This window comes from Allobosea sp. FG18, assembly GCF_057809495.1.
This window is the reverse complement of the sequence record NZ_JBMDKB010000007.1, coordinates 114,402-166,820: the sequence shown is the minus strand read 5'-3', so window position 1 is coordinate 166,820 and position 52,419 is coordinate 114,402. Positions and strand designations below refer to the sequence as shown.

Annotated in this window: 66 protein-coding genes and 4 tRNA genes (2 of these 70 running past the window's edge); 36 read left to right on the top strand and 34 right to left on the bottom strand. The window is 61.9% G+C overall.

The genetic code is table 11. The features are described 5' to 3' along the window. The 3 genes from ACODTJ_RS10355 to ACODTJ_RS10345 form a co-directional block, all read left to right on the top strand. Window positions 1-1,479, top strand: the 3' portion of a protein-coding gene (locus ACODTJ_RS10355; protein ID WP_488848579.1) for a hypothetical protein. The gene continues 255 nt to the left of window position 1, outside the view; 1,479 of the gene's 1,734 nt are visible here — the last part of the coding sequence; its start codon lies beyond the left edge, outside the window; the stop codon is at window positions 1,477-1,479. A gap of 1 nt (window position 1,480) precedes the next feature. After that, entirely contained in the window at window positions 1,481-2,251 is a 771-nt protein-coding gene (locus ACODTJ_RS10350; RefSeq protein ID WP_488848578.1) for a hypothetical protein, read from the top strand. Between the two features lie 66 nt (window positions 2,252-2,317). Next, on the top strand, window positions 2,318-3,277 hold the full coding sequence (locus tag ACODTJ_RS10345; RefSeq protein ID WP_488848576.1) for a hypothetical protein: 960 nt from the start codon (window positions 2,318-2,320) through the stop codon (window positions 3,275-3,277). Window positions 3,278-3,327: 50 nt separating this feature from the next. Here the strand turns inward: ACODTJ_RS10345 and ACODTJ_RS10340 are convergent, their stop codons facing one another. Together ACODTJ_RS10340 and ACODTJ_RS10335 are read right to left on the bottom strand one after the other, a co-directional pair. Beyond that, complete coding sequence (locus ACODTJ_RS10340; protein WP_488848575.1) at window positions 3,328-4,140, bottom strand: metallophosphoesterase; 813 nt, start codon at window positions 4,138-4,140, stop codon at window positions 3,328-3,330. A gap of 165 nt (window positions 4,141-4,305) precedes the next feature. Then, the gene (locus ACODTJ_RS10335) at window positions 4,306-4,533 is read right to left on the bottom strand and encodes a hypothetical protein (RefSeq protein WP_488848574.1); all 228 of its coding nucleotides are present in this window, start codon (window positions 4,531-4,533) and stop codon (window positions 4,306-4,308) included. 76 nt (window positions 4,534-4,609) lie between these two features. Here ACODTJ_RS10335 and ACODTJ_RS10330 point away from each other — a divergent pair, with 76 nt between their 5' ends. Beyond that, complete coding sequence (locus ACODTJ_RS10330; RefSeq protein WP_488848572.1) at window positions 4,610-5,026, top strand: aminoacyl-tRNA hydrolase; 417 nt, start codon at window positions 4,610-4,612, stop codon at window positions 5,024-5,026. A gap of 83 nt (window positions 5,027-5,109) precedes the next feature. Here ACODTJ_RS10330 and ACODTJ_RS10325 read toward each other — a convergent pair whose 3' ends face one another. The 13 genes from ACODTJ_RS10325 to ACODTJ_RS10265 all read right to left on the bottom strand — a co-directional run bounded on the left by ACODTJ_RS10325 (window position 5,110) and on the right by ACODTJ_RS10265 (window position 12,543). Beyond that, on the bottom strand, window positions 5,110-5,463 hold the full coding sequence (locus tag ACODTJ_RS10325; protein WP_488848570.1) for a hypothetical protein: 354 nt from the start codon (window positions 5,461-5,463) through the stop codon (window positions 5,110-5,112). Continuing rightward, window positions 5,460-5,822: a hypothetical protein gene (locus ACODTJ_RS10320; protein WP_488848568.1), complete on the bottom strand. Its 363-nt coding sequence runs from the start codon at window positions 5,820-5,822 to the stop codon at window positions 5,460-5,462. Before ACODTJ_RS10320 ends, ACODTJ_RS10325 begins: the two co-directional genes overlap by 4 nt. Before the next feature lie 79 nt (window positions 5,823-5,901). Further along, a complete protein-coding gene (locus ACODTJ_RS10315) occupies window positions 5,902-6,633 on the bottom strand; it encodes a metallophosphoesterase family protein (protein WP_488848566.1) in 732 nt (243 codons plus the stop codon). Beyond that, window positions 6,608-7,135 (bottom strand): hypothetical protein, encoded by a 528-nt coding sequence (locus tag ACODTJ_RS10310; protein ID WP_488848563.1) that lies wholly within the window; start codon window positions 7,133-7,135, stop codon window positions 6,608-6,610. Before ACODTJ_RS10310 ends, ACODTJ_RS10315 begins: the two co-directional genes overlap by 26 nt. Further along, window positions 7,132-7,545 carry a Ros/MucR family transcriptional regulator gene (locus ACODTJ_RS10305; protein WP_488848560.1) on the bottom strand — a complete coding sequence of 138 codons (414 nt, stop codon included), beginning with the start codon at window positions 7,543-7,545 and terminating at the stop codon, window positions 7,132-7,134. Before ACODTJ_RS10305 ends, ACODTJ_RS10310 begins: the two co-directional genes overlap by 4 nt. 333 nt (window positions 7,546-7,878) lie before the next feature. After that, a tRNA-Met gene (locus ACODTJ_RS10300) sits at window positions 7,879-7,955 on the bottom strand. Window positions 7,956-7,984: 29 nt separating this feature from the next. Continuing rightward, a tRNA-Ile gene (locus ACODTJ_RS10295) sits at window positions 7,985-8,059 on the bottom strand. 10 nt (window positions 8,060-8,069) lie between these two features. Beyond that, a tRNA-Asn gene (locus ACODTJ_RS10290) sits at window positions 8,070-8,145 on the bottom strand. Window positions 8,146-8,174: 29 nt separating this feature from the next. Next, window positions 8,175-8,249, bottom strand: a tRNA-Ala gene (locus ACODTJ_RS10285). Between the two features lie 495 nt (window positions 8,250-8,744). Further along, window positions 8,745-9,152, bottom strand: a complete 408-nt coding sequence (locus ACODTJ_RS10280; protein WP_488848558.1) for a hypothetical protein — start codon at window positions 9,150-9,152, stop codon at window positions 8,745-8,747. Window positions 9,153-9,190: 38 nt separating this feature from the next. Further along, window positions 9,191-10,243: a hypothetical protein gene (locus ACODTJ_RS10275; RefSeq protein WP_488848556.1), complete on the bottom strand. Its 1,053-nt coding sequence runs from the start codon at window positions 10,241-10,243 to the stop codon at window positions 9,191-9,193. 57 nt (window positions 10,244-10,300) lie between these two features. Beyond that, window positions 10,301-11,371: a hypothetical protein gene (locus ACODTJ_RS10270; protein WP_488848554.1), complete on the bottom strand. Its 1,071-nt coding sequence runs from the start codon at window positions 11,369-11,371 to the stop codon at window positions 10,301-10,303. A 107-nt stretch (window positions 11,372-11,478) separates the two neighbouring features. Next, window positions 11,479-12,543, bottom strand: a complete 1,065-nt coding sequence (locus ACODTJ_RS10265) for a hypothetical protein (RefSeq protein ID WP_488848553.1) — start codon at window positions 12,541-12,543, stop codon at window positions 11,479-11,481. A gap of 159 nt (window positions 12,544-12,702) precedes the next feature. On the opposite strand from ACODTJ_RS10265, the gene ACODTJ_RS10260 reads away from it, so the two are divergent. From ACODTJ_RS10260 to ACODTJ_RS10240, 5 genes are all read left to right on the top strand, one after another. Continuing rightward, the gene (locus ACODTJ_RS10260) at window positions 12,703-13,575 is read left to right on the top strand and encodes a hypothetical protein (RefSeq protein ID WP_488848552.1); all 873 of its coding nucleotides are present in this window, start codon (window positions 12,703-12,705) and stop codon (window positions 13,573-13,575) included. A gap of 137 nt (window positions 13,576-13,712) precedes the next feature. After that, on the top strand, window positions 13,713-14,651 hold the full coding sequence (locus tag ACODTJ_RS10255; RefSeq protein WP_488848550.1) for a pentapeptide repeat-containing protein: 939 nt from the start codon (window positions 13,713-13,715) through the stop codon (window positions 14,649-14,651). 108 nt (window positions 14,652-14,759) lie between these two features. Next, on the top strand, window positions 14,760-15,077 hold the full coding sequence (locus tag ACODTJ_RS10250; protein ID WP_488848548.1) for a hypothetical protein: 318 nt from the start codon (window positions 14,760-14,762) through the stop codon (window positions 15,075-15,077). A 41-nt stretch (window positions 15,078-15,118) separates the two neighbouring features. Beyond that, window positions 15,119-15,478 carry a hypothetical protein gene (locus tag ACODTJ_RS10245; RefSeq protein ID WP_488848547.1) on the top strand — a complete coding sequence of 120 codons (360 nt, stop codon included), beginning with the start codon at window positions 15,119-15,121 and terminating at the stop codon, window positions 15,476-15,478. 88 nt (window positions 15,479-15,566) lie between these two features. Next, on the top strand, window positions 15,567-15,788 hold the full coding sequence (locus ACODTJ_RS10240; RefSeq protein WP_488848543.1) for a hypothetical protein: 222 nt from the start codon (window positions 15,567-15,569) through the stop codon (window positions 15,786-15,788). A gap of 19 nt (window positions 15,789-15,807) precedes the next feature. Here the strand turns inward: ACODTJ_RS10240 and ACODTJ_RS10235 are convergent, their stop codons facing one another. The 4 genes from ACODTJ_RS10235 to ACODTJ_RS10220 all read right to left on the bottom strand — a co-directional run bounded on the left by ACODTJ_RS10235 (window position 15,808) and on the right by ACODTJ_RS10220 (window position 19,069). Further along, a complete protein-coding gene (locus ACODTJ_RS10235) occupies window positions 15,808-17,076 on the bottom strand; it encodes a hypothetical protein (protein WP_488848541.1) in 1,269 nt (422 codons plus the stop codon). An 86-nt stretch (window positions 17,077-17,162) separates the two neighbouring features. Next, a complete protein-coding gene (locus tag ACODTJ_RS10230) occupies window positions 17,163-18,059 on the bottom strand; it encodes a hypothetical protein (protein WP_488848540.1) in 897 nt (298 codons plus the stop codon). Window positions 18,060-18,183: 124 nt separating this feature from the next. Beyond that, entirely contained in the window at window positions 18,184-18,738 is a 555-nt protein-coding gene (locus ACODTJ_RS10225; protein WP_488848539.1) for a hypothetical protein, read from the bottom strand. A 70-nt stretch (window positions 18,739-18,808) separates the two neighbouring features. Then, entirely contained in the window at window positions 18,809-19,069 is a 261-nt protein-coding gene (locus ACODTJ_RS10220) for a hypothetical protein (RefSeq protein ID WP_488848538.1), read from the bottom strand. Between the two features lie 138 nt (window positions 19,070-19,207). On the opposite strand from ACODTJ_RS10220, the gene ACODTJ_RS10215 reads away from it, so the two are divergent. The 5 genes from ACODTJ_RS10215 to ACODTJ_RS10195 all read left to right on the top strand — a co-directional run bounded on the left by ACODTJ_RS10215 (window position 19,208) and on the right by ACODTJ_RS10195 (window position 24,343). Continuing rightward, the gene (locus ACODTJ_RS10215; protein ID WP_488848536.1) at window positions 19,208-19,504 is read left to right on the top strand and encodes a hypothetical protein; all 297 of its coding nucleotides are present in this window, start codon (window positions 19,208-19,210) and stop codon (window positions 19,502-19,504) included. A 63-nt stretch (window positions 19,505-19,567) separates the two neighbouring features. Next, window positions 19,568-21,928, top strand: a complete 2,361-nt coding sequence (locus tag ACODTJ_RS10210) for a hypothetical protein (RefSeq protein WP_488848534.1) — start codon at window positions 19,568-19,570, stop codon at window positions 21,926-21,928. Beyond that, window positions 21,861-22,412: a hypothetical protein gene (locus ACODTJ_RS10205; RefSeq protein WP_488848533.1), complete on the top strand. Its 552-nt coding sequence runs from the start codon at window positions 21,861-21,863 to the stop codon at window positions 22,410-22,412. Before ACODTJ_RS10210 ends, ACODTJ_RS10205 begins: the two co-directional genes overlap by 68 nt. Before the next feature lie 168 nt (window positions 22,413-22,580). Beyond that, window positions 22,581-23,297, top strand: coding sequence for a hypothetical protein (locus ACODTJ_RS10200; protein ID WP_488848531.1), 717 nt, complete (start codon window positions 22,581-22,583; stop codon window positions 23,295-23,297). Between the two features lie 8 nt (window positions 23,298-23,305). Continuing rightward, complete coding sequence (locus ACODTJ_RS10195) at window positions 23,306-24,343, top strand: GNAT family N-acetyltransferase (protein WP_488848529.1); 1,038 nt, start codon at window positions 23,306-23,308, stop codon at window positions 24,341-24,343. 25 nt (window positions 24,344-24,368) lie between these two features. Here the strand turns inward: ACODTJ_RS10195 and ACODTJ_RS10190 are convergent, their stop codons facing one another. From ACODTJ_RS10190 to ACODTJ_RS10180, 3 genes are all read right to left on the bottom strand, one after another. Beyond that, entirely contained in the window at window positions 24,369-25,088 is a 720-nt protein-coding gene (locus ACODTJ_RS10190) for a hypothetical protein (RefSeq protein WP_488848527.1), read from the bottom strand. Between the two features lie 35 nt (window positions 25,089-25,123). Next, window positions 25,124-25,891 carry a hypothetical protein gene (locus ACODTJ_RS10185; protein ID WP_488848525.1) on the bottom strand — a complete coding sequence of 256 codons (768 nt, stop codon included), beginning with the start codon at window positions 25,889-25,891 and terminating at the stop codon, window positions 25,124-25,126. A 73-nt stretch (window positions 25,892-25,964) separates the two neighbouring features. Beyond that, window positions 25,965-27,677, bottom strand: a complete 1,713-nt coding sequence (locus ACODTJ_RS10180) for a DUF4403 family protein (RefSeq protein ID WP_488848523.1) — start codon at window positions 27,675-27,677, stop codon at window positions 25,965-25,967. A 314-nt stretch (window positions 27,678-27,991) separates the two neighbouring features. Here ACODTJ_RS10180 and ACODTJ_RS10175 point away from each other — a divergent pair, with 314 nt between their 5' ends. Then, on the top strand, window positions 27,992-29,026 hold the full coding sequence (locus tag ACODTJ_RS10175; RefSeq protein WP_488848521.1) for a tetratricopeptide repeat protein: 1,035 nt from the start codon (window positions 27,992-27,994) through the stop codon (window positions 29,024-29,026). A 28-nt stretch (window positions 29,027-29,054) separates the two neighbouring features. Here ACODTJ_RS10175 and ACODTJ_RS10170 read toward each other — a convergent pair whose 3' ends face one another. After that, entirely contained in the window at window positions 29,055-29,675 is a 621-nt protein-coding gene (locus ACODTJ_RS10170) for a hypothetical protein (RefSeq protein WP_488848519.1), read from the bottom strand. 405 nt (window positions 29,676-30,080) lie between these two features. Here ACODTJ_RS10170 and ACODTJ_RS10165 point away from each other — a divergent pair, with 405 nt between their 5' ends. After that, the gene (locus ACODTJ_RS10165; protein WP_488848517.1) at window positions 30,081-31,166 is read left to right on the top strand and encodes a helix-turn-helix transcriptional regulator; all 1,086 of its coding nucleotides are present in this window, start codon (window positions 30,081-30,083) and stop codon (window positions 31,164-31,166) included. Window positions 31,167-31,210: 44 nt separating this feature from the next. Here the strand turns inward: ACODTJ_RS10165 and ACODTJ_RS10160 are convergent, their stop codons facing one another. Genes ACODTJ_RS10160 through ACODTJ_RS10145 form a run of 4 tightly spaced genes read right to left on the bottom strand, consistent with a single transcriptional unit; the run spans window position 31,211 to window position 33,615 of the window. Next, window positions 31,211-31,642: a hypothetical protein gene (locus ACODTJ_RS10160; protein WP_488848515.1), complete on the bottom strand. Its 432-nt coding sequence runs from the start codon at window positions 31,640-31,642 to the stop codon at window positions 31,211-31,213. Window positions 31,643-31,670: 28 nt separating this feature from the next. Next, window positions 31,671-32,903, bottom strand: a complete 1,233-nt coding sequence (locus tag ACODTJ_RS10155) for a hypothetical protein (RefSeq protein WP_488848514.1) — start codon at window positions 32,901-32,903, stop codon at window positions 31,671-31,673. 36 nt (window positions 32,904-32,939) lie between these two features. Continuing rightward, window positions 32,940-33,422 carry a hypothetical protein gene (locus ACODTJ_RS10150; protein WP_488848512.1) on the bottom strand — a complete coding sequence of 161 codons (483 nt, stop codon included), beginning with the start codon at window positions 33,420-33,422 and terminating at the stop codon, window positions 32,940-32,942. 43 nt (window positions 33,423-33,465) lie between these two features. Next, a complete protein-coding gene (locus ACODTJ_RS10145; RefSeq protein ID WP_488848509.1) occupies window positions 33,466-33,615 on the bottom strand; it encodes a hypothetical protein in 150 nt (49 codons plus the stop codon). A gap of 249 nt (window positions 33,616-33,864) precedes the next feature. On the opposite strand from ACODTJ_RS10145, the gene ACODTJ_RS10140 reads away from it, so the two are divergent. From ACODTJ_RS10140 to ACODTJ_RS10130, 3 genes are all read left to right on the top strand, one after another. Then, on the top strand, window positions 33,865-34,677 hold the full coding sequence (locus ACODTJ_RS10140) for a metallophosphoesterase (RefSeq protein WP_488848508.1): 813 nt from the start codon (window positions 33,865-33,867) through the stop codon (window positions 34,675-34,677). Then, the gene (locus ACODTJ_RS10135; protein ID WP_488848506.1) at window positions 34,674-35,231 is read left to right on the top strand and encodes a hypothetical protein; all 558 of its coding nucleotides are present in this window, start codon (window positions 34,674-34,676) and stop codon (window positions 35,229-35,231) included. The genes ACODTJ_RS10140 and ACODTJ_RS10135 overlap by 4 nt, the downstream gene beginning before the upstream one ends. Before the next feature lie 381 nt (window positions 35,232-35,612). Next, on the top strand, window positions 35,613-35,906 hold the full coding sequence (locus ACODTJ_RS10130; protein WP_488848504.1) for a hypothetical protein: 294 nt from the start codon (window positions 35,613-35,615) through the stop codon (window positions 35,904-35,906). On the opposite strand, the gene ACODTJ_RS10125 is transcribed toward ACODTJ_RS10130, so the two are convergent. Both ACODTJ_RS10125 and ACODTJ_RS10120 read right to left on the bottom strand, forming a co-directional pair. Continuing rightward, window positions 35,903-36,379, bottom strand: coding sequence for a hypothetical protein (locus ACODTJ_RS10125; protein ID WP_488848502.1), 477 nt, complete (start codon window positions 36,377-36,379; stop codon window positions 35,903-35,905). The genes ACODTJ_RS10130 and ACODTJ_RS10125 overlap by 4 nt on opposite strands. Window positions 36,380-36,390: 11 nt before the next feature. Continuing rightward, window positions 36,391-37,041: a hypothetical protein gene (locus ACODTJ_RS10120; RefSeq protein ID WP_488848500.1), complete on the bottom strand. Its 651-nt coding sequence runs from the start codon at window positions 37,039-37,041 to the stop codon at window positions 36,391-36,393. Window positions 37,042-37,420: 379 nt separating this feature from the next. On the opposite strand from ACODTJ_RS10120, the gene ACODTJ_RS10115 reads away from it, so the two are divergent. Together ACODTJ_RS10115 and ACODTJ_RS10110 are read left to right on the top strand one after the other, a co-directional pair. Continuing rightward, complete coding sequence (locus ACODTJ_RS10115; protein WP_488848498.1) at window positions 37,421-37,852, top strand: hypothetical protein; 432 nt, start codon at window positions 37,421-37,423, stop codon at window positions 37,850-37,852. 48 nt (window positions 37,853-37,900) lie between these two features. Then, complete coding sequence (locus ACODTJ_RS10110; protein WP_488848496.1) at window positions 37,901-38,101, top strand: hypothetical protein; 201 nt, start codon at window positions 37,901-37,903, stop codon at window positions 38,099-38,101. On the opposite strand, the gene ACODTJ_RS10105 is transcribed toward ACODTJ_RS10110, so the two are convergent. Next, window positions 38,098-39,369, bottom strand: a complete 1,272-nt coding sequence (locus ACODTJ_RS10105) for a type II toxin-antitoxin system HipA family toxin (protein ID WP_488848494.1) — start codon at window positions 39,367-39,369, stop codon at window positions 38,098-38,100. The genes ACODTJ_RS10110 and ACODTJ_RS10105 overlap by 4 nt on opposite strands. Window positions 39,370-39,580: 211 nt before the next feature. On the opposite strand from ACODTJ_RS10105, the gene ACODTJ_RS10100 reads away from it, so the two are divergent. From ACODTJ_RS10100 to ACODTJ_RS10045, 12 genes are all read left to right on the top strand, one after another. Then, a complete protein-coding gene (locus ACODTJ_RS10100) occupies window positions 39,581-40,483 on the top strand; it encodes a hypothetical protein (RefSeq protein ID WP_488848492.1) in 903 nt (300 codons plus the stop codon). Continuing rightward, complete coding sequence (locus tag ACODTJ_RS10095; protein ID WP_488848490.1) at window positions 40,476-41,327, top strand: hypothetical protein; 852 nt, start codon at window positions 40,476-40,478, stop codon at window positions 41,325-41,327. The genes ACODTJ_RS10100 and ACODTJ_RS10095 overlap by 8 nt, the downstream gene beginning before the upstream one ends. Further along, window positions 41,327-42,517: a hypothetical protein gene (locus ACODTJ_RS10090; RefSeq protein WP_488848488.1), complete on the top strand. Its 1,191-nt coding sequence runs from the start codon at window positions 41,327-41,329 to the stop codon at window positions 42,515-42,517. The genes ACODTJ_RS10095 and ACODTJ_RS10090 overlap by 1 nt, the downstream gene beginning before the upstream one ends. Beyond that, window positions 42,514-43,035 carry a hypothetical protein gene (locus ACODTJ_RS10085; RefSeq protein ID WP_488848487.1) on the top strand — a complete coding sequence of 174 codons (522 nt, stop codon included), beginning with the start codon at window positions 42,514-42,516 and terminating at the stop codon, window positions 43,033-43,035. Before ACODTJ_RS10090 ends, ACODTJ_RS10085 begins: the two co-directional genes overlap by 4 nt. After that, window positions 43,032-43,529, top strand: a complete 498-nt coding sequence (locus tag ACODTJ_RS10080; protein WP_488848485.1) for a hypothetical protein — start codon at window positions 43,032-43,034, stop codon at window positions 43,527-43,529. The genes ACODTJ_RS10085 and ACODTJ_RS10080 overlap by 4 nt, the downstream gene beginning before the upstream one ends. Window positions 43,530-43,537: 8 nt before the next feature. Then, the gene (locus ACODTJ_RS10075) at window positions 43,538-44,476 is read left to right on the top strand and encodes a hypothetical protein (RefSeq protein WP_488848483.1); all 939 of its coding nucleotides are present in this window, start codon (window positions 43,538-43,540) and stop codon (window positions 44,474-44,476) included. Between the two features lie 21 nt (window positions 44,477-44,497). After that, complete coding sequence (locus tag ACODTJ_RS10070; RefSeq protein WP_488848480.1) at window positions 44,498-44,692, top strand: hypothetical protein; 195 nt, start codon at window positions 44,498-44,500, stop codon at window positions 44,690-44,692. Next, entirely contained in the window at window positions 44,685-45,212 is a 528-nt protein-coding gene (locus ACODTJ_RS10065; RefSeq protein ID WP_488848478.1) for a hypothetical protein, read from the top strand. The genes ACODTJ_RS10070 and ACODTJ_RS10065 overlap by 8 nt, the downstream gene beginning before the upstream one ends. Beyond that, on the top strand, window positions 45,212-45,430 hold the full coding sequence (locus ACODTJ_RS10060; protein WP_488848476.1) for a hypothetical protein: 219 nt from the start codon (window positions 45,212-45,214) through the stop codon (window positions 45,428-45,430). Before ACODTJ_RS10065 ends, ACODTJ_RS10060 begins: the two co-directional genes overlap by 1 nt. Beyond that, entirely contained in the window at window positions 45,423-45,653 is a 231-nt protein-coding gene (locus ACODTJ_RS10055) for a hypothetical protein (RefSeq protein WP_488848474.1), read from the top strand. The genes ACODTJ_RS10060 and ACODTJ_RS10055 overlap by 8 nt, the downstream gene beginning before the upstream one ends. 155 nt (window positions 45,654-45,808) lie before the next feature. Beyond that, a complete protein-coding gene (locus ACODTJ_RS10050; RefSeq protein ID WP_488848472.1) occupies window positions 45,809-46,084 on the top strand; it encodes a hypothetical protein in 276 nt (91 codons plus the stop codon). Between the two features lie 40 nt (window positions 46,085-46,124). After that, complete coding sequence (locus tag ACODTJ_RS10045; protein ID WP_488848471.1) at window positions 46,125-46,334, top strand: hypothetical protein; 210 nt, start codon at window positions 46,125-46,127, stop codon at window positions 46,332-46,334. Window positions 46,335-46,563: 229 nt separating this feature from the next. On the opposite strand, the gene ACODTJ_RS10040 is transcribed toward ACODTJ_RS10045, so the two are convergent. The 3 genes from ACODTJ_RS10040 to ACODTJ_RS10030 form a co-directional block, all read right to left on the bottom strand. After that, a complete protein-coding gene (locus tag ACODTJ_RS10040) occupies window positions 46,564-48,198 on the bottom strand; it encodes a hypothetical protein (protein ID WP_488848469.1) in 1,635 nt (544 codons plus the stop codon). An 8-nt stretch (window positions 48,199-48,206) separates the two neighbouring features. Then, the gene (locus ACODTJ_RS10035) at window positions 48,207-48,695 is read right to left on the bottom strand and encodes a hypothetical protein (protein ID WP_488848467.1); all 489 of its coding nucleotides are present in this window, start codon (window positions 48,693-48,695) and stop codon (window positions 48,207-48,209) included. A gap of 619 nt (window positions 48,696-49,314) precedes the next feature. Further along, a complete protein-coding gene (locus ACODTJ_RS10030; RefSeq protein ID WP_488848465.1) occupies window positions 49,315-49,542 on the bottom strand; it encodes a hypothetical protein in 228 nt (75 codons plus the stop codon). A 298-nt stretch (window positions 49,543-49,840) separates the two neighbouring features. Between ACODTJ_RS10030 and ACODTJ_RS10025 the strand changes: the two genes are divergently transcribed. From ACODTJ_RS10025 to ACODTJ_RS10015, 3 genes are all read left to right on the top strand, one after another. Beyond that, window positions 49,841-50,032 carry a hypothetical protein gene (locus tag ACODTJ_RS10025; RefSeq protein WP_488848463.1) on the top strand — a complete coding sequence of 64 codons (192 nt, stop codon included), beginning with the start codon at window positions 49,841-49,843 and terminating at the stop codon, window positions 50,030-50,032. After that, window positions 50,029-50,361, top strand: coding sequence for a hypothetical protein (locus ACODTJ_RS10020; RefSeq protein WP_488848461.1), 333 nt, complete (start codon window positions 50,029-50,031; stop codon window positions 50,359-50,361). The genes ACODTJ_RS10025 and ACODTJ_RS10020 overlap by 4 nt, the downstream gene beginning before the upstream one ends. A 235-nt stretch (window positions 50,362-50,596) precedes the next feature. Further along, window positions 50,597-50,950, top strand: coding sequence for a hypothetical protein (locus tag ACODTJ_RS10015; protein ID WP_488848459.1), 354 nt, complete (start codon window positions 50,597-50,599; stop codon window positions 50,948-50,950). 34 nt (window positions 50,951-50,984) lie between these two features. Here ACODTJ_RS10015 and ACODTJ_RS10010 read toward each other — a convergent pair whose 3' ends face one another. After that, window positions 50,985-52,419: the end of a DotA/TraY family protein gene (locus tag ACODTJ_RS10010; protein WP_488848458.1), read on the bottom strand. The gene runs 1,568 nt beyond the window's last position; only the last 1,435 of its 3,003 coding nucleotides appear in the window; its start codon lies off the right edge, out of view; its stop codon occupies window positions 50,985-50,987.

Genomic DNA, 52,419 nt, shown 5'->3' with positions numbered 1-52,419 from the left:
CTCGACTTATCGCCGGCAGAGATTGCCCGGCGTCCCGGCATTCTCAATCTCCTTCGCCGCGCCCATTTTGCGGTCGTGAACGAGCCGTACTGGGCTGAGCTGTCCTCCTGGCGCGCCTTCAGAGAGATCGTTCCGTCGGCGGTCGAGAGGGTGTCTACGCTCAAAGGCAACATCGCCCATCCATGGTGGGGGCCCGCGTTAGCCGCGGCTCTCGCGGACAAGGGCGTTCCTCGTGCACTAAGCGGCCCGGCTCGTGATGGTGATCTGACCGCACTGTCGACGACGTTGGCTCGCTTGGAGCGCCGGGAGTTTATGTCGGTCGTTACCAACGTCACGAATCGCGTTGGCGTGAAACTTCTCGACGCCGAACCGCGGTTCTTCGAGATGCCTCTGAGCTGGTCGGAGCATCCGTGGACGCCCTACGAGCCACGTCCGAACGGTCCGTTCGGCCCTGCCGGTTGGGAAGATGTCGATGAGGGATCCTTCGTCGCCTTCGGCTTGCACGAGCATGAGATTTTCGAAGATTCGGGCCTTCGCATCAAGGCGAGCTCCGATCTGGATGACCCGGATGTCGAAGAGCTGTTGTGCTTCAATGGGCCGTCCCGAGCCGAAGTGAAGCGCTTCATGAGGGGGCCGGGAGGTCGGCTCGTCATGCTCAGTCAGGAAGATGGCTCGCCAATCATCGGGGCGCTGGTTCGGCGCGAGGCGAACTTCGAAGCCGGCGCCTATGGTGTTGAGTATCTGGGTACATTCTTTGATCACAACCTCGATGACGGCGTTCCTCTCGCAGAGTGGAAGAAAATCTTCGCCGCAGCTCTCGGGATCCAAATCCGTGAGGAAATCGAAGGAAATGCGAGGGGCGTACATCCCGGGACGACTGTTCGCATCACGTTCAAGGACGTCTCGAAGGAGCGGCAGAATGCGATCCTTCCGACGCTCGTCCTTGGCATGCGGGGACAATCGGAAATAGCTCGCGATGAGGGAGAACCCATCTTTAGCGAGGTTGTCTCACGACTTGATGCACGCGCCCTTTTCCCGTCGCGCACGGTGTCTGATCGGGACCGCGGGCCTTTGAAGCAGCTGGCTCGGATCGAGGAAAGTTCGTTCTTTCTCCACCCAGGTTCATCCCGGCCGGCGGCGATCGAACCTTGCGGGAATAGCATCGCCCTATGGCATGACGGCGGCTTCTTCAAATGGGGCGCTCTCCCCGTCGAGATGCGCCGACGGGCATCGGTCGAGGTGAAGGAGCTTTCTCAGTACGTCCGCATGCTGGGGCGTGATCACGACCTGCTCGATCCATGCCTCGTGCGCCTCCCGCGTGGAGCAACATTCCTTATGAACGACGAGGACTTTCACGCACTCCAGTTTGGCGAAAGGCCGAACTCGCTGCCGATAGTGCTTTCTGAGCCCGGCTGCCTGGAGCAGGACGTGCATGAAATTCTCTTCGAGTTTCCCACTCTCGCCGATCAGGAGGCCTGACATGTCCCGGGCATTGGAGCGTTTTTTCGCAGATGTGAAGCGTGTCGGAACGCCCCACATCACCGACGGCGTCAGAATGGTTGGTTGGGCGGACTCATCAAGTTGGGGTTTCCTGACTTTGGACGAGACGGACACTGCTTACGCCGCCGGCTTCCCCCTTCCTCTCAGGATCGGCGGCGAAGAACCCGATTTGGCCGACTACATGGATTCGATGGCGAGCAACCATTGGAGGACCTTCGACGCCGATCTCCGGCTTAACCTCTGCTCGGCCGCCGAGTCAGCTGCCGACGTTGCGGACCGCAAAGGCCGATCCTTTGACCAAGAGATCGACCAGTTCCTCGTCGATTTCAGGGCGGCGATCGATCTCTCCGCGTTCGATTTCCTCGGGGAGCTCGATACGTTGTGGGACGCGGAATCCTATCGGTGGCTTACTTCAAGCGAGGGGATACGTTCGGTCCGGCTTCGCGCGGCCGAGCTTTGGCCATGGGCCGTGCCGTTTCTGGCGCGAGCCGACTTCATGGGTCTCTTTGATGAGGGAGGCCCTGATCTCGAACAGGCCGTAAGATCTGCGCTCTCGGCGTTGCTGGAGGCGGAAGGGCATGAGGTTCCCGATCGGCTCCTTTGCTGGTTTCTGAAACCTGCTCAGAGCCGCGCAGCATGTGGACGGAGCGAGTTCTCCATCCGGCAGCTGTTCCGCCAGCTGTCCCTTTTGCCGCCAGAGTGGCTTCCCGAAACCCCAAAGGACGAAGGGCGCCTTCCGATCGCCATTTAGGATTCCAAGGCACTGTTTGCGCTCGCTCCGGTCCTGGTCGACTACTCTTCGATGGTCGGGCGCCCTGTGTCCGAAGCCATTTCACGCGATGGTGAGGGGTGGACGCCAATCATCCGTCGGTTGGCGGGCAAGGCAGGCTTTGGCACTGATGGAGAGCTGGACGCCGAGGACACCGTTACCCGTCTCGTGATGAGCGCGAACGACATGATGAGCGCGTTCGGTTTGCAGGTCATCGAAACGGCCACGTATCTGACCGATCCGGACAAGATCGACGCGGTTCACGAGAGGGGGTTCATTCACAACGACGCAGCACTTTGCAGAGTTGGGTTCGATGACCCTGACTTCGCGTTGGCGAATGGGGCCTCGACCGTGGCGGCCGGACGCCTCCTGGCGGGAACGAAGTCGTTTTCAGGCTTCGTCGAGCTGGCCGCTGATTGGCACCGCAATCTCACGCCGATCGCTCGCTTGACCGCTGAGATTGCAGGGCATCACTCCTGGGGGTCGGCCTTGGTCCCCGCTGTTTACGTCGCGCCGAGCGGGATGGAATTTCATACGATCGCAACGACAGAAGCTCTCCTCGACGAGGCTGCTGCGATGGACAACTGCCTTGCGACGTACCTTCCGATCTGTTGGGAGGGGCAAGCGGCAATCATCTCGCTTCGACGAGATGGTAAGCGAGTGGCTGACCTTGAGATGCGCCTCCTGGATCGTGATCACTTCAAGTTCGTCCAGCTGGCGGGCCCGAAGAACTCGGTCCCTGACGAGGCCGCGGTCGAGGCGGCTGCGGAACTCAAGGCGGCGATCGCAGGGGGCGAAGTGCAAATCGACCCGATGGTTCTTTTTCCGACCGAAGGAATCCCGAGCGACTTCCCGCTGATCATGGAGGAGTACGCGGCAAATCTCGCTAAGCTCCTGACCGTTTGGGAGCCCTTTATGCCCAGGGCTTTGCGAGGTGCCTCGCCTGCCGAGATTATTGCTGCTTCGGGCTATGACATCGATAAGGTGCTCGACTGCCTCAACGCCTGAGGTATCCCTGACCAGGTCGCGTTCGACGAGGGCGTCCCCCTCGTCGCTTATCAGGACGACAGGCTCAGCAGGCGCTGAGGGCTCGTTTCAAGCACCAGCCCGGGAACGAACCCGGTCGTCTCCTCGATATGGCCTCGAGGGTTGCTGACGATCCTGGTCGACCCGATTGTGTAATCCTGGGCCTTGTGGATGTGCCCGTGGAGCCAGAGATCCGGCGCGGTCTGTTCGATCAGCCCTGTGAGATCCGAGGCGTAGCAATAGCCATGGGAGTCCATCCGATCCGAAAGTGAACTCGGATGGGGTGCGTGATGCGTCACGATGACGGTCTCGCCCGCCCATGGCTTGGCCAGTTCATCCGCGAGATAGCGCCGCGTCGCCCTGTGCATCTCCAGCGTGTCGGTTGGCCGAAGCTTCTTTCCGCCCTCCGACTTCCGGCGGATGCGCTTGTAGTCCCTCATGACCCGCGCAGCCTGGCGCACCGCGTCGGTGAGCGACCAGGTGTCCAGCCGAAGATCGGTCCAGAGCGTCCCGCCGATGAAACGCGTGTCGTCGATCTCGACAGAGCTGTCGAGCAGCAGGTCGATACCGAGCTTGTCCGCGAGCTCCCTGCCGCGATCGAGCTGATCCCAGAGCGTGTAGCGCTCCTCGCCACGGTCCCAGTAGAAGTCGTGATTGCCCGGCGTATAGACCACGCGCGTGCCCGGGAAACGCTCGTGAAGCCAGCGCAGCGATCTGGTCAGGGGCGTGTGGATGTCGCCGGGAGCAACGATGACATCGAAGCCGTCCGCCGGCGCCTCCGGGAGTGGATCCCAAGGTTGATCGTCGTGCTCCTGGTGGAGATCGGAGAAGAGCCAGATGCGCATTGGAAGCCCTGCGGGGCGAGAGGACGTGGTGGAGGCGAGTGCTGGCGTCAGACCAGTGTTACCCGTTCGATGCGCTTCAGCATCCGGGCTTTTGCCCGGCCGCTCTCGGCGCCGATGATCCACAGCTTCGTCATCCCTTGAAAATCGGGTAGGTTGCCGCAGGTGTCAAGGAATGGGTGCGCGATCCGGTCCAGAGGAACCGATTGCGAGCTGGCGCGCCGCTTCTTCAATACAGCCCGCCGTCGCCGCCAGTCCGATAGAGCGGAATACTGAGGCTGCCAGGAGCATGACGCGATCATCGCGTTCGAGGACCGCCTGTTTCGCCAGCGCTTCCGCAATGGTGTTCCAGTCATCCCACCTCTGCAGGATCTTTATCTTGGGCTCGTCGATCATGGTGGCGTCTCCGCTATCAATCGACTATGGCCAGGCAAGAGCTGCAATGTGCGGCTAGAGAGCGAAATTCGATCAGATGAGTGATCCTGTCGAACCGAAGGCGCGCGAGCTCAAGATGTGGCTCGCCGTGCGGACCGATCTCCCGGTGTCAGTCGGCAAGCTGCTCGGTCAGGCAATGCATGCGGCGGGCTGGCTGCACTTGCGCGTGGCCTCTGAGAAGCCCGCCCTGCTGCAGGAGTACCTAGAGGATGCGACGCCCAAGATCGTCGTCGCTGTGGCCTCTGAGGAGGCTCTGGAGCGGGTTGAGCGAGAAGCGGCAGTCGCCGGTATCCCTCATCAGTCCGTGCGCGACGCCGGCCGCTCGGAGATCGAGCCCGGCACGAAGACGGTATGCCTGTTCGGACCGGCTTACCGAGACGAGCTGCCGAGCTATCTTAGTCGCCTGCGCACGCTTTCCAACGACAAGTTCACCGCTGGGATCGCCGCGGTCTGACGAGGCTTCGCCGTCCGCCCAGGCAGGCCGTTCGACGGGCGAATGCAGGCCTCTTCCGTTTCTTATGGAGTTCTCTGGTTCTGTCAGGAGCTCCTCATGCGCGGGGACGAATCCATCAAACGCGCCTTCACCAGCGTCTCCGCCCAGACCCGGTCAAACGAGACATTGCTGTCGTAACCGGCCGCTTCCTTGGCGCCGAGGAGCCAAGCGTTCGCCCGACGCTCGCGCTCTTCCATAGCGGCCTTCTCGCGCTCGCTGGCGCCGGCGCGCCGATCCGCCTCGTCACGCTCGGACGCGAGTGCCTGAATGGCTTCCACCGCCCTTCCGGCGAGATCTGCAGGCATGTTCGCCGATGCGGCTTCGAGGTCTCTGAGCAGCGCGCGCAGGTCGTTCTCTCCCGTTGGGAGTTTAGCTTTCGGAGCCGGGTCGATGGTCACGCCGGGTCGCTCGGTGAGCAGTGGGTCAGGATATGCTCTGCGAGCAGCGTCTTCTGATGCCCAGAGCCCCAGAGCGCCGCAAACTTCTTGCCGGTCGCGTCGATGAGATAGGCGTGGAACTGCCCGTTCGAGTCCGAGGTGTTGCTCTTCTCCAACGACCACGGGAAGGGCGGCAGCTCCGGAGGCTTGGGCTCCTCGTAGATCTTCTCGGTGGTCTCGATCCAAACCCGCTTCCACCGCGAATAGTCGACCGGGTGCTTTTCAGCGGCCTCCTTGGATGGGAAGCCGCCTCTCAAGGTCCGGACAGCGCCGGAATGAAGCTCAGCCTTGACCGCATGCTCGTAGATCACGTCCGGCATCGTTCCGTCCCTCCATGGGCAAGGAATCATCCGCCGGATCCTCCAGACCCGCAACACATATCCTCGGCTTCCGAGACCTTCAGATCTCGACAACTAGGCCCGGCGCAAAATCTGGCACGGTCGAGAACCCGCCGCGGGCGTTGCCGACAATCCTGGTATCGCCATGACGGCTCTCGATACGGCGGTGGATGTGCCCGTGAACCCAGAGCCTGGCATTTGGAAGCGCTGATAGCGCTGCCATCGTCGGCGGATAGTGCGTGACCACCACATCAGCGTGCCGCGACCGCAGCGCAGCGACCGCAGCCTCGTGCCGCTGCTGGATCGTCCGGTTCTTCGCGCGTCGATCCATGATGCCTGGACCGTCGACGAAGATGGGTTCTTCGTAAGGCAAAGAGGGGTGCCTCCCGCCGAACCAGGCGGGCTGCTCTCCGGACATGATCTTCGTGAGGTCGGGAGCGGCGTCGACCTCCTGGGCACATACGGGATGCCAGAAAGTGCCCCCACCGATCGTGATCCCCGCGAACTCGGCAAAGCTGTCATCGAGGAAGTTGACACCATGGCGCTGCCCGGCCTCCCTTCCCGCCTCAGAGACCGCCCGGAGCGACGCGCCCCAGCACTCGTGGTTTCCCGCCACGAAAACGGCCTCCATGCCGCCCCTGATGCTGTCGACGAAGGCGATCGCATCAGAGACGCTTTCCTCTTGCACGTCGCCGGCGACAATCAGGATGTCGGCATCGGGCCGGGCCGGCAGAAATCCTCGGTTCTCCGGGACTTCGCGATGCAGGTCAGAGAGGATCCAGAGGCGAGGCATTAACAATCTCCGTGAGGCGGGTGACAGCCAAGGAGTTCCAGATGCAGCCGCTAGCGCACTCCCAGCTGATGGCCCAGTGCAGTTCGCGCGTGCGATAGAGCTTGTCGAAATCGAGGTCAGTGATGACGACGCCGTCGGCGGCGGCTGCAACTTTGTCCCAGCCTATTGAGGTGTGGGACACGCCCGCGTGGGACCATTCCGTCCGGAACCTTCGTTCAAAGTCCACGATCTCTTCAAAGTTTCTCAGCCAGATGAGTTGTGAAGCGACGACTGATACCTCGGTCGATTTGGCGAGAGAAAAATCTGCGAGATGCGAGGAGGCGCGAACCAGTCTCGGCCAAGAATCTCCTACCGATACCCAAAAGCCCGCGGGCTTGAAGAACGGAACGTCGATTTGGGGTCGGGATCGGACGTGAGTGATGACCGTCGCGCCAAAATGATAGAGCCGCGGATGTGATGCACCCGCGGCTCCGTCTCGATCGCTCTGAATTAGCCAGTTCACGCCGCCTTGCGGCCCAGCGCAGCCTTGCGGCCGAGGCCCATCTTCTTGGCGAGGTTCGAGCGCGCCTCGGCATAGTTCGGGGCGACCATCGGATAGTCGGCAGGGAGGTTCCACTTGGTGCGGTACTCCTCGGGCGACATGTCGTAGGCCGAGCGCAGGTGGCGCTTCAGCGACTTGAACTTCTTGCCGTCTTCCAGGCAGGTGATGAAGTCGGGCGAGACGGACTTCTTGACCGGAACCGCCGGCTGCTGGGGCGCGACTTCCGCAACCACCTCGCCGGAATTGAGCTTGCTCAGCGCACCGTAGGTCTCGGTAATGAGCTGGCCGATCTCGGCGCGCGGCAGGCTGTTGTGAGAAACGTAGGCGGCAACGATCGTGGCGGTCAGGTCGACCAGGTCATTCTTATCCATGTCAGCAGTCCTTTTATCAGTGAACTCTGCATCCATGGATAACGACGTCAAATTGGGATGAGAAGATGACGAAAGTTCATTTCGGTGGATGACGCCTAGAGGAATCGTTTCGCAATCCTTGATTAACTCTCTTTCCCATCGCTGGAGCCACTGTGAATGAGGGAGCGGAAGACTGCAAAGACAATAGAGGTAACCGGTTGATCCGGAGGGCGGCGACTTGGTCCGCTGCGCATGCGTATTAGGGCATCTGAGGCGAAATCTGCATTCGTCGACGCATTGGTTTGCTTTCGCTGCCGGGTCGGGAGCTGAGATCGACCGACCCGGCGAGGACGTTGGTTGCGGAAGAGGGATTCGAACCCTCGACCTCCAGGTTATGAGCCTGGCGCGCTACCGGACTGCGCCATTCCGCGTCAACGTTTCGGCCGATCGGCCGGCTATTTGGTGGTCCAGGCAAGGCTCGAACTTGCGACCTGACCCTTATCAAGGGCCTGCTCTACCACTGAGCTACTCGACCACATGTCCGATGGCTCCGGCTCCAGGGCTCGAACCTGGGACAACCCGATTAACAGTCGGGGACTCTACCAACTGAGCTAAGCCGAACCAGCGAACATGACCGACAACGAGGCAAGTGGTGGAGCTTCTCGGGATTGAACCGAGGACCTGAAGCTTGCAAAGCTACTGCTCTCCCGCTGAGCTAAAGCCCCATCAGCTGCCTCGCTGTTGGTGATTGATAGATAGGGCCCCCGGCTGGCCACGTCAACAGATTTTTTCATTTATTTTCACGCACTTAGATGTACTTCATAGCTTCGCCGTTCGCGCCCGCTGCCGGCTCGTCGGAAGGCTCTGCTCTGAAGTCCCGCGCCCGAGGCGCCATCGTGTTTCCCATGCCGTTTCCGGCGATCTCGTCGTCTCCCATCGCCTGTCTCCGTGCGCCTGGTGGCGTTGCTCCAACGCCAAAAAGCCAGGGGCCCCGTCCGTTTCCGGAGGGGCCCCTGGCTTGGCGCAATCCTTGTGAGGAATGATCGCTCTCTAGCCGCCTCCAGACACGACGAAGCGCGCCGCGTTAATCGCGGCGGCTGCGTTCATGGTCATGGCGGCGTTTGCGCGCATGATGCGGGCGGCACTCCCAGAGAGGATCAGCGAGAGGAATATGCAGCCGTTCGTTGAATGGATCAAGCAGGCGTGCAGCCTGGGTCGTCTCAGCGCTTCATCGGCACAGGATTGAAATGCCGCCGGGATGCCGGTGTGCGCCAAAAGGCTCGGCATTGAGCTCGCCACGCTAGCGCCTCTGGATCGCTCGTCGGCGACAGCAGACGCAGGATGCGCACAGGCGCAAATGCTGCGTACGGCCCTTCGATATCGTGGAATTCCTTGAGGTAGAGCGTCTCTGTGTCTTCGTGGTGGTGCATATGTTTCAGGAGGCACGTGACGCCGCACACTTCCCCGTCTCTCTCCCTGACGGCCGCAAATGCGTACGCCTCTATCTCACCGTCGCCCTCGTAGACCTGAAGGTCTAGAACCTGCGACCCACCTTCCTCTAGCTCCCTTTTGATAGATTCTTTGAATGAGCCTTCGATTTTGATGTCGTTCCAGCCGGGTTTTGCCATCTCTGCCTCTTCATAGTCGTTAAATTGAGTCCCAATCCTTAGATAGCCGGGGCGCTTGAACCGAGATAAGGTTCTTCGTCAGGCATCCTCGAAAGATCGTTGCCGCAAGCGAGTGCGAACCGCGGAATCGATAGCAGGACCTTGAGCGACGCTTTGGCTTCCTCGTAGGCTGCTACCAGGCGCTTGTATTCCGGATCTGCCGTCTCGGCGTCCCAAAGCGGCTTTATGAAAGAGGTGCCGATCGTCAGGATCTGCACGGCCTGGTCGGCGGCGTGCTTGAAGCGGTTCCGTATCTCTCCAAAGCGAGCGACATACTCCTCCTGGGTCGAGCGCATCTCGTTTGGCCCGATGAAGGTCTGCGCAGTCCAGGTCGGGAGGAGATCGGGGTAGCCGCCCTGTCGGAAGATGTAGCGGCTGGGGACGTCGAAATCCTGCGTGCCGATCCGGGTGAACTGCCAGCGGAAGGATCCGCTTTCGTAGGGATCGATCGGGTCGACATTTCCCAGCAGGAGACCTTCCATGCACGGAATAGCCAACCGCGGCGGCAGTCCAAGTTCAGCGATAGCGTCGGTCGCGGCCGACACCATGAAATGCTGCAGCATCACCGCCTGGGCCACTTCTCGCTCAGCGTCGAGATCGCCTTCGACCCGTTCGTGCATCCGCGCGGAGGCATGAGCCTTCCAGGTGCTCGGAAAACGCCGGAAGTCCACCATGGCGTATTTGCGCGTGGCATAGAGGTGCAGCGTCCAGATCGAAGCCTTGCGCTGATCATCCTTGGTCCGAGGTCCGACGAACATGCGAACGTGCTCGATCGCGTCCCCTTTCGGCCGGACGCGGGTCGCTTCGCGCTTGTGATCGAAGGAGACGATCGAGTTCACCGTCCTGTCGAACTCGGTCATCATGAGACCGGAGATCCCTTGGAGATCTCCGGCGACAAGCCTCTTCCGCCCGCCAAAGCGGCGGTTGCACGCTCCAGCGATCGCCTGGAGAACCGGTTCGGTCGAGCGATAGATGCCCTCGCGTGCCTTTTCGCGCTGGCGCTGGACCCTGAGATTCAGAACCGTGGGCTCTTTGCTGACATCGATCAGCATGGGGATGCTCCAAGCTGGTTTAGAGAGTGGCATAGGAGGCCTCACCGCAGACAGGCCTCAGAACGCGAGAACGAGTTCGGCCTCGTGCACGAGTTCGTCGTGGTTTGTGGCCTCCGGCCAGGAGCGGCGCCGCGGTGCTCGTTTGTCTCTTCCGCAAAAGCGCGTGCGCCGGTGCTCCCTGAAGATTTCGCGCATGTCGTTGCTCGCAGCCCTGAATGCGTCGAGCAGATCATCAGACATGCCGCGCAACGCCTCCTGCGGGGGCTGCATGATTGAGCCCCCGGTGATCAGCAGCTTCGCGACTTGGCGGGAGACGATCTGGTATTTCTTCTGGAAACGCTGCAGGTCCGTAAGGTAGCGACGGTAGGTGGGCCCGATCGTCTCCTCGTCGATATAGGTTCGCCCAATCCAGCCCATCGTCGCGTCGCTGAACTGTCCGTTCCGCTTGAGGGCTTTCGGCGCGATCGCCGTTGCTTCGCAAAAATCGCGGCTGATCATCGTCCGGCACGCGGTGACGCCCAGACCGCCTATCTCGCCGACGACGCCCCCGATCATGCCGTCCCCGCAAGGCACGGTGAACCGGGGCAGCCGGTTTTCGGACACGATGAGATCGGAAGCGACGGCGATCATGAAGCTGTGTTCGAGGAGGTTCTTCGCGATCTCGCTGCGGACATCGATCAGCTTTCCGCCGCGCTCGACGAGCCTTGCCATCGCGTGCGACGCCCAGCTGAAGGGCAACGGTGCGTTCTCGATGACCACCAGTTCGCGGCTCGCGAAGAAAGTCTGCGTCCAAAGCCATGATAGCTGCGAGCCGTGCCCCGGTGATGCGTGGACACGGATGCGCTCGAACGACTCCGCTCGCGGACGGAAGCTCGCGGGAGAGCGTTCGATATCGCGCTCGAACAAAGACGGGACGGCGATCCCGGGATAGTCCCGGTAAGCCTGATCCAGGAGATCGAGCTCGGCTGTGACGAGATGGCCTGTTTTGAGAAACGGGCGATCACAGATCTCCTGGACGCGTTCCACCAACGACGCTAGCGAAGCGTTTGAAGCATCGAGCAGCTCGTAGTGCTCGTCCGAAAAGTGCTGCTCGGCAGCCTCGGAAAGTGGATCGCGCTTCCTTTTCATGGATCCGGCCTCGTTGTCTCTGTCCGAACAATTGTTCAGCCCGGTCAAGAAACAAACAACCGATCCTTGCTCATCCACCGAAAGGTCGCCGACCTCGAACTTGTCCGCTACATCCCGACGGACAGAGCTTCTTCCATCTGCAGCTCCTCCTGCTGCTCGATCCAGGAGCGTCGGCGCTTGCTGCCGCGCTCGACGCCGCAGATCTTCGTTCGCTGAAACTTGTTGAGGAACTCACGCATCTCGGCGGTCGCATCCTCATAGGCCTCCTTGAGGCTTTCCGAGACGCCCTGCGATAGCTCCTCCGGTGGCTTCATCACCGATGTCATGGTGATGAGCAGATGTGCCGCCTCCTTGGCGGCCAGCCGATACCGGCGCTGCATGCGGCTGAAATCGTAGATGTATTGCCGCTCGGCGGGACCAAGCATTTCCGCCCCGAGAAAGGTACGCCCGAGCCAACCGGTCGTGGACTGGCCCTGCTGGCCGCGCCAGGACAAGGCAGCCGGCCCGATATAGTCGATCCCGGCGATGTCCCGAGTCATCATCAGCCGAAACGAACCGCGATCCACCGTGGGAATGGGGCCGACGAAACCAGCGAGGATGCCATCCGCGACGGGGATGGCGAAGCGCGGCGGCAGACCCTCCGCCTCGATCAGATCGGCGGCTACCGAGATCAGGAAGCTGCATTCCAGCACCTGCTTGGCCATTGCACTGCGTGGATCGTGATGCGTGAGGCCTCGCTGCATCATCCTCGCCATGGCATGCGTGCTCCACGCGAAGGGCAGCCGCGAATTCTCCAGGATCACGATCTTGCTCTTGGCATAGAAGTTGGTGGTCCATAACCAGGAAAGGTCGGCGGCATCGCCAGGCGAGGCATGTAGCCGTAGCCGCTCGAACGCGTATTCGTTGCGGAAGGCCGTCTTCGTTGCGCGCTCCATATTGCGGGAATAGAGCGAGGTCACCTCGCCGAGGGTCCCGTCGAACGCCTCTTCCAGCTTCTCCAGGTCCGTCACCTTCAGACGACCGGCCGCGGCGAAGCTCGGCGAGCAGATGCTTTTCACCTTGGCGATAAAAGCGTCGGTCGTTTCGCTGGTTTCCCGAAGCAGCTGGCTTTGCTCGGTCTTCAACTGCCGTTCGAGCATCTCGCCGAAAGGGTCGTCCTGTCTGGTTCGCATGGCCGGATCTCGATGAGGTCCCGACGAGTCTCCCGCGAGGGAATGCATGGAACAAACAAGGCGTTCTTGCCCGCCCACGGATTTCTGCGGGCGACCGCTCAATTCCTTTGGACAACGCCCCTAACTTCCTGTCGTCTGTGCTTTCGATAGGAGGCGTCCATGCAGCGCGCGATGAGCGTCGAAATCATTCAGGGCGAGAACGACCAGGTTGCCGGCTTCATCCTGATGCCGTCGGGCTGGGCCGAGCACGAAAGCGGAATTGACCGGCTCCTGAGATGGGCAGGCATCCGGCTGGTCTCGGATCCTGAAGGCATCGGCTCGCGCTCGGCGGAAGAAGTCCCTCTGTCGCTGGATTTCCACGTCACCGGCAAGGTGCGGCTCGCAGGGTCGCGCAAGCAGCATAAGGTCGCGGTGCTTCAGATTGGGCCTTCGACGATCTCGCCCCGCGCTCACTTCCTCGAGGCCAAGAACGAGCTCTGCGGCTGGTGGGACCAGTCAGGGTTCGCAATCTCGGCCCACGGGGATGCGATTCCTCATCTCCAGGCTCTCGCCGATGCCATTCGCGTACCGGACCTCGCAATCTGGCTTGGCGGCGCCGGGGGCAATCCGTTTGCTCGGGATGGGCTTGTCATTGCGATGCCGAGCCGTGTCAGGGCCGAGGACAAGGCGCAGATGCTCGCATCTGATCAAGCGAGGAATGAGCTTAAGCGGGATGCTCTCGCTACCGGGATCGAGCAAAAGATCGCCGAGCGTCACGCCACCATGAAGGGCTCAGGCTTCCGCTCGCCTTATGGGTTCTTCGCCCTCGCTCCGGGACGTCCGCTTCATGATCGCATCGGACTGCCTAATCCGATCGAGACCCGGCACAACGTGATGTTCTTCTTAAACCCGCACGATCAGCAGGGCGTCAACTTCGGGTGGTTCACCGTCGAGGAGCTCGAAGCCTGGCTTGAAGGAAAAGGTCCGGCACTCAAATCAAATTGGCAGCGACCTGATCGGCGTCCGACGACCGCCGCGGCGCCGGCGCCTTGAGCAGAGGATATTCCGTGAGCAAGCCATCGAACGATGATAGGCAGCTGGTCCGTGGAAGCGTCCTCGCCGGCGAGGAGATCTCCATCATCAGAACCGGTCCGATCAAGCTCGGCGCTGACGGCACTGCCCATGCCGAGGTGATCCTGGACCAGCCGGTCCCCATCTCGCTTTCTGCCCTGATGCCGGATCCCCAGGACCGGTCCGGCCTCTTCAAGGATCTCGCCAGCGTGCTGACGCTGGAGTCCGATCGTTTCGACGACCTCGTCGCGGCCGGAGGGATGGATCCCGCAATCGCGTTCATCGGCGCCGATCTCGCCAAGAGCGAATTCTGCGGCTCGGCCGAGCGGCCGCTCGATCTGCGGGGCTGGAATTTCTCCGGGGCCGATATGACCGGGGCCCTCTTTCAGGACGTCATTATCGATCGATCGACGAGGTTCGACGGCGCAAAGCTCGATGGGATCGTTGGGGACGACGCGGACCGAGTCCTCGCATTCGTCAACGCAGCAGCGGTCCTTCGGACGGTGGGGTTGGTGACCACGCCGATCAAGCTGGTCGACACCGGAACCGAAGGCTCGGGCGATCAGCGCTTCCTCTGCCAGCTGCTGCTCGATTGCACTGAACTGTCCCTTTGGACCGGAGATGAGGTCGAAGTCGTGCTGAGCGGCACCGATGGCCGTCGCCAGGAGCTTCCCGCCGGGATCGCCGACTATCTCACGCATGAGATCGACGAAGACAACCTCGATGACGAGAAGGTTCTGTCTCTCGAAGGCGTCGAGCTTCTGACGCCGGGTGATCGGCCGGTGTTGTCGGCATCGTCCTGCGGCGGCCGGCGACCATCGCGAGAGCTCGCTGAATCCGTCATCGATGCCTTCCTCACGGAGACCCTCGGCGAGCTGGATGTTCCCTTCGAGCTCCATGAGGACGGTGACGAGAGCTCCGCCCCCGGCAAGTGCGGCTGGTCCTTCTGGGTTCGGTCCGAGGACACCACCTCATACCTCCATGAGGGTCTGGGGATTGAGTGGTACGGCACGGGCTACGACCCCGATGACGAGCATTCGGATGAGCCCTCGCCCTGATCGGGCCGGCTCTGTCCACCCGTTCCTGAACGAACGCGAACGCTTTCGTTCAGGCTCTGTTTGGTCCTGGCCTGCTCTGATGCCGGCATCCACTGAAAGGAGCTCTCGATGGCTCGGTTCGTAATTGCTTCCCTTTTCGCTCTCGGTGTCGGCCTCGGCACCGCTGCTCACGCTGGCGAGGCCCTGGCGCCCTCCGTCGCCGCGCAGCTGGACAAGTTGCCGGCCGAGTTCTCGATGTCCGAAGCCAAGCGCGAGCGGCTGATGATAATCCAGGAGAACATGGCGCGGCAGAACGCGTACGAGCGCCGCTACGGCTATGGCGGCCGGTATCGCGACGGGTACGGAGGAGGCTACGGCTACCGCCGCTACGGGCCTCCTCCCCCGCCCTACGGCTACCGACGGCCATATTACGATGATCGCTGGTAAGCTGGCTCGACGCCTCGGCGCTCTGCTGGCATTTGAGCCCTATGCCGTTCTTCCACGCCACCCTTCGTAAGCACCTCGCCAGCATTCGTCGCCATGGTCTCGGAGCCGATGGCCATGGCGCCAACTGGCCAGGCTGTGCCGCCGGCGTCTACCTGGCTTCGCACCCGGCTGTCTGTGTCTCGGTGATGCTGGAGCATTATCTCGCCTACGGCGACCCGAGCAGCGTCCCGTCGGAGCATCTCGACGAGATCTGCGTGATCGTCATCGACGACAGCCGGGTTCGCTCCGATCGCCTTCTCGCGGATCCCCAGACATCCCGCTCGGACAGCTTCGTCTACAGCGGGGTCGTAGACATCTCCGGCCTGCCAGTCCTCGGCCTTGAAGAAGCCTTGGCCGGTTAGCAGCCGTTCCCTTGTAACGCCTCCCATCCTGTTACTGCCGGCGCCCTGTTTCGGGTCCGGACTAGTGCTGAAGGACAGGAGCGTGCAGATGGGTTGGATCTCGAAGCGGTTCATGCGCAACCGGGCGAAATGGGGACGTCCCGTTTCAGCCGAGAAGCGGAAGGCGCCTCTGGTAGCGATCGCCTATGTCATCAGGCATCGAGAAGGTCTTTTCGACCACGATTTTGTTAAGCTCGAATGCGGGCACGAAGCGATCGCCTATGGCCAGCTCAAGGCCCGCTGCACGCGATGTGCCGAAGGCAAAACCTGATCCGCTCGATGGCCCGGCCTCAGGGCTGCAGTGAAGCGCGAGGCGTCTCGTCCCACCATTTTTCCGCGCGCGGCGCCGGCTCGAACGGGAGCAGCGGGATGATCGCCCTCAGCGTGTCGAGTTCGCATTCGAGGAAGCCGCGGCCGCACGGATCGTTTGCGATCAGGTTGCCATGCCTCAGCATGAGGTTCTCGCGCCGATAATCGACCGTGGGCAGGTTCTCGCGGAGAATCTTCGCGTACTCCCGGAATCGAGGGTAGCGATCGTCGAGCTCGCGGCTGGGCCGATCGATGCCCCGAAGTGCTGCGATCGCCTGCTCAATGATCTCGTCGAGCTCGGGAGCATCGCCTTCATCAGGCAGAGGATCCAGCCGCTCCACCAGGGCAACCGCTCCACCGTCGTCGGTCAGCAGGACGTCGAGGACAACTGGAGCGTGGAGACCGACGAACGGGGCCAGCGGACCAGCGGCTGCAACCAGCTGGCGGAAAAAGCCGTCGACACCGTTTCCAGCCCTGATGGTATCGATGCGTCCGCGTCCGTAGACGACTGCATGATGGCCGGCACCAATCTCGCGGAAGCCTTTTGCCTCGATCAGCTGCAGCGCGACCTCAAGATCCCTCGTGCTCCCGATGACATCCGAGACGGCTGTGGGCATCGCCTCCCGGTCGGCTTGCCGGGCCGCCGCGCGAATAGGCTCGAACAGGGCCTTCGCCCGGTCGAGCGCTCGCTTTCCTTTGCCGCGATAGGACATCTCTTCCTGACGCGCGCCCGGATAGTTTTTGCGGCTCACGCTCTGAGCCTCTCGCAGCTTTGCCGCGGCCTCACAGGCGGCCTCGTAGCAAGCCAAATGAGCTGGAGACTGCAGCTTGAGCTTTTCAATGAGCCCCGACGTCCCGTAGCGATGCTCGAAGAAGTCGGTGATCTCCAGCGCCGTCGCAAATTGCGTGCCGCGCTTGGGGCCGCCGCGCCAGCCAACGCGCTTCGGCTTCCGGCTGTCTGCAACCGAGGTCTCCTGGGCGACGGGCGCTGCCCGCAGCTCTTCCCGCGGCGCTGGCTCGTCCTCATAGCTCGGATCCGGATCGAAAGCTCCGATGAGAAACGATTGCGCTGCGAGCAGATCGGAATAGGCCGATTGTGCCGGCAGTGATCGCTCCCGGGCTTCTGTCTCGTCCAAGTTCACCGATACTCTGCCGTCGGAAGCCTCCGCCATGCGCGCGATCTCGCGACCCTCCGCTAGGGTCAGAACGCGGATATCGCCGCGGCCGTCGTCGTTGAAGGTGATCTGCAAGGCTCTTTCCTGCTTTCGATCACGCGATCATGCGGCGCTCCTGACGGAGACGCCAGAGAGGACCGGTGGATGGGCGTCCTGAAAGCTCAGGGCCGCGGGGCCGGCGCCTGCTCCAGCTTCCACGGCGCATCGTCTCCGAACTGAGCATCGACCTCGGCGAAGCTTGCCTCCGTGCGCTGCTCGCCGCCGAGGACAAACGGGACAGTAGGCTTGAACCGGGCGTCGATCGTCAGGTTCGTGTCGAAGATCGGGAACAGCTGGATCTCGTCGCCCCAGTGATTGCTCACCTTCACCGTCTGGCGGGTCAGGATCTTCGCCGGTTCGTCGAAGTCGCTCATCGCGCGGCGAACACCGAAGCCGGCCGGGCGAGCAAACTCGTTCTTCGTTGATGGCGTCTTCGCAGGAAGGGTCTCGACCAGGTGGTCGACGGACTCGCGCGTCAGCCAGAGCTTGCCACCATGCGCATAGCCGACGAGTCCCAGGCCTCGCACGCGAGAGCTTGAATTGGCATCGCCCGTGAGCGTGAGCAGGACCGGGTGGCTCGGCATCCGCCAGCGGTTCTCTGGATCCGGCTTCTCCAGCCAGGCCGGCGTCTCGCTGCGGATCGTGTAGCCGACGTCGTCATCCCACATGTTTTGCCAATCGGTCGCCTTGACCGAAATGGTTTTAATCCCGATCGAGGCGAAGATCGCACTGATCCGCGGATGCAGGATCTCGGGGTTCACCGGCTCGTGGAGCTCGTACGTCTCCTCGTCCTGGTGATCCTGGTACTCACGGTAGCGGAGGTGTTTCTTCCCGGAGATGACGAGGTGCCATTCGATCTCACCGTTTTCGACGGCGCGAAGGGAGAACCCGGTCGACCCCATCACGTTCGATGGGAGCCAGCCCCTCATCTCCGCACCGTTGAGGTTGGATGAGCGGACCAGGCCGTCGGAGTCGAGCGCTACACGAAGCGCCGCGAGCGTGCGTAGAGCGTTGACCACCGCGAGTCTCCTTAGAGAGCCATCGCGGGCTGCAGCCCGTTGTCGAGATTCATGGATCAACTCCTGTTCGCTGACGCGATGCTGGGAGCTAACCCTGAAAGTCACAACGCGTCGTCGGCCGCCGCTACACCAGCCGAGCGTAGCGATAGTTGCCGGCGCAGGGCTGTCCGTCCGGCCCCTTATGCCTCTTGGGGAAGCGCATGCTCGGATTAGTTTGCTCGCTCCCTTCTTCGAGCAAACGACCGTCCGAGATATGCCCACAGACAGCGCAGGCATAGCGCTCTCGGGTTCTGCCCTCGTTCGGCGCCAGGCTGGCCAGCCCGCGCTCGATGAGCTGGAGCACGACTTGCTTCTCGCTAGGCTTCGAGGGGTCAGACGCACGCAGCGTTTCAACGGCTTCGACAACGGCCGCAGGGGCGATGCAGCTCAGAGTTCGCATCTTGGGAGGCTCTGCAGCCCTAGCGGGGGAGACCGATGGCGGTTTCGGGCCGCGATCCGCCAGATCGCGCGCTACGGCGACCATCCAGTCCGGGGCGCTCTTGCTTGGGTTCTCGCCGGCGTAGCGGGAGAGCGTGTTCAGGTGCACCGCATGACCGCGGAGACGAAGCTCCTCGTGGAAGCTTGCTACGTCGAGCCCCGCAGTCTTCAGCAGGCCATTAAGTTTTTCGTCCGCACTCAAGGGCGACTTCCCCACGAAATCGGGGAAGGAATAGCCGCAACACCTTAAGGTTTGCCAACCGGTCTCGGTGTCAGTTGCAGACCACTTTCCCATTCTGGATGTTGGGGCCGCATGGCTTGGTGATCGTGATGCCGTGCCCGCTCCCTACGCTGCCGGGCGTAACGCGAGTGCCACCTGGTCCGTTGAAACCACCATCGATTTTGGGCGGCGGGTTTGGGGCGGGCTGAAAATTCTTTTGTTGCCCCCTTTGGATGCTTGGGGTTGGCATTTGAGCGAACACGGCGGTGGTGGCAGCCAGCAAAACCACCGTGACGATGATTGGCCTGCGCATTGTCGAACTCCTGTGCCAATGCAGTCAGGCTACGCCTGACCTGCCGCTTGGTCATCCTCTCCGTTGGTAGAATTCACGCGTCGACGCTTGTCGGATGCATCTCGATCCGGAAGTCTCGTCGCAACAAGCGAGGATTCCATGAGTGATGCCGATTCCGATCCGGACTTCATCGAGTTTGACTTCGGCACCTTGGAGAACGCGACAGTGGCCGAGAAGGCATTTCCGCTGACATTCGCTTCCCTCGGCACCTCGATCGCGCTGCGCTCCGGCGTCGTCGACGACATGGGAGATCAGATCCGCGAGCGGCTTCGCGGCCTTGGCCTCTCGTGGACCGAAGCCCCCTCATCGCTGACCGAGGAGGATATGTGGCCGGCGGAGCCTGGTGATGATGGCGGTGAGAATCTCGACGAGGCGCCGACGTCCTTTACGCCCTGATGCCCGGCTGGCGTACCAACTCTTGCAAACTCTTTCATCGATCGATTGAAGCTCGGCGAACCCATGATCCCAGTCGACTGCCCCGATTACCGCCCTGACTCCAACCTGCCTTTCGGCTCGCCTGAGATGAGGAACGCCTACCGCGAAGCAGTTCGAAATCGCGACTGGGTCAACCTTGATGCGATGTCCATTCGCACTGACGCTGATCGGTTCCTGAAAGAAGCTGCAGACCCTAGCCTTCAACGAAGCAAGGCGACTGGAAAGGTCGATGTTAGCCTCACCGAACAATGGCGCTCCCCGTTCCTCAAGGCGATCGATCAGCGCCTATCGTTCTTAGCAAAGGGCGAGGAGTTGGCGCGGGTGCTGGGCTATGAAGAGGCCTACTCTGAACGAACTGGCTCCCTGACCGTGTGGGAAGTCCCGCTCCCGTGCCCGTCGGGTGGGCATTTCGACGTCGTGTTCAATCAGAAGGGAACCGAGGTCTATTGGTTCGGACACCTTCCCGGATATGAGTCCCTGTATCGCCGCCGCTATCACGCAATTTCGTTCGATGCTCGCGGGCACGTCGTCGAGATTTCGCCGTCGACGTTGTACGGCCATATGGGAGTGGCGCGCAGCGAAGCTGGCCTCACAAACTATCTCCAGAGCCTCTCCAAAATGATGGAGAGCTATATCGATGAGCACCTCGATTCCTTCAGCCGGGTTGCAGAGGCCCGAATTGGTCGGGAGATCAAGGCGTTGCAAGTGGTCAGGAAGGCGCTTGTTGCCGGCGTGCTTGAAATGAAAATGCCTCCGTGGCTCCTGCCGGAGGTCCTTCGCCTTTATCGCTCGGAAAAGCGCCAATCCTTGGCTTCGAATTGCGGCATGGTTTCCAACATCGCCTTCAATCTCAAGGCGCTGCACATCCGCACTCGATCTGGATATCAATTCAAGATCCAAGGAGAAGCCACTCTGCTGGATCACGGTCATTCCGAGGCCTTTTGGCCGGAGCCTCATGATTGGGGCACAATCGGCGAAATTAGGCACGAAGAGATCCAGAAGGTGTCACGGGGTTCGAACGGCGCGTTCGAGATCGAATTCGGCTCCGGAGTTCGGGTGGTAGCCGAAGGGCTGGAGATCGTAGCCAAACCTGCCGACCCGAAGGCGGATGCCTGGGCTAGGACGGTCGAGCGCATGGCGGTCGGCTTTGAGGCCATGTCGACACACATCAGCCCGGTCTCGGACGGCGGACTTGAAGGCTTCGAGTTTTGGATCAGCGCGTCCCAGGTGGAGGGGCGAAGGCGTCCTGCGACTGATCCATCAGAGCTTCTCGGGTTTCGATTGCTTACGGCTGCAGGCGGCACTCTTAAAATGGTAAGCCTGCCTTGGGATGCGCCTGGCTCCTCTGACGTGGCCGATCGGCACCCGAGAAGCTTTCTCGGCACAGCGCTTCGAATGGCAGGTCTTCTAGAAGATAAGTTTCCGAAACGAACGCTCGAACGAGACTATATCCGTACGACGCTTTCGCGCCTCGATGGAGACGCGCTTAGCCTGTTGAGGGCTGTGCGGTCGTACGACAGCCGTGCTTACAATATTGCTCGCTCTCTCCCTGCCGACGCCCCATTTCGCGCAGCGGTGGAGAAATTACCCATGCTCGGAGCGATCCTGACCCACCGCGCGCATGCTGAAATGACCGGTGACGTCTACCAGAACGACCCGACGCTTTCCGACGACCCAATCGGCGCGTTCGCTCAGCAGGCCGCCGATTTTGCAGCCTATAAATGGCCTGGCGTCGCATTCGATACGGTGCGTGCTCGACATGTCATCGAAAAGGTCGGCTCCGTGGTCGTTCATTACGATCTCGGATTGCTTCCTTGGCATGCGGCGTTTTTTGCGTTCGCACCGGATGCGGCATTGCCGAAAACGCCAGAGCAGATGAAAGCCGCCATGAGCTTTATCGAGGCTGCGACATTCATTTTCGACAATGGCTTCATCGCTCCAGCCGACTTTTATCGCGAACTCGCGGAGAACGGGCATGACTGGAGGATTTACGACGAGAAAGGGCATCAAGCCCTTTGGGTTTTCTCCCTTCCCTATGAAATCGGCAATTGTGTCGCCTCTCAGTTCCTTTCGCAGAACGGGATTGTTCCGGAAGCGGAGTACAACGAAGACTGGGGCGCTGGCCGTGCCATTTACGCCTCTCTCGGCGCTGGTAAGGGGTACCTTGGAGCTCTCCGATTGAGGGACCAATGGAGAGACGATGTCGAAGCCAGCATCCCCGAGCGCTACGATACGCTCTGTAAGGCGCTATTGCCGGATTGGACCTCCGACCTAGAGGTGACAGATCTCATGGCTCGATATGGCTTAACGCCTACCGATGGTCGAGACGGACTTGGCTTCACCAACTCAAATCACGCTGGAGCTTCGTTATCTCCCGGTTTTTGAGCAACCTTTTGGTGGACGGACCGCCGGTGAACGGAGTGCCGCGGTTGCCTGTTGCATCTTTATGACAGCACGATCTCCCATTGATTGCTTCGAGGGCGCCATGGCCGATCACTACTACACCGTCGTCGGCAGCTGGCCGTTCCCGCCGGAGATGATCGGCCATGATCAAGCGGAGCCGGCTACCTCGGAGGACGCAGAGAAAATTCGATTGCTCTCCGGGCCGCATCTTCCCGACCGCGAGGCCCTCCACGAAGAGGTCAGGATCAACCTGGTCATGCGCAACTGCGGCCGCTGGCGCCCGAACACCGCCAAGTGGGAGAGTTTCGACTGGAAGGTTCCCGGCGACAAGCTCTACGCCGCCATGAAGGCGAACCGGGCTGAGCACGCCAAGCGCGTCGCCGACCTGAAGAGCGGCCTGGCCAAACTCAGCCCCGACGAGCTCGAAGCCTTGGAGTATCATGGCTTCCAGCCGCCGGGGGCGTGAGGATCAGCGCGCTGATTGCCGATCTAGCGCGCCGGATTTGCTCCGCCTTTCCAGAGCCTTCTGAGAAGATGTTGAGAGCGTTTGCCGATCTCGGTCCGACGGTGCGGTTTTCCTCGCCTCGCGATAGCCTTGTCGAGGCCAGCTGAAGAAAAACAGGCCCCCAGCACGATGCCTCTCTATCTCATCCGCGAGCATTCGATCCCCGGCCCGATGTCTGTCGTCGCCGCGAGCTCGATCAGCGAGTTCGAAGTGGAAGCGCCGACCGCCCGTCAGGCTGCTCGTGCGGTCATGTACCGCGCTCCGCGGGATACGGCGCTGAAACCGCGCGTCGACAGCTGCCCGTACACCCGAACCTTTTTCGAGCCGGAAGCCGGCCGATACGCGCAGGTCGTCGACATCGAACGTGGCAAGCCGGCGTCGTTGCCGAAATATCCGCCGCTGCCCGGTGTCCTCGAGGCGGCCCTGACCGTCTTCCAGCAGAACGCCAAGCTCGCTGGTATCGATGATGAGGGAGACCCCTCGGTCGCGCTCTATCACACGCTTCACGCCGTGATCGCATACGCGGCCGCGCGCGAGGTCGACCTGAAGAAGGTGGTCACTGACATCCTCGATGACTACGAGGGGATGACGGCGAACAAGGCTCCCCGGATCGAGGTCCCTGAATTTCCGCCGCAGTCCTCGGAGAGAGAGGTGGCGATCGGCGAGGAACTCGTGAGGACGAACGCTGCGGCACTTCGGCTGCCGCTTCCGGATGATCGGGAGTTCGGGCTCTTTTATCTCGTGACCTCCCTCATCCAATACGCGGACCACTACAAGATCGACTTCGGAGACACGCTCCGTGAGGTGGTGCTGGATCGGCAGCAGTCGCTTTCGCCGCGGATGTGAACACGTCCATGTTCCTCGACGATTTCAGCCGCGACGATCGGTTCCAGGCGATCGAGCTTCGCAAGCGCGTGAAGGCCTTTATCAATGGGCCAGGTTATCCGCCGGGCTCGCCGGCGGCGGATCTCGATCAAGCTCTGGCGGGATCGCCGCAATGGCTGTTCGCGGATCTCTCCCATCGGATGTTCGCGAAGCACTATCATTGGCCCGTCGAGCTAGCTGTAATCGAGGCCGTGGCTGAGCTGGGGATCCAACGGAAGAGCTACCTCGCCAGCATGGTCGGCCTGCGTGACCTGTTGCGCTCTCACGCTGACCGTCTCAGCGATGCCCGTGGCCTGGCAGAGGCCGTGAAGGAGGAGATCGCGAGGATCGAGGGGGTCCTCGCAATCAAGTCGCCGCGGGACCGATCCAGCTACCGTCGCCACCTGCGCTCGCGGCAGGAAGCCTCTGTGAGACTTGGCATCCCGACTGGTCTCTCTGCGGAGGTCCTTGAAGCCCGCCAGAGCCTGACACCGCTCCTTGGCCCTCAGGACTTCTTCGAAGCCGCTGGCGGCCTGTCCCTGCGCTTTCCAACCAGGAAGGAAGCCCGGGAGCTATCGATCGCCTGGGAGGATGGGTGGTTGCAGTTGGCGCCGCAGCACATGCTCTCGGGACATGTCGCTGGTGCTGCACAGCGTCGAGACCTCGCGGATAGGCTGCTGATCGGGGGGCGCATCCTCGGGATTTTCCGAGAAGGAGATCCGGTGGGAGACCTGGTCGTGAACCGGGTCTCGGAAACCCAGGTCGAGCTCGGGTGGTTCGTGATGCCGTCTGCCCGTTCGCAGGGTATCGCCGAGAACGCGGTGAAGGCACTTCTTCCAGTTTTGGAACAGCGCGGAATCGAGGAGGTCGGAGCGCGCGCTTTTTCGCAGAACCGCCCGTCCCTGCGCCTCATGGAGAAGCTCGGGTTCACGGCTGTGGACCTCGGGGAGCCGTTGGGCGAGCCACTCGACTGGGTCCAGTTTACTGCGAAGACCAGCGAATACGCGATGGGCACACCGTCGCCGTGACCGGCCGGGCGCCATATCGGTGCGATCAGAGGCAGGACCCGTTGTAGACGACGGGCAGTGCCTCGTACCATTCCTTGTAGCAGGGCTTCTTTTGTTCAAGGTGCCGAACATGCGCCCGGGCCAAATTGGCTACAGTGGGGGGCAATCCCATGCTCAGGGCTTCACGGAAAGCCTCATAGGAGCCTTTGCCCCAATCCGAATTGGAAAGCACTCGCGCGTGACCCCAGTAAAAGATCGCCTCCGCATTCTCGGAATCGAGTTCCAGACCTTCTCGGAAGAGCTTTTCGGCTTCGCCAGGTGCTTGCACGAGCAGCTTCGCATAGCCCTTTTCAAAGAGCAGTCGAGCCTGCGCCCTCCTCGCCTCAACAAAGCACGGCAGTGTCTCCCGGGCTGTGTAGGGTCGCAGCATCTCGTATTTGAGACGGTATTCTCCGACCGCGAAGGCCAAGCCATTGGCGGTGCTGAAGCGATATCGCCATAGGTCTGCGCGCGGCGCGGCGACCCACAGCGGCATGCCGTCAGCAAACAGCTCCAGAACGAACAGGTCCCGGGATTGAGTAAGCGACTTGAGCACGAAGAGCTGCTCTCTAACGGTCGAGAGATAGATGCTGAGACGGCTTCGATCGCTGTAGACGGTGACCTCCGGTGGCACATGCGCGTACTGCGTCCCGGCTGGAATCTCGCACCGCTCCGCCTGTTCCGCGCGGGCGTCCGATGCAGCCACAAGGGCAAGAAGCCCCGCCATCGCGGCAGCAATCTGCGAGATCGCTCGCGTCCTCCTCATTGGGGCGAACACGTCACATCGTAGGCGGTCGGATAGGTCCTGTTGGTGTAGTTAATAAAGCTCTCTCCCTCCGACATATGCTCCGTGTTCTCGATGCACACCTTCCCGCAGCTCTGCCATTTGAAGCTGATTTGCACGCCTGGGCAGGACTGCAGGAACTTGGATGCCAGCTGTTCGGAGCTCTTCCCGAGCTCCTTCACGGTAATGCATCCGGCGGGGTTTGGTGGGCAGACGATCGGCGGCTTGCCCTCTCTCTTTCCCCGCTTGCTTGGATCGCTCGCCGCGGACGCGGGTGTGGGCGGCGGCTTCGGGGCGTTGGACGCATTTTTGAAGGGGTTCTCGGCGGGCAGCTTCACGGCGTCTTTCTGACCGGAATACAGCTTGCCGATCATCTCGTCGTACTCCTTCTGGATGTCCTCCGACTGCTCCGGAAATAGACCTCTGGCAGCAGACGTTCCGGGCGGAAGCGGGTCGCAAACCCAATACCATTCTGGAAAGACGATATGTCTCACTCGGCCGTTCGGGCAGTTTGCTTGAGCGTCCTCCTTGGTGTGGAATTCCTTCGAATGGCTCGCCTTCGCGGCATTGCATGCCCAAACCGGTGGGCACCCAGGAAGCGAATATTTCCCGAAGCCGGCCTGGCAGTTGGCCTTCGCGAGCTCCTCGGTGGCGAATATCGATTTGCCATCCGAGCGGATACACAGCGGCAGCAGCTCGACCGCCCGCTCTTGGGTTTGGCCGAGCAGGTCACCGGGCGCCGCCATCAGAACCAGGAATAGGCCTAGTCCCCACGGTGATAGGCTGTGACCACGCATTTCCTCGGACGCCTTTCAGCGGTCAGAACGGCAGAGTCGGTATCGTCGCATCGGCCTGGACGTCGAGGAGCGCCTCGACCACCAGCGCCTGCTCCGTCGGCGCTACCCGGCCCAGTTTCGCCTCGATCTTCTTGACGTTCACGAGCACGCCCTGGGTCTGCTTCGGATCCGCCAGGATGGCCTTCGCCTTAACGATGGCCTCGTCAATCTCCTTCCCGAACTCGACCTTCGAGTGCTCCTGCAGAGCCTGCACCAGCTGGGTGTTGAGCGCTGCCGTGAGAAGCGACCAGAGCTGATTGTCGATCGCCCGCGTCAGCTTGATGTCGGCCAGCGTGATAGATCGTCCGTCGGCGGCCGGTGTGGGGAGGGTCGTTAACCAGACTGTCCCCTTGGCGTCGAAGATCCGCCCAGGGATGCTCGCTTTGAACTTCGCGCCCACGGCGAGCCTGTCGCCGCTGGGATAGATCTCGACCTCATCCACATCGACCTTTACGGCTCCCGCGGCCGTGTCGACGACGATCGGCTTCTTTGCGAGCTGGGCCTTGAGCTGATCGTTCACCACCTTGTTGATCGCGGGATAGTCCGCCGACAGCGGGAGAGCGACCGACAGCATCCCCGCCGGATCAGCAATCGGCGTGTTCTTGGGCAGCGGCCCGGCCGAGCCTGTCTCTCCCTTCTGGGTCGACGCGGCGATGTCCGCATCCAGCCGAGCGAGCAAGCGGACGCCGGCGTCCTCGGCGATGATTCCTGGGCTCGCGAGAGCCCGTGGCGTCACGTTCAGGAACATCGGGGGCATGCCCTTCTGCGCCGGCAGCGCGATGGACTGCTTCTGCCACACCTTCCCAAGAGCATTCTGAACAGGCTCGCAGGGGATCTTCGAATTGATGTCGGCGATCTGGGCGTTCAGCGCCGCCTGAATATGTGGGGTCAGCAGATTTCCGACCGGAAGGTTCCATGGGCCGATGCAAAAGCCCAACCCGAAGGGCAGGTCCAAGCAGTTTCGGCCGACAGCCTCGATGGCCGCGGCATCGCCCCAGGCGAAGCTGGCAGCCGGATTGATGATGCGAGGGCAGAATTTCTCGTCGAGAGCGACTTGGCCAGAAACGTTGGCGACGAAGGAGCCGGAGCTCGCTTTCCGATGGATGCTCAGTGCATCGGCGATTGCGCCATTCGGCCCTGCGCCGCCGCTGAATTGGACCGGTATCGAGATCGCGATTCCGTCACCTGCTCTGCCGACCTCGATCGAACCGTTTCGGCCGGCGGCGAGGTCCCAATCTATGTCGAGGCACCCCCTGAAGATAGTCCGTCCGAGGGCGCTGAGATCCCTGCACCCTATGCGTTCCCGGCCGCTCATCGGCTGTGCGAACTTGTCGGCGGCTTTGTTCGCTGCATCTTTCAAGCCCTGATACGGGAGCAGAACACTCGGTTGGATGGTGCTCCGTCGCGGCTCGAATGACGCGACGGTGGCCTTCCTGGTCGGCTGCTCGGAGTACGTCTTCTCCCAGGACCTGTACCAGTCCCAGGCGACGTACCCCGCTCCAATCACCATGACGCCAAGAACCCCGAGGAGGACCTTGTTGAATCCGCTCTTCAGTGCCGGCGGATTCGAGGTCAGGAGCGTCGCCGGGCCCCTTTCGATGGCCTCACGGCTTTCTCGCCCGTTGAACTGTGTGCCCTGGCCGCGGAGGCGCGATCTATCTGCTGGGTCGTTTGTGTCAGAGTCATCGTGTGCCATGCCCCTACCCCTTGGTCACCCTGCGGCAACTATTGGTTGCCGCAGGGTGGAACGCAAGCTGGACTCTACGCCCCATAGTCGAAGGCCTTCAGCCAGATCGGGATGTGCGCTTTATCGTTTGAATCGCCTGGCTCGCCAGGTCTTCGCTAACTCGGCGCTAACAAGGATCGTCGTCCGCTTGGACCGGCATCATTATGCGGGAGAAGACCGCGAGCCGGCCAGCCAGTCGGTCGGAAAGGCCGTACCCGATTTGGAGTATGACCGGCTCAGCGTAACTCCCTAATCAGTCCTTTTAGGCCGGCTGGATCGCGAGCATGCCCGGACGAACTCGAATCGCCATGCTTTCCTTAGTTCTTGCCTGTACGATCGAGCTGGGCGCTCTCCGCGCACAAGTCAACACAAGCTCACCGGCTGGCCCTGAAAGCGCCCAAGAGGCCTGTGACAGGCTCGCATCTTCTCCATACGACCATACGCGGCCGAGCGCGCATCCAGGCATCCTGTTCGACAATCTCGATGGCCCCAGGGCACTCGCTGCGTGCCAAGCCGCGGTCAAGGCATCGCCCAAATCCGCGCGGTTACTTTATCAGCTCGGGCGGTCGCTGGATTTTGTCGGGAAGGCTGTTGATGCTCGCAAGGCCTACGAAGCAGCAGCCCAGGCCGGAAGCGCACTGGCCATGGCGAATCTCGGGATCATGTTCAACGAGGGGCGTGGAGTTCCCGTCGATTTCAGGCGTGCCAAGGAGTGGTATGAGAAGGCGATCGCCCTGAATTCGGCCCCAGCCATGAACGGTATGGGGACTTTGTACAAGTCGGGCAATGGCGTGTCGCTCGACCAGCCTTCCGCCCGCCGATGGTTCGAGAAAGCTGCCGCTTTGGGCTATCCGCCCGCGATGACCAATTACGGTGAACTCCTCTACGATGGCGTCGGAGGCGTCGAGGATAAAGCTCAGGCCAAGGATCTCTTCGAAAAGGCTGCCGCTGTCGGCGAAGGTGGCTCCATGCGAGCGCTGGGTTGGATCCTGATCCATGGATCCAACCCAGATTTTGCGGGAGCCAGGGTTTGGTTCGAAAAAGGGGCTGCGGCTGGTCATGCCGCCTGCATGGCGGAGCTTGGAAGAATGGCCGAGTTTGGGAACGGGGCTCCCGTAGACTATGCCGCGGCCAAATCCTGGTACGAGAAGGCCGCTGCCGGCGGCAGCGCTTCGGGGATGGCTGGCCTTGGAGGGCTTTATCTAAGCGGGCTAGGCGTCCCTGAGAGCAAGAAGCTGGCGCGGGAATGGTTCACGAAGGCGGCCAAGCTCGGCCATCAAGGAGCCAAGCGATCGCTGGACTTTATGAGTTCCAAGTGAAGTATTTCCGCCATCAGTGACCGAGGAATTAGAATCTCTGCTGCCTTTCAACGGAGTCATTCGTTTTGTCACAGTGAAAATTTTCAGAGCTTTTGTCCCATCGTTTCCCGTGAACATCATAGGTGTACGTTGAAGCTACAAGTTTTCCTGTATAACGAGCAAATTTCATTTCATCCAAATGATTTTCCCGATCTGGGGTATTTCTTTCGGCTATAATAGATTTCACATCTACCTGGACGATATCAAGAAATGTATCGCTTGCCTTCCACCACAGGGTTCCGCGCGCGCCATCTATAGATACGTAAAATTTGGCATTGGAATATTGCCAGCCGCAACAGTTCCAATATTCGAGCGGTTTCTTGCATAGCAAATTCAAAACGTTGGCCTGAGCCTTTGGTTGCGGGGCGCGCCTCCTTTGGGTTTCAGGCCGATGAGGCTCCTGAGGCCGGGCATCCGCCTCTTCTTGAGACTCAAGGTAGCTCTCGCGTTCTGGTTTGCGCGGCAGGACTTTCGGTTGTGGAGTCCTCACGGCCGCCCGGCCCTCAGGCGCATCATCTTCAAGGAAGCCCTGACTCCGCGCCAGCTCTGGCAAGCCCAGGTGTAAAGCGAGGAGTAGCAGGAGGATTCGATAGCGCTGCGGCCGTCCCATGTGCTGGTCCTATCCGTCGGATTCCCGATAGGTGTATTGCCCCTCGGGGGCCATCACGGTCTGCTCGCTGCCGCCGCCCAACCGCGCTGCGCAGCCACTGCTGCACCGATTGCTGTCGGTCCAATGGATCGTGACGGTTCGACTGCAATGGTTTTGTGCGACCGAGTATCCACCACGGTTGTAGAAAAAGATGCATCTGGCCTGAACCTCGGCGGAGAGGCCCAGGAGTGCTGGCAGCGTCATTATCGAGAGCAGCAGATTTCGCATATCGGGCCCCTCCGAGATCAGTCGTTTGACCAGCAGTCTGGCGCGCCAGGGACCCTTTCGTCATACTCCAAACTGGTGAGAGCGCGGTCAGGTGACGGGATATCGCCAGTCGGGAGCACGTGCTTTGGCGTGGGGCAAATGAGCGAGGTCAACGAAACACTCGATCGCGTCTACGAGGCAGCGCTGCTGCCCGAGTTCTGGCCCAATGCATTGGACATCGTCCAGCGGGTGGCCGGGGTGGATGGCGGTGCATTGTTTGTGACTGCGAACAACAATACCAGCTGGATCGCCACCCAGCCTTTTGCCGAGACGGTGGCCGACTTTGTGAATGGCGGCCTCTTCCCCGGAAATGCGCGGAATTCGCGCGCGCTAGCCATGAAGCACGCCGGCTTCATCACGGATCAGCAGATCCTCACGCCCGAAGAACTCGATCGCGAGCCGATGTTCACGGAATTCCTTCGGCCCCGCGGCTGGGGCTGGGCTTCCGGCACGGTCATCCTGATGCCGACGGAAGAAGTCCTGACCTTCCACTTCGAGAACCACTACCAGCACGGCCCCGTGGGGCAGCAGTCGGTTGATATGCTGGACGCACTCCGGCCGCACTTGGCGCGGGCAGCGCTCATGTCGAGCCGCCTGCAACTGGAGAAGCTCCAGGCGTCGCTCGCGGGTATCGAGGCCTTGGGTCATCCCGCGGCGGTTATCGGCCACAGAGGTCGGGTCCTGGCGTCCAATGCCGGGTTCGGCAAATTGAGCTCCGCTCTTGTCGCGATGGCCCATGGCGGCGTTGCGCTTCGAAACACGAAGGCGAATGAACTCCTGCGGCAATCCCTAGAGCAGGTCGCCCGAGGCCACGGTGCCCATCGCTCGATCGCGGTCCCTGCCAACGAAGAGCAGCCGCCCTTCGTCATCCATGTGGTTCCGATCCGCCGCAATGCGAACGACCTGTTCTTTGGTGCTGAGGCATTTCTCGTGGTGACGTTGGTCAAGCGACCGAAAGCTCCTCCCTTCGAGATCCTGAATGCACTCTTCGACCTGACGCCTGCAGAGGCGCGCGTCACGCGGCTGCTGACTTCCGGAGAGAACCCAAAAGAGATCGCGACCATATGCGGCGTCTCCGTGGAAACGGTCAGGTCGCAGATACGCTCGGTGCTTCAGAAGTCCGGTATGCACCGCCAGGCAGAACTGGTTGGTTTCCTCGCCGGGATCGACACATTCGGTTGCTGAAAGCGGGACCGGTCCTTCATGAATCAGTCCGCAGGCTCTCTTTATCAGGGACCTGGCTGCGGGTTGGCCTCCAGCGATGCTTGCGCATTGCGGAGCAGATCGAGCATCAGTGCTTTCGCGATCTGGGGCCCGATGGGCTGGTCGTTAACGACATCCCCGAGGTGGAGCGCGTTGATCAGTGCTCTCGCCGCCTCGGCATTGCCGCAGCTCTTTCCGCACAGTTCGAGAACCGCGTCGACCGAGGTGATGATGCTGCGCATCTGCCGGAGTGGCGACGGGGTCTGCCAGAGCCGGTAGGGCTCGCGTCCGAAGCGGGTGGGCTCGTAGATGACCCACTGGCCGTTTATCGGGCTCTCTTCGATCTTGGAGCCTTCCGGCGCCAGCAAGGCATGCAGAACGCGGGCGTCGAGCTCCTGACTCTCGCCATCGAAGGCTGAGATGCGGGCGATGAGCTGGTCGAAATCGTCGATGGTCATGAGTGGGTCTCAGGTGTTCGTGGGAGGGTCAGCCTGGCGTCGGGCCGGGATCGCCGTTCTTGCGATGCTCGAAAGCTTGCGCTTGCAGAGCATGGAGACAGCGGGTCGTCGACCACGGATCGGTTGAGAACAGCCCTTCGACGGTTTTTGCGAGAGCGTCATGTCCGCCCTCTTTCATCCGCGCGATCGCTCTCAGCACGTCGTCATCGTTCCAGAGGACCGGCTTCTCATCGAAGATCTCGTCCGGGAAATCGCGACCACAAGCGTCGCAGATCGCCTCGTAGACCTCGTGGAGGCGCGCCGTAGCGCGTACTCTTCGGGCCGCCTTGCCGAGGTCATTCCGGACCGCCAGGGCATCCAGGTACGTCCCAGCACGCTCGACGGCCGCGTCGTTCACGATCGCCAAATCCTCGGATGTAGGCCGGGCATCCTTCCAGAGAACCGCTTGCAGCGCCGCGATGCGCTCGGGCACTTCCGGCGCGAAGTCGATCACGATCGCCGGCGCGTCGGGCCGAGAGAGCGTCGTGTACATCCCGATCAGGACTTGGACATCGACAGGCTCGTTCGGGATCTGCGCGAGGATCCGGTTGCGGCCCTCCGTGACGATCGCGGTAAGCCCATCGAGGCGGTCAGAGCCGAAGAAGGATGCCTGGCACAGCAGCTCTTCCCAGGTCCGCGTTCCGATCAGCCCGGGGAGGATCGGGTAGCCGGAGGATGCAGCATACTTCACCTCGTACAGCGGCCCCTCCTCTCTCTCGTCGTAGGCCAGCAGCTCGTCGTCCTCGACCTCCCCGAGCGCGTTGATGTGGGCGTCCTGGATGCAGACGGGGCGTAGAAGGTCGAGCAGAAGGCTCCGGTAGGCGCCCGCGATGCGAAGCTGTTCGTCACGAGAGATCGGCTCGGGGCTGAACGGGGATCGCTCCGTGGTCGTGTAGATCGTGAAGGTGAAGTTGTTGCCGCTCACGCTCGGGATCACATGGATGACGATGTCGGGCTCCGGCGTCGACAAGAGCCAGGCGGCTGAGAGATCCTTGTAGGGGTCACTGCCCCGTGACGGGTATCCGAAACGCCGGTGCAGGTAAGTGAACAGCGTCGCGTAGGTGAGGTCCTTCAGCGGCGTGCCGTCGGCAATGCGATCTTCGAGAACCTCGCCGAAAATCTCGTCCATCGTGCCGTGCGGCGCGGTCTGAAGGACTGAGTAGAGAGTGCAGTTCGGAGAGACGACGGATGCCTTGAAGGCGGGCGACGGCAGGGTGCTCATAGTCACCGGTCCTGATCTCGATGAAGCAAGCTGCAGCTAAGCGCTTGCGGAAGCGGGTTCTGCGGGCGTCCCGACCTTGCCGAGCGCGGTAATGAAGCCCTTGTCCCCGCGGACTGGGCGCAAGAGATCGATCAGCAGGGCTCGATAGGCATCCGCGATGCGGACCTGCTCCTCGTGAGGGATCGGTCCCGGCGATCGCGGCGGTCGCACGACGTCAATGCCGATGCTGAAGGACACCTTGTTGCGATCGAGGAACGGTAAAATGAAGATTTCGACATCGGGCTCCGGTGTCGTGAGCACCCAAATGCGGTGGGTCCCTTCTGCGAGAGGAGGCCCGAAGCGACGCCGCAAATACGTAACGAGCGACCGGCAGCTGAGGTCTTTGAGCGAGGTTGACGCGATGATGCGATCTTCCTCGCGCTTGCCGAAAATCGTCTCAAGAGACTCCTTTGGAGCGACATCCCAGATGGAGAAGTGGTGCATGCTGGGAGGCGCCACCGAAGCCTGGAAGTCGATCAAGGGGACGGCACTCATTGGTTCTGTCATCTCGATTGCTCGCGGTCTAAGCAGATGGCGACGCAGCGCCGACACCGGCTGCGGGAACTTCGCCCTTCTCGACCAGCAGTGCGATCATCTCGGCGCGGGTCACCGGCCAGCCCTTCGCCCGCTTCTCGTGATCGTGCATCGCCAGGAAAAATGGATCCGTGTGCATCGCTACGCTCAGCTTGAGCCAGCCGTCCGTCCACTGGTGGAGCGGAGTGTTCTGCGGATGCCGAGGTGGGAGATCAGGACGGGGGTGTGCTGCCAAGGGGCGCCTCGGTTAAGGATCACGATTCCAGATGATCAATTCTATGCTCCGACGGCGAAATAGATAAGCATCTGAGCCCCCCTATCCACCGGAAGGCCTTGCCCCCTGCAAGGATTGGATGCCAATTCAATCTGCCTCGCTCTGGATTTTCCCATGCACCTTCTCGTCATCTCCGACATCCACCTCGAATTCGCACCCTGGCGACTGCCGGAGGATCTCCCGGATTTCGACGTAGCTGTGTTCGCCGGCGACATCGACAAGCCTCTGATGGGGTCGCTGCGCTGGATCGATTACGAGATGAAGCACGGTCCGCTGTTGGGGAAGGAAGTCATCTTCGTCCCCGGCAATCACGAGTTCTATGGGGCTACCATACCCCAGCAGCTCGAATGGGGGCGCGATTTTGCCCGCGAGATCGGCGTCCGTCTTCTCGCGCCGGGCTGCGCTGTTATAGGGGACACCCGATTTATCGGCGCGATCCTATGGACGAACTATGCCCTCTTGGGTGACGCGAATGCCGGTCGCGCGGCAGCCGGCCGGGCGATGAATGATCACCGCCTGATTGGGGTCGACGATGGTGATGACGGACGGCGCTTTACTCCCTCGGATGCGGCTAGCCTGCACCATGAGGACCTGGCCTATCTGACGGCTAGGATGGAAGAACCATTCGAAGGTCAGACGGTTGTCGTTACGCACCACGCACCGCATCCCGGGTCGGTCCAGCCCAGGTATCGGGGCGACTCTCTTTCGCCAGCGTTCGCATCAGACCTGACGGAGGTCATCGAACGCTACGAGCCCGCGCTCTGGATCCACGGGCACGATCATGGATCGCACGACTACATGGTCGGCGCGACGCGTATCCTTTCGAACCAAGCTGGCTATCCCACCCCGAACTCGAAGCGAGAGAATCCAGCGTTCGACCCGAGGTTAGTCGTTGAAGTGCCGCCGGCGCCGGCTCTCGTGCCATGATGGCTTCGAACGAGGGTGCGATCGACCGCGAGGAGATTTTCGCGATCGCGACCGAGGTCCGCCGCTTCCTGGAGCCGCGGTGGATCGAGTTCCAGAGGCAGCGCGGTCTCGTCAACGCGAGCCATCCGTCGACAGGCATGTGCCGGCTTTCGACGCTCTTCCTGCTGCGCGTGCTGGAGCAGGAGCTCCCTGGCGTCGGGTGGGAGTGCCTCGGCGGATGCTCTGACGCTACCGATGAGGACGTCGACCCCGCCCTTGGCCTTCCAGGAGGTTACCGGGACGGCAATGGGGACTGGAGCGGCCACTACTGGGTCACTGACGGCGATTTCGAGTTCGTTCTCGACGTCACGGCCGACCAATTCGGTGGCGATGCAGTGGTCGTTGTCGAGGATGTGTCTGGCGGCTCCTATCGTGCGAACTACGCCCCTGCCGCGGTACTGGAGCGGATGAAGGACGTTCGCTCTCGCGTGGCCGAGTGGCTAGGCGAGTGGTCGGCCGACCATGAGATTGGCTGGAGCAGATCTCGAAGCTCCTCCGCGCTGCGGCCGCGATGACAACTCGCCCGTCCACCGAACGGTATAGCCGCCGCCTCGCCCTGATGACTGCCTGCTGCTAGCCTGCTTGAAGCGTCGGAAGCGGGCGCCCAGGAGGAAGATGGCTGGTCTGAGCACTCAAGAGATCGCTGATGAGATCGCGGCCCTAAGCCCGTCCCAGAAGGACGCCCTGCTCAACGCGAAGCGCGGGGATGGCGGTTGGGGTTGGGTCGTCAGCACACGCCATCCCGGGTTTCGCGGCTTGCCGACCCGTGGCCTGGCTCACGGACGGGCGACCGCCAATCGCGCCGCGGGTGCGCTCGGCTCTCTCACGGCAAAGGGGGAGAGTGTCCTTGAGGCCCTCTTTCAGCGCTCAACTCCAGAACCGCCCCGGTGACGGCCTTGGACGATACAGGATGGAAGGGCGCGAAGGTGCGCAACGCTCAGGGCCGCACCGGTGTCGTGTTCGATGCCTATGCCGGGTTCCTTCACGTCGGCCTGCATCTGGCGATCGACGGCGGCGGAAGGGCCTACGTTCAGCTCAACTCCGACGGGCGGGATAGTGGCGAGAGCGGCTGGCAGTGGTTCTGCGAAAATTTCGACGGCGGCGCCGCCTGGTTACCTCTTGGCGACCACAGCGGCTGCGGTGTCGAGTTCGCTGCTGCTCCGGCTGCAGGTGAGACCGGACCAGCTTAGGGTCCACGCATCGCGGTTTCCGCCTTCAGCTCCTCTTCCCGTGTCTTCAAGGCATTCCCGATCTGTCGCGTGACAAAGGCACCGAGAACTTCCTTGGGCGAGGCGAAGGCTTCCTTCGCGATCCGGATTCCGTTGGTGTCGGAAAGGCACCAGCGATCGTTGCCAAGCAGAAGAGCGAGCGCGACCACCTCGCCGTTCTCGTCGACGATCCGCCGCGAAATGCGGTCGAACTTCTCGATGCGATGCCGCCAGGCAAGCTCGGTTTCGACGCCCAGTGCGGTGAGCCGATAGCCGTTGAGACTATGCTGAGGTTCTTTTCCGTATTCGATCAGCCCGGCGAGCCTCAGATGTCTAAGCGCGGCTCCAGACACCTTCCCGAAGCCGCCCTTCAGATCAGGTATGCCACTCGGGATGATCCAGGTGCCCTGGCGCTGAGCCAGGAAGGTCAGGATGTGCAGTTCCGTAGGACGCATGCCGTTCCAGCCTAACGCTTCAGGTGGCGCAAGACCGCTTCGGTATAGGCGTCGTCCGCCGCGTCCTGTTCCGTTACCGCCCGTTCCAGCGCGTCCTGTCCGTAGAGCTTCGCATAGCTTTCTTCAGCGTCTGGAGCACCGGTCCAGGACATCCCCATCCCGACGACCATCTTGTGGATGGCCTGGGGCATCGCGCGCCGCGAGACCTGCATGAGGTCCGAAATGGTGTCCTCGATGACCGAGGCGACCTGGATTGACCTCGCTCTGCCGACCGTCGTTTCGTAGACGACCTGCCTGCTCGCAGCCAGCGGAGAACTGGCAGCGAGGATGACTGTTTCCGCGTGGATGTGTTCGTCGAACCTCGATTGCTTCCCCTTCGCGCTCTCCGGCGTCAGGGTAGTCTTTATGATCTGGCCGGCGTCAAAATGAGGCGGGTATTCGGGCTTCAGGGAAAGCTGATGGACCATTTCCTGGCAGAGCAGGTAGTTGAGCTTCGCAAGGACAAGCGTTGCGTTGCCCTCAAGCACATCGATCCCGTCGGACAGCCTCAGGAGCCCATTCCTCGGGCGCGAAACCGACAGCTGGCCGCCGACGAGCTGCTTGGTTACGGAAAACGCGACTTGGGAATCTACGAGTTCGAATAGGAGGGGCGAGGGAAGCATGAGCAGGTCCTTCTTTCCGAACCAGCTTCGATGAGGAATCGGTGATCGGCAAGGGATAGGCGCAGCATTTAGGATTCTGCCGCCGTCCGTCCACCGAACCTTGCGCGTGCCGTCTCGCTTTGAAGCATGCGCGCCCTTTATCTTGTTCGCAGCAATGGGCCTCGGCCAGCAAATAAAGGACCGCAAGTGAAACTCTCGATCCTCCTCATCGCTCTGTGCCTCTTCGATGCTGCGGTTGGAACCTGGCTGCTGATGCACAGACCGGACGCCATCTTGGCGTGGGGTCCACCGATCGGCTGCGGTGTCATCGCCGGCGTTGTCGGAGCCCTCAGCCTCTGGAAGGCGTCGCCCTGCGTTGGTCGCCAGTCGGAGGTGCACGATGCTGGCTGATCTGATCGAGCGGCTTGAGCAGGGTACTGGCGCCGATCGCACGCTGGATGGCGACATCGCTCTGGCCCTCGGCCTTCCGCAGGCCTACTTCGACAGCTTCGACACCGACGACAACGGCCGCTCGCCGTTTACTGGCTTCAAGGAAGTCGACGGCCCGGAATGCTTCTTCGGCGAGCCCGAATGGGCCGGCGGTGGCCGGAGCTGGGTCGCACCGGTCTTCACCGCCAGCCTCGACGCTGTGATATCGGCTATGGAGCAGAAGCTTCCAGGCTGGGTGTGGTTGAAGCGCAGTCCCTTGGTGATGGGCATCTATCGTCCGTCGGATGACGACGATGTCTGGGCCGATCATTGCGAGGCCAGGGCGCCCTCGGACAGCAGGGCGCTAATGGCCGCGGTGCTGAGGGCTTTGTCCCGTCGGTAGGGACAGCCTTTGCGCCGTCATGGCGTAGACAGAGATCGGATCTCGTTGATGCAGAAGGCGTTCAGTCAGTACCCTATGGGCGGAGAAGGGGCCGAAATTCTCCGAGATGCCCAAGGTGTCTATGAGCTCGATCGCGGGGAATCCATTGAGCTTGATGAGCTGTTGGAGAAGGCTCGGGCAATTGTCGATGCTGCAGAACACCGGTTGAAAGGCAAACCTCCAGCCCCTTCAAGCCAGGGAGCTTCCTAGCCGTTCGGAAAATCTACGGCCAGGCCCTCGAAGGCGTACGGGTTCAGGAACTGGCGCCGCATGAGCTGTCGACGGGACGACTTGTCGATTCCTGCCTCGTCGCAAACCCGGTCCCAATTGGCTTTCAGCGCATCGACCAGGTCGATCACGATCGCCGTCGCTTCCGGTTCCGACAGCCCGAACGTCGACGCCGCTGCGATGCACCGCGCGAGCGTGCTCTCCCGGTGCTCGCCCTGGATCAGCATGGCCTGAGACGCCTCGTTGCCGTGGCGGGACTGCGGGCAGATGTCATAGGCTGGCGTGAGCTTCAGAGAAGCGCCATCCCAGAACGCTGCGTGATTGCGGGCGTGATCGTCGGTGTTTCCGCACAGGATGTTGAAGACGACGCGCCGGAACAGCTCGCGCAGCGTGTCGAGCGGATCGCGAAACCGATCCCGAATGATCGCAGCAAAATCCTCGTAGCTGGCGTAGCGGGCCATCATCTCATCGAGGCCGAGCAGCGTCAGTCCGGACACCATCGGGCGCCGGCCCCAGCCGCTGTCACCAGGAATGCGATCGAAACGCTCGATCAGCAGCGCTGTCTGCCCCACGACCGGTGCGAGTTCGACCTGCGCGACGATGAGCCCGGCAAGATGGGCCAGTCGCATCGCGAGGAACTCGGTCCGGACGATATCGAAGCTGTCGCTCATTCCCGCGAACTTGGCGATCAACGAGCGCTTGCCGTCTGAGAGCAGCGCCTTCGGCCGCGCTCCGCCGACCGCACAACTCGGAACGAGCGCGGCCTCGAGGTCACCCGTGAGCGGGACGCCTCTTTGAAGAAGCTGCGATCCATCCTGAAGCCGGGCAAGCGTCGCGTTGCGAGGCGAGCGCGGCGTATAGCTGGTTGCCGAGCTCTGGAAGTCCAGGGCGCCAATCCTGTCCGATCCCGATCTCAGGAGGCAGGCGATCTCGTCGAGCCCTGCGCCGTCGAGATCGCTGGCACCGCTGCTGAGGTCCTGACTTGCAAGCACACGCCGGCCCCAGGCATCCGGAGCGGCGTCCCGAACGCAGCTGGCCAACGCCATTCCTGCGGGAGGAGCGATCGGGCCGGGCTGCAGGGGCAGCTCCGGTCCATAGATCGAGATCGCATCGTGGCGCTCAAGGTATGAGGCCAGATACTCGAACGCGAGCGTGCTCCCGTCTCGGAACACGCGCCCCGCGACGACTGGTTCGGTCGCACCGGCAAGCCAGATCCAGGAATAGCACTCGGGCGTGGTCTGAATAGCCATCTCTGAACAGGCGCTTTGGGTTTCCGGGACGGAATTGGTGCAGTCGCCTTGCTCGATGCAAGAACAAGGCTGCCAAATATGCGCAGTCGCCCTGCCCGTCCACGGATTTGTGCGGCAGGTAGAAGGATTCCGATTTCATTCCTTGTGCGTCTGCGCATCAATCCGTCTGGACAGGCCGGCTCTCTCGATCGGCTTCGCACAGGGTTGAGAAATGGCAGACGCCAATCCGAGCACAACCGATACCCCGCCGGCGCCCGCTGGCCTCGTAGCGCTGCTGAAGAAGGCAGAAGGACAGACCCTGTACTGGCGGGACCGGCAGATCGGCGAGAAGACGCTCGAAGACTCCTTCGCGGAAGACGGCACGCCCACGCCGATCGGTGACGTGAGCGCCTGGTCGGCCGGCTACACCAACGGTCGCTATAGCGAGGCCGACTGGTGGCAGAAGACTATCCAGGAGGCGATCAACCTGGCGACGCCGACGGGTTACCGCGTGCTACGCCGCGCCGACGGCGGCTTCGATGTCGAGCGCGAGGTCATCTGCGTCAACGGTCAGCCAGCGTGGTTCCCGATCGCCGTCGTGCCTCCGGTCTCGGACCACGAGCGGCTCGTCACCGATGGCGCCGCTCGAACGGCCGAGGAGAACGTCGCGGTCCTGCTGAACGGACTCGCCGAGCCCGTTGATGGTGGCGCGGCTGTTCCCGACGTCGACGGTCAGGACGGGACCGAGCGGCTTTGCAGGGCGCTCTACGGCCGCAAGGCGACCGCTCGGGACTATCTCGGCGGCTCCGATGCCCGGATGCTCCATGACGCCGCCGATCGCCTGGCCGTCGCAAAAAAGGTCCCGGTTGATCGTCCAGTTGGGCGTTTCGGTCATCACCCAGACCCTGGCGATGATTTCTGCGTCGAGGTCGAGACCCTTCAGGCCGAGTGGCACAACCACAAGGTTGGCTTCGGCAACGGAACGCCCTCGCTCGCGGAATTCAAGGAACGCGTCGCAAAGGCGATGGAGGCAGGCCCCTTCATCTCCGAACGATGCTTGTACGCCAAGACTCTGCTTCGGAGCATCGCGCGCGAGCTGGAAGCGCCAGCAAACACGGAGACCGTCGATGTCTGATCGGAATCCTGATGCAGCGCTCAGCGCCGTGGTCGATGTCCCTCATCTCAATCGGGTGATGGATGTTCGTGGGCGTCTGATCGAGCTCGGTCTGGATGCGGAGGCCGAGGCCCTCGGCGAGGTATTCGCGGCGGGGCTCGCCGAGCATCAGCTCTACGTAGCGGCCCTTCAGGAAAGCGAGGACTCGAAGAGCCGCGCCCGCGACGCCCGCGACGACCTGGAATATTCCGAAGCCCGGCATCTCGGCTTCCGGACGCGGATGGCTGCCGTGCTGAAGACGGCGCATAGCTGCCTGTCCAACTGCCAGCCCCAGGAATCCGACATCGACCAGCTGGAGTCCCTTGCCCGCGCGACACGCGACGTGGAGCGCGAAGAAGCCCAGTTGTCGCAGGAAATCCGGTCGCGGAAGCGCTTCTCGATGCACAGCGCCATCGAGGCCTCCATCAGGCTTCATCTCGACTGGCCGGCCGATCGTGATCCCGACCAGGCGGTCGCCGACACGGTGCGCGATATCTGCACGGATATCGATCACCTCGTCGAAAAGCGGGTCGAGGGTCTGATGGGAGAGGCAACCGCCGGCAGCTTTGTCCCCGCGGAGTTCCGGGCGCTCACCTTCGCCGTACAGCACAACCCGAACTGCCCGTCCCCGTGGCTCGTTCGGCTGCCGGGCCGCGGCGCCGGGTCGATCGACCTGAAGCCCTACGGCCTTATCGGCAGCGGGCTTGCACCTCTGCCTCACAAGACCAAGGACGCTCTCGGGTTCGGTGAGACGTTCGCGGAGGCCGGTGCCGCCGCTCTGCGGGCTCAGGCGGCGGCTATCGCGGGCAAGTCCGGAGAGAGCTGATGCCGCTCGAAGTTCTGTCCAGAGAGGGCGATCCGGCCACTCCGGCTTTCGCCGTGGTGAAGGGCGAGGTGATCCTCGGGCAGCCCGCCCTGGGCTTCCTGTGGGTCAGGCAGCCGATGGTGGCAAATGCGTCGACGGAGATTGTCTTCTTCGGGCGCGCGATCGTCGGGGATTTCATAGAGGTTGTCGTTTCCGCCCCCGGCCCGCTCGACCATGTCGCTGCGCTGGACGTCGTCAAGCGGCAGGAACTCGATGGATTGGCCGGCAAGGTCCTTCCCACCACGCCGTTCTCAAATCCGATTGCGCAGCGCGGGTATGAGGTCTTCCTCCCAACTCTTGAGGGACTGCTGATCTTTGCTCGTGACGCAAAGGCGATGGAGAGGCGCTATTATTTCAAACAGTCATTTCCCATGGCGACTCCGTTCATCGATGACGGTGTCCTGAACGCGGTTGATCAGGGCGTATCCGTCGCTGAGGCGCTCACGAATGCCGTCGCCAAGCAGATCATCGGCGATCGATCCCTGTTCGCTTTCACCGACGAGCATGTCGAGCGTCTGCGTGATGCTGCGTGGTGTCGCTTGCCTCATGTCGCGACGGCTATGTTCTTGTTGGGACATCTGAAGGCGGAACAGATGCCCCGGACGGAGCGGGAAGGGCGATGCGCGATCGTTCTTGGCCGCCTCATGAAATCGATTCAGGATCAGTTCGCCGATTTCCTCGGACCATACACCAGCGACGCGGTGGATTTCTCGCCGTCGAGCCTCGGCCGAGGCCTTGATTTCGATTGGGAAGCGGCTGCGGCCTTGATCGAGCGCTGCTCCGGCAATTCCTTGGAGACGTCCTATGACGTCGTATCAGGCGTCGACTTCGCCAACATTCTCTCCACGTTCTACGGGATGGTCCTATCCTGGCTCCCGGCAGACGCGATGCCACCACGCAGGTTCGCCTTCTCGACACGGGTGCTGTTCCAAGACTGGAATCTTTTGGATCTCCTCCGCGTTCTTGAGCGCTTTCAGAACGGGCCCGGCAGTCTTTCGCTCGCTTCGATCTGGGATGAACGAGGGCTTTCCTACGAAGCGTGGCGCCCCCTTCTCCCCGCGATGTATCGCGATATGAGCGTCGAGCAATTCGAAGCCCAGATGTATCGCGAACGTTCCGAGATGCGCATCGCAAATGAGGTGCTCGCATGACCGCTTCTTCATTCATCTCCAGCCGTGAGATCGGCCTCCGCTTACGCGACGCGGTGCGGGTCTTAATCACTCGCCTTTTCGGACGCGGCGATGGTTTGCATCCCGAGACCGAGAAGCTCGTCGCGGAATTCAGTTTCGCTTTGCGCGCCAAGCTCCTGAAGGCCCAGCACAAATATGAATTCGGCGACAACTGGCGGACCGACGACTGGGAGACCGAGTGCCGGCAGGCCCTCTTCAAGCACCTGATCAAGGGCGATCCGCTCGACGTCGCGGCCTACGCGGCCTTTTGCTGGAAGCGTGGCTGGACGACGTCGCCACCCGAGTCCAACTACCGCCCTTCGTACAAGGTCCTGGAAGATCAGCTCGTTATTGCCACGCAGGCGTTGAGGCGCGTCCAGGATGGCTCCTATCCCGCCGCTTGCGATGATCAGACCGCGGCTCACTGGTATCGCCACGCCTATCAAGTCTCGGGCGAGGCAATGGAAGCGATCGCGGCTCGCGGGAAAATGGGCTCATGACGACAGTAACCTTCCCAGTAAAGCCCGGCGACTGGGTCTCTTCGAGCGATGGGCGTCCCGCCAAGGTCAAGGCCGTCTACGGATGCAGCGGTGAGCTCCTGGCGGATCTCGTGCTCTACAGCCGCAAGGGAGAGCGGGTCGGACGCGAGTCCCCTGCCTGCGGTGGCCCGCGGACATTCGAGCCTGCATGTTCTCTCGACGGCTGGCACCGCATTTCCGAGCCTGTCTTCCCGCTTGAGCTGAAGTGGATCCCCACCGGTGAAGGATCGGTGGTCGCTGGCTACTATGCCGGCAAGCCGCTCCCCGCCCGGCAGTACGCTCCGGCGCCACGGCGTCTGCGAGGCTCCGGGGGGCTGGATAAGAAGCTCGCGAACCTCGCCTACCGTGAAGCCAATGCCTTTCGCGAGGCTCTGGAGCTCATCTCCAACGGCCACAACGACCCGCGGACGCTGGCGAGCTTCGTCCTGACCAATCTCAAGCTCCCCACGAAATGAGGCCAGCTATGCCTGCGACCACACCTACGGCCTCGCCCGAGGCGATCGAAGCCGCTCGCGCCATCGCTCTCGCAATCTGCGTCGAGTACCGGCTGACACCAGAAGCCTATGCGCGTCACGGCGGCGAGCACCCGATCATTCCCGTGATCGTTCGGCATGTGGCGCCGGCGCTCCAGGGCATCACGGCGCTGGCCGACAAGGTGGACACCCCCAAGAAGGGGTGGGATGCGCTCAGCGAAACCGAAAAGGCAGTGGTCTCGGCCTGGAATTACTTCCAAAGCCCCAACAGCTATTCGGCGTCCGAGAAGGCGTTCGTGTTCTCGCTTCTCGACGACGCGCTGAAGCACGTCTGGTGGTCGGCGATGCCCGATGCCGAGGGCTGGCTCGATATGAGCAGCGCTCCCCGCTCTGGCCGGAAAGTCGACCTGTGGGTCCGTCCGCACGACGCCCATGCCAACGGCAACCCGGATCGCATCTCCGACGCCTGGTACGAGGACGGCAAGTGGATGCGGACGGTGACCGGCAACGGTAAGGCCGCGCCAGTCGAGGATTGCGGTGTGCCGACCCATTGGCGCCTTCCTCCAGCCGCGCCTGGATCCGCCCCCGAAGCTGCGGCGTCCATCGACCTGTCATGGCTACGCGCCGGGCGCCCGGCGAATGAACTGCAGAGCGAGAAGATCGATGCGCATCGGGACTTCGTCCGGCGCGCCGCTGTCCACCATGCGAACGATCGCTCCTACCTCAACGGCGTTCGCGGGGGCTTCTTCGATGCCGCTCACCTGGTCGATATCTGCCGCAAGGAAATCGAGGACACCGGGCGGCCCTCCAAAGCCAAAGCCGCCCAGGTCGATCTCCTGCAGCGGGTCGGCGATACAATCTGGGGCCTGAAGGACGTCCTTCCTGAGCCCCCTGTCCCGGCCACCACTGAGGTCCGTCGCAATGCCTGAGATCCTGACGAACGTCGTCGGGTGCTGGAGCGGCTCTCTGACCAGCCCGTCCTGATCGCCGGCACCGACCTCACAGCGGCCGCCTGGCTCGCGAAGAACGGTTATGCGGTCCGGCACCGGCTCAACCACTTCACGGCGACCGCCGCCGGCAGCGAGCTCGTTGGCAACGACGCTCCGATCGGCGCCACGATGCAGGAGGGCGGTCGCAATGACTGAGGTGTCCGCTACCGAGGTTCTCGCCAATGCCGTTGGCGGCGCCGGGCTCGACAACATCGTTCTTCGGCTTGAGGAGGGCGATGGAGCCGACCGGGAGCTGGATCTCGCCATCTTCAACCTCTGGAACGAGCAGCCCTATCGCTGGAGCGGCATCCACGAGATCGCCTCGGGCCCCAAGGACATCGCGGTCCTCGACATTCTCGCTGACCTGGAGCCTGACTTCGCCCGCCTCTGCATGGAGCGTGACGAGAACAGCATCGTCGTCGTGCCCCGCTACACCGATAGCCAGGATGCCGGCGCACGCCTGGCAACGCAGATCCTTCCCGGCCGCCGGCGGCTGACTGTTCACTCGGAAGATGAGGTCGGCGGCTTCGTCCAGGTCGGATGGCGTCCGGAAGGGAGTCGCGTCCCCTCCTGGATCTGGACCGAAGCCCACGCGTCGTCGGCCGCGCGCGCCCAGATCGCAGCCATCTTCAAAGCCTACGCGCAGAAGCCTGCCATCCGCTCGAAGGAATCCTGATGATGTCGCAACCAAACGCCGAGATCGCTCCCGATCACGCCAGCCATCCCGGATGGACCGCCGATGGCTGCGAGCTGCGGATGACGGTGACCCCGCGCAACGGCGGCGTCACCTCCGCCGGTTTCGCCTGCAGCTGGACCGGAGGCCATTGCCTGCCGGGATCCAACTGCGAGGGCTACAGGGAGCAGGCAACACAGGAAGCCTGCGATCGTGATTGAACGCTTCTGCTTCTGTGGCTTCGAGATCGGCGGCGATGCTCTTGTCTTCGAGCGCTTCATTGCCGTTGATCCGGATCGCGTGAAGGCGGCTCTAACTGCCTTCAATATCGAAGATGATCCCGGCCTTGTGCTCTCCTATCCGATCTCGATTGAGGCAGCTCAACAGCTGACCGGCGAGGAACTCCCGCAGGCAGATTACTTCGTGCACGCCGTCCAGCCGTAGAGGGCTCACGAAGCGCGATTTGCGATCATCGTCGTCAGTGGGAGGTCCCGGACCTGCGAGTAGTGACAGCAGGGCTATGTGTTCTGCGCGATCAGACGGCGCGACTTTCAAGCGTTCTTGGTACGCTCTCCCGACACTGCATCAGGATCGCCGACATGCTCCTCAAGGATTTCGCACCGCATCTCGATTTCGATGAGCCCGGTGATTGTGACGTGGTCGGCGTTCTCGACGGTCAGGTCATGCACTTCGATGCCGGCGCCGGCACCATCTACAGCTCCGGGCTGACCCTTCAGCAATGGCTCGACGGCCATGCCGAGGCATGGGCGATGACCGAGCAGGAAGCAACGCGCGTGGGGATCCAGGACTACGACGCCTATATCGAGCGGCTGAAGGAAATGAACCCGAGCCTGGTGGATTCGCCGTCGCCGTGAGCGGCTGAGTTGACACCGCGGCTATATCGCTCACCTTCCCATGATGGCAGAGCCACCAACATTCGACGTCGAGAAGCGCCGCGAGGCCAAGCGCCGATCGCGAGAGCAGGATGCGGCGCGAATCCAAAGCGGCGAGATCTCGGCCGTCGATCTGAACAAGCGGAACGGCTTCTTCTCGCTGCTCGATCGAGCCAGCGCTCGTATCGTAGCGTGGCGGACACGCGTGAAGATCGAGGACGAGAAGGGGTAGCAGCGCCCGCGGCTCTTACGGGTGCGAACTAACGATGACGGCGTCGTCGTAATCCTCGGAGTCGTCAGCGATGACCATCGTTTTCGCAGCCCGATCGATTGCGTCTGAAAGGCCGGACACAGCCCTCTCGTAGGCCTTCTGTCGCTTATCCTCGTCGAGCGGCTCTCCGTGTGCGACGCGATCAGCTTCTCCAGTCGCATTCTTTGGCATTTTGGCGCCTCCGTCTGTGTCAGCCTGGCTTCGGCCCTTCCACCTTGCGCTCCAGCCCTGAGGAACGCGCTTCTCGGACGAGGTTCTGCAGGATGCGGGCGCTCGTCGGAAATGCCCCGTGAGGAACTGGATGACGACCGGTCGCTTCCCGATGCTCGTTCAGCAGCTCTACGAAGGCGAGTGTGCTGCCAGCACCGAACTCTTCCTCATACTCTGAGCTCCAGTTCGCGGCCGGCAATCCGCTGTAGTCGGGCTTCCTCTTCCGTTCGACAGCCTTGGCAGTCAGCCGAGCCGCTTCTTCTGCCTGAAGCCGCGGCGCCTCCTCCGCACGAAGCCGAGCGGCCTCTTCTGCATGAAGCCTTGAAGCATCCATCCTAGCCTTCTTGAGCGCTCCCAGACCACTCGAAGTCGTACCGGTGGAAGAGGGAGCTCGTGGAGGAAGCGTCGCGGCTTCAGGCGGCTTTGTGACGGCGATACGCTTTAGCCCCGCGATGGATGCCGTCGGGATCGGTCCAAAACCGATTTTGGCGAGGGGCTTCACGGGAGGCTGAGTTGCAATTGGCGTCCGTGCCTTCGGGGGCGGCGTCGGGTCCCGTCGCGACTCCGGTGGGGGCTTGCGGGTGTCCACCGGCATATTCCCGAAGCCGATGACCTCCGGGTCTTCGACATACGGGACTGGCTCGGGCTCCTTCTCAGGATCCGGGAACTTGAACTGAATGCCGTGCGGAACGACCTCTTCCTTATCCCGCTCGTTGTCGATACGGATTGGAGTGGGATCGGCCGGCGACCAGAAGCCGTCATCGATCGCCTCATCGAGGAATTTCAAGCAATTTGCGAATTCTTGGTGCATGTCCTGCAGCCGCGGCCCATCAGGACGATAGAGCGTCTGCGCAGCTTTCTCCGCCCGGAACCAGGACGCTGATCCGCGGGCGCCGTGCTGAGCATTCCAGATCTCATCCGCTGAGAAGCCTGCCCAGGAGCGTTGATCGCGCAGATCCTCGTCGAAGCGAGCTTTCCGTATCCCTGTGGGGTCGAGGAAGCGTATCCTCGACGCCAACCCATCCTGGCCGTACTCGACGCCGATTTGGTGCATCATCGACACGTCGAAGTGCTCGGCAAACTGCTTGACGACTTCTGCGAACGCCAGCCCAACGAACTCGTATGCGACACTCGCGGCGCGCCGTTTTTCCGGGTCGTCGGAAGCGAACAGGGCGTCCAGCTTTCCTACGTCCCGGATCCAGAGGATACGGCTCGCTTCACCGACTTTCCACTCTGGAGCCTCGTCGAGATGAAGATCACCAACCCTGATTTTCCGATGAGCTTCGACAACGAGATTGCCACGCCAGTTCACGATCGCTTCGATGAGCAGCCTTGGCTTACCCCCGGCCGGGACTTTGTCTGCAATAACCCTCGGCAGCAGCTCTTCCGGAGCCGTCGTCTCAAACGACCCCTCTATGGCGTCCTCGCAGTTCTGGAAAAGCGTCTCCAGGCCGAAGCCGACCGTTATCTCGTCGTAGGCGTTCGTCCGCTTCAATTTCTCAGCGTCGACGGCCTCGAAGATGCGATCGCGCTCAGCGGTGAAGTCCGTCAGGACCGACACCCCATTGGTGTTCTCTTGGCGCTGCTGCTCATCAAATGTCGAGCGAGTGGTCATGTGGACGCTCAAGGCCTCAGCGGGAGCCCGCCAACCAGCTCTGGCCGGCGGTCGCGGATATAGTCGAGCACATCGGCTACCTGGATCGTGCACGAGTCGTAGCGGTTCGGCGTCCCCGCACAGATCGACCAAGTTCCGCCCGCGTCGCTCGCGAGCTCAGCACAGAGGTCCGGGGTGAGCTCGAAGGCTTCATGGCCGGTCACCGCGCCGAGGAACTGGATGACCTCTCTGGCGCCGTTGTCACGCGGCTCGATGCGAATGCGCACTTCTCGCTCGTAGGTCCGCTCGACATGTCGCTCAGGCTCCGCAGGCTTGCCGGTCTTCAGCGCCGCCAGCCCGGACGGCCGTTTCCATCCGAGGACCTCGAACACAGCCGGGATTGCCCGCTCGGTCGCTTCGAGCGCCTCGCGCCGTGCAACGGCCTCGTCGAAGCGCGCACGCTCCTCAGGCGTCATTGCGGCGCGTTGCCGCTCCAGGATGGCTGCAAAGTCGACCATGGAAGGCTCCGGAGGGTGCTGTGAGGGCTTTCGGAGCCTCAAGAGTATCCGCGGGTGTTGAAAGCCAGAAGGAGTCTCACGCCCGCCGTTGGCTACCATCGGTCGGGAGCTATCTTACACCGTCACCCGGCGAGTGCTACGGCCGGCAAGCGAACGCAATCATCAGAGAAGTGCCGCCGCCTAGAACCCAGTTCGGGACAGGGGATCCCCGCTCATCCAGTCTTCGCAAGCCCTCGAAGGTGCGGTGAAGGAGCCACTTCCAATCTGACAAATTCAGCCTCCAACCGCGGGCTACGTTCGCCCGTCCCGTCGCGTATAGAAGTGTAGGTCCGCATGAGCGTCTCAAGATCGATAGCGTGCCGCTCAGCAAAGCGAACGACAAGCTCCGGGTGGACATCGACGAAGAAGGTCGCGACGTGGACGGTCCACGTCCCCAATTCACCAGTCCTCAGACACTGGGATAGGGTCTCCGCGTCGATGCGACGACGGTATGGAGCGTTGACAGTCGATAGGACCAATCCGTCGCCGTTGACGCCTGCCATGGGATCCCAACCTCAATCCTGGTCCATACACGGCCATTTGGGGCGATCACCACAGGGTACACCCTGTCTCCTTCCCGTCAAAGCAGCCCCTTGCCGGCATCGGTCGCTTCCACCGCGGCCGCCGGCACTAGGCGAGCTTTCCCCTCGCGCACCGTTGGGTGATCGACCATCCGGACAGCGCGCTTCAGCAGGAGCTCGTTGAGCGCGCGCGACAGACCGCTGGCTACGACTTGGCTTTCCAGAACCAAGGTCCGCGCACACCATTCAAGGAGCTTGCGCTCGGAGCTGCTGAGATCGGTGGTCATGGGCATTCCCCAGAGGTGTTCTCCCGATGGACCGCGGCTCTCTGGACTTTGCAAGGGGAATGCTCAGCTCCCGACAGAGTAGCCCGTAGCAGCGCTATAATGAATCCGCAGAAAAGTTATAACTCGGGGCCCCCGCTGCTCCGCTCGATGAACTCCCGAGTTAGGAAAACTCCGATTCCTCTGCGGGTCCACTCAATTGATCGCATCAATCGAAGCCGCTCTTCACGGATCCGCGAGTATCTCACTGTCCACCGAAATTCGCGGGGGTGCTCTGGTGTCCAAGCCTTTGATCGTCCGAATGTCCGTCGAGGAACACTGCGCAGCCCTGATCGGGGCCCAAATGATGGTGTGGGCCGGCGAGCCTGGTGCGCGCCCCTTCTGGGAGAAGCTCCACCATAAGCTCCGGCAACGCGCGCCGGATCTGCACGATCGCCTTCTGCAGCGGGGCGATATCGAGCCCATCGTTTCGCCGACCGGGAGCATCTCGTGATCGATTATGCAAACATTGGAACCATCATCGGCGCGCGCGCTGCGATCGCGCAGGTTGTGGCCGACGGCGAGCAGACCATCTCGCAGTTCCGGGGCGCCATCGCAAAAGAGGAGATGCACTCGGCGGGCCTTGGTCATCTCGTCGACGTATTGCTTGCGGAATTGAAGGCCGCTGCGCCGACCCATCGATTGTTCAAGCAGACCGGCAAAAGATACGATACCGGCCGTCCCCAGACGCAGCTTTCGCTTCTGTATGAAGCGAAATTTGACGAAGCGGGTAGAAAACGAGGCGTGACCTTTCCCGAGTATCTCCGTTCTCGTGCACGATGATCCCTTAGAATGCCACTATTTGCGACCTGCATGATGACCTATCGGCGCAGAAAGCTGCGCTCAGATATGAATCCTTTTTCCAATCCATCAAATTCAAAGCATTGACGCGGCGCTACCGCTGTCCAGATTCCCTGACTGCAAGGACTCCTTCGTCTATCCTTGCATTTGTTCTTGACACTCGTCTGCCGCCGTCGTAGAAGAGGGCATCAACTTGGTTTGTTTGTGAGGTTCGTTCGTGGTTGATTTTGCCCAGATGGGTACTGTTATCGGCGCTCGTGACGCGATCGCACAGGTGGTTGCCGATGGCGAGCAGACCATCGCGCAGAAAGACCAGACCATTGCGGAGTACAAGGGCGCCCTTCTCGTGGAGCAGGTGACCCGCCTTGCTCTCGACGCGCAGGTCGACGCGCTCCTTGCTGAGCTTCGTCGCGTCGCTCCGAATTCGCCTCTCTTCCAGAAGACCGGCCGTACCTTCGCGGATGGCCGTCCCGAGTCGAAGATTGCCCGTGTCTACGTTGATTCCTTCGATAAATTCGCGAAAGCGAAAGGGATCCGGGATCCGGAGAAGCTTCGTGAGAAAGTTCGGTAACGGAAAAGGGGGCCCGCTGAGGCCCCCTTTTTTATTATCCCTTTGCAGGCTGCTGCCCCTGGATTTGCGGCTTTTCCTTGCCGCCTCCCCCCTTGGGGCTCAGTGAGGAGCCCCGGCCAGCCCCCTTCATCATGTTCGCGTTCCCGACACCCGTAGCCATCGTGGACACACGATGCTCCATGCCGCCGACGAAGACGCGGGTTGCCTGCTGCGAGTCATGCTCGTCGCCGAGGTTGTCGCCGTTCTGGCCGAACCAGCGGGTCACGCGCTCCGGGATGTGGGTGATCAGCTGGAACGAGCGCACCGCGATCTGGAAGTCGATGTAGCTCATCAACACGATCATCACGAACATGCCGATGAAGCCGATCGAGGACGACTGCGAGAGCGCGTTCGAGGCCGGGATGAAGGTCGTGTTCACGAACCACAGCAGGGCCCCGAACACGACGTAGGAAAGGATAATCCCGAAGATCATGAGGACCGGCCGCAGGATCAGATTGAAGGCGATCATGTAGCCCGGCTTCTGCACCTGATCGACGAACTCCTGCCCATCCATTCGGATGTGGAAGAAGGCCCACAGCGGCGCCGCGGCAAGGCCTTCAACGACGAGCGTCATCATGCCGGCGATGAAGAACACCGACATAATGTAGGGAATCATGGGGATCACGAAGGCCTGGATCGCTCCCGCGGCCAGGATTGCGATCGTCAACATGGTCACGAACGGCGTCAAGAAGCCGAAGACGCCCTTGAGGCCCGCGCCGGCGCCGGTGAGCCAATTCAGGCCCTTGCCGAGAATGTTGGAGTTGCCGGCCTCGATGGTGCCGCTCATCAGCGCGCCCGAGACAATCGCCGCCTGCGCACCGACCAGCAGCTTGTTGCCATAGCTGATGGTGTCACCCATCGGGTTGATGATCACCTGCGTGCTGTCCGAGCGGCTGTTGAACCAGTTCGCGAAGCCGCCGAAGACCTGGTTCAGTACCCAGCTCAGCGCGTTCGAGTTGGTCTCGCTCGCGGCCTGGCTGGCGGTTCCCATCGCCGTGTTGGTGATCTGCCGGTTCTTCGTGTCCCACCAGTCGCCGAACTGGGTCAGCGCGCCCGGGCTTTCCTTGGTACCGACGAGCGCATCGGTGATGAAGGCGGACTGACCGTTGGTGCGCGTACCGGAGACGCCGCCGATCTGCAGCCCCTCGGTCGCGGCCGCATAGACCCGGGCCTGGATACGAGCCAGCGTCAGGTAATAGACGCCGGCTGCCGCCCAGCCATCCTTCTTGGCCTGCTCGCGCAGCTGCGTGATCTCGTTCGCAGTGTTGGGGTCCGTCGACTGCATCGCCTGCCCCACGGCGTTGCTGACCGCGGTGACATAGGTGTTGATCGCCTGGGTGAAGAGGTTCGTGTACTGGTCGGGATTGGATTCCGACGAGAACGCCCTCGAGGACTGCTCGCCGCTGCCTTGATTGGTGAAATACGTCTGA

Excerpts from the sequence above, each read along its gene's own strand:
- ACODTJ_RS10140 (WP_488848508.1), top strand. The coding sequence starts at position 33,865 with ATGCACCTTCTCGTCATCTCCGACATCCACCTCGAATTCGCACCCTGG.
- ACODTJ_RS10025 (WP_488848463.1), top strand. The coding sequence starts at position 49,841 with ATGTCCGTCGAGGAACACTGCGCAGCCCTGATCGGGGCCCAAATGATG.
- ACODTJ_RS10190 (WP_488848527.1), bottom strand. The coding sequence starts at position 25,088 with ATGGCGGGGCTTCTTGCCCTTGTGGCTGCATCGGACGCCCGCGCGGAA.
- ACODTJ_RS10090 (WP_488848488.1), top strand. The coding sequence starts at position 41,327 with ATGCCGCTCGAAGTTCTGTCCAGAGAGGGCGATCCGGCCACTCCGGCT.
- ACODTJ_RS10215 (WP_488848536.1), top strand. The coding sequence starts at position 19,208 with ATGAGTGATGCCGATTCCGATCCGGACTTCATCGAGTTTGACTTCGGC.
- ACODTJ_RS10180 (WP_488848523.1), bottom strand. The coding sequence starts at position 27,677 with ATGGCACACGATGACTCTGACACAAACGACCCAGCAGATAGATCGCGC.
- ACODTJ_RS10160 (WP_488848515.1), bottom strand. The coding sequence starts at position 31,642 with ATGACCATCGACGATTTCGACCAGCTCATCGCCCGCATCTCAGCCTTC.
- ACODTJ_RS10260 (WP_488848552.1), top strand. The coding sequence starts at position 12,703 with ATGCAGCGCGCGATGAGCGTCGAAATCATTCAGGGCGAGAACGACCAG.
- ACODTJ_RS10115 (WP_488848498.1), top strand. The coding sequence starts at position 37,421 with ATGCTGGCTGATCTGATCGAGCGGCTTGAGCAGGGTACTGGCGCCGAT.
- ACODTJ_RS10275 (WP_488848556.1), bottom strand. The coding sequence starts at position 10,243 with ATGCTGATCGATGTCAGCAAAGAGCCCACGGTTCTGAATCTCAGGGTC.
- ACODTJ_RS10170 (WP_488848519.1), bottom strand. The coding sequence starts at position 29,675 with ATGGGACGGCCGCAGCGCTATCGAATCCTCCTGCTACTCCTCGCTTTA.
- ACODTJ_RS10265 (WP_488848553.1), bottom strand. The coding sequence starts at position 12,543 with ATGCGAACCAGACAGGACGACCCTTTCGGCGAGATGCTCGAACGGCAG.
- ACODTJ_RS10035 (WP_488848467.1), bottom strand. The coding sequence starts at position 48,695 with ATGGTCGACTTTGCAGCCATCCTGGAGCGGCAACGCGCCGCAATGACG.
- ACODTJ_RS10195 (WP_488848529.1), top strand. The coding sequence starts at position 23,306 with ATGTTCCTCGACGATTTCAGCCGCGACGATCGGTTCCAGGCGATCGAG.
- ACODTJ_RS10305 (WP_488848560.1), bottom strand. The coding sequence starts at position 7,545 with ATGGATAAGAATGACCTGGTCGACCTGACCGCCACGATCGTTGCCGCC.
- ACODTJ_RS10315 (WP_488848566.1), bottom strand. The coding sequence starts at position 6,633 with ATGCCTCGCCTCTGGATCCTCTCTGACCTGCATCGCGAAGTCCCGGAG.
- ACODTJ_RS10125 (WP_488848502.1), bottom strand. The coding sequence starts at position 36,379 with ATGCGTCCTACGGAACTGCACATCCTGACCTTCCTGGCTCAGCGCCAG.
- ACODTJ_RS10200 (WP_488848531.1), top strand. The coding sequence starts at position 22,581 with ATGCCTCTCTATCTCATCCGCGAGCATTCGATCCCCGGCCCGATGTCT.
- ACODTJ_RS10210 (WP_488848534.1), top strand. The coding sequence starts at position 19,568 with ATGATCCCAGTCGACTGCCCCGATTACCGCCCTGACTCCAACCTGCCT.
- ACODTJ_RS10240 (WP_488848543.1), top strand. The coding sequence starts at position 15,567 with ATGGGTTGGATCTCGAAGCGGTTCATGCGCAACCGGGCGAAATGGGGA.
- ACODTJ_RS10065 (WP_488848478.1), top strand. The coding sequence starts at position 44,685 with ATGACTGAGGTGTCCGCTACCGAGGTTCTCGCCAATGCCGTTGGCGGC.
- ACODTJ_RS10110 (WP_488848496.1), top strand. The coding sequence starts at position 37,901 with ATGCAGAAGGCGTTCAGTCAGTACCCTATGGGCGGAGAAGGGGCCGAA.
- ACODTJ_RS10120 (WP_488848500.1), bottom strand. The coding sequence starts at position 37,041 with ATGCTTCCCTCGCCCCTCCTATTCGAACTCGTAGATTCCCAAGTCGCG.
- ACODTJ_RS10145 (WP_488848509.1), bottom strand. The coding sequence starts at position 33,615 with ATGCACACGGATCCATTTTTCCTGGCGATGCACGATCACGAGAAGCGG.
- ACODTJ_RS10320 (WP_488848568.1), bottom strand. The coding sequence starts at position 5,822 with ATGCCGGACGTGATCTACGAGCATGCGGTCAAGGCTGAGCTTCATTCC.
- ACODTJ_RS10250 (WP_488848548.1), top strand. The coding sequence starts at position 14,760 with ATGGCTCGGTTCGTAATTGCTTCCCTTTTCGCTCTCGGTGTCGGCCTC.
- ACODTJ_RS10335 (WP_488848574.1), bottom strand. The coding sequence starts at position 4,533 with ATGATCGACGAGCCCAAGATAAAGATCCTGCAGAGGTGGGATGACTGG.
- ACODTJ_RS10155 (WP_488848514.1), bottom strand. The coding sequence starts at position 32,903 with ATGAGCACCCTGCCGTCGCCCGCCTTCAAGGCATCCGTCGTCTCTCCG.
- ACODTJ_RS10075 (WP_488848483.1), top strand. The coding sequence starts at position 43,538 with ATGCCTGCGACCACACCTACGGCCTCGCCCGAGGCGATCGAAGCCGCT.
- ACODTJ_RS10100 (WP_488848492.1), top strand. The coding sequence starts at position 39,581 with ATGGCAGACGCCAATCCGAGCACAACCGATACCCCGCCGGCGCCCGCT.
- ACODTJ_RS10350 (WP_488848578.1), top strand. The coding sequence starts at position 1,481 with ATGTCCCGGGCATTGGAGCGTTTTTTCGCAGATGTGAAGCGTGTCGGA.
- ACODTJ_RS10270 (WP_488848554.1), bottom strand. The coding sequence starts at position 11,371 with ATGAAAAGGAAGCGCGATCCACTTTCCGAGGCTGCCGAGCAGCACTTT.
- ACODTJ_RS10185 (WP_488848525.1), bottom strand. The coding sequence starts at position 25,891 with ATGGCGGCGCCCGGTGACCTGCTCGGCCAAACCCAAGAGCGGGCGGTC.
- ACODTJ_RS10080 (WP_488848485.1), top strand. The coding sequence starts at position 43,032 with ATGACGACAGTAACCTTCCCAGTAAAGCCCGGCGACTGGGTCTCTTCG.
- ACODTJ_RS10105 (WP_488848494.1), bottom strand. The coding sequence starts at position 39,369 with ATGGCTATTCAGACCACGCCCGAGTGCTATTCCTGGATCTGGCTTGCC.
- ACODTJ_RS10040 (WP_488848469.1), bottom strand. The coding sequence starts at position 48,198 with ATGACCACTCGCTCGACATTTGATGAGCAGCAGCGCCAAGAGAACACC.
- ACODTJ_RS10175 (WP_488848521.1), top strand. The coding sequence starts at position 27,992 with ATGCCCGGACGAACTCGAATCGCCATGCTTTCCTTAGTTCTTGCCTGT.
- ACODTJ_RS10280 (WP_488848558.1), bottom strand. The coding sequence starts at position 9,152 with ATGGCAAAACCCGGCTGGAACGACATCAAAATCGAAGGCTCATTCAAA.
- ACODTJ_RS10135 (WP_488848506.1), top strand. The coding sequence starts at position 34,674 with ATGATGGCTTCGAACGAGGGTGCGATCGACCGCGAGGAGATTTTCGCG.
- ACODTJ_RS10085 (WP_488848487.1), top strand. The coding sequence starts at position 42,514 with ATGACCGCTTCTTCATTCATCTCCAGCCGTGAGATCGGCCTCCGCTTA.
- ACODTJ_RS10205 (WP_488848533.1), top strand. The coding sequence starts at position 21,861 with ATGGTCGAGACGGACTTGGCTTCACCAACTCAAATCACGCTGGAGCTT.
- ACODTJ_RS10220 (WP_488848538.1), bottom strand. The coding sequence starts at position 19,069 with ATGCGCAGGCCAATCATCGTCACGGTGGTTTTGCTGGCTGCCACCACC.
- ACODTJ_RS10060 (WP_488848476.1), top strand. The coding sequence starts at position 45,212 with ATGATGTCGCAACCAAACGCCGAGATCGCTCCCGATCACGCCAGCCAT.
- ACODTJ_RS10245 (WP_488848547.1), top strand. The coding sequence starts at position 15,119 with ATGCCGTTCTTCCACGCCACCCTTCGTAAGCACCTCGCCAGCATTCGT.
- ACODTJ_RS10030 (WP_488848465.1), bottom strand. The coding sequence starts at position 49,542 with ATGACCACCGATCTCAGCAGCTCCGAGCGCAAGCTCCTTGAATGGTGT.
- ACODTJ_RS10340 (WP_488848575.1), bottom strand. The coding sequence starts at position 4,140 with ATGCGCATCTGGCTCTTCTCCGATCTCCACCAGGAGCACGACGATCAA.
- ACODTJ_RS10165 (WP_488848517.1), top strand. The coding sequence starts at position 30,081 with ATGAGCGAGGTCAACGAAACACTCGATCGCGTCTACGAGGCAGCGCTG.
- ACODTJ_RS10050 (WP_488848472.1), top strand. The coding sequence starts at position 45,809 with ATGCTCCTCAAGGATTTCGCACCGCATCTCGATTTCGATGAGCCCGGT.
- ACODTJ_RS10330 (WP_488848572.1), top strand. The coding sequence starts at position 4,610 with ATGAGTGATCCTGTCGAACCGAAGGCGCGCGAGCTCAAGATGTGGCTC.
- ACODTJ_RS10095 (WP_488848490.1), top strand. The coding sequence starts at position 40,476 with ATGTCTGATCGGAATCCTGATGCAGCGCTCAGCGCCGTGGTCGATGTC.
- ACODTJ_RS10045 (WP_488848471.1), top strand. The coding sequence starts at position 46,125 with ATGATGGCAGAGCCACCAACATTCGACGTCGAGAAGCGCCGCGAGGCC.